Below are 49565 nucleotides of genomic sequence, written 5' to 3'. Positions count from 1 at the left end.
GCGCGCGTCCTGCTCCGCAGGAACGACGCGCCGACGCTACGCGTCGGTAACCCCATCTCCGCTCCGCGGAGATGGCCGGCCCTCCGGTCCGGAGATCCGCTCCGCGGATCAAGGATGGGGTTCGTCGGTGCGGTGCTCCGATCGCTCCGCGATCGGAGCACCGCACCGACTCTTGTTGCAATTCACCTGCAACTTGGTTTGTCAACAGGTGAATTGAGAAGTCGGATCGCTCCGCGACAGACTCCTGCTGGCTGGGTGAGCAGGAGATCTCGGCTGGTGGCATGTGGCGGTGCGTGACTTGATGGTTGGTCAGGTTCACTGGGGGCGTCTGCGCTCGGGCTGGTATCTCTGCGTGAGTGAGTCGCGCAGAGATGGTCGACTCGGCTTGCTTCCTTCGCGTCGTAATTTTGGAAGATTCGAGATCCGGGTCTCGCCCGCTGCCGGATCTAGAGAGTCCCAAAGGTGCGGAGGCTGTCGCTGCCGCCGCGCTCATCGCGGCGCAGTGCCCAGGCGGCGAACCGACCAGTACGAGTTACGGGCCGGATAAAGCGCTGCCGAACTTCGCCGAAAGTCTTCGGCCACTCGCGGTCGGAGCGCTCGACCGGGTGCTCGGAGAGGCGTCCGAACTCGCCGAACTCTGGCATGAGACATCTCCGGGTTCCGCGTGGCGGCACAGCATCAGCCGCATTCGCGCCGTCCTAGCACCCGAATCCGATACTGAGGGGAACTCCTTGTTCGCGCACTAGCCAGCGCCACCGGTCACAGAGTTGCGGGACGACCGACCCAACGGCCGATATGCTCGAGTAATTGTCAAGACCTGTGGATGGCCGCTCGAGGGTTGTCCTGATGACGGAGGACGTGACCGCAGCGATCTGAGGGCCTGTGGCTCGATTTTGGCCGCTGCAGCGGTTGCCCCTGCGGTGATCGAAATTGACTCGTATGCGGCTCGTACTCAGCCGTAGGGTGCGGCAATGGACTGGAACACCTGGCATGGCAAGTACGACGTAGCGGACTCCTGGATGGCACGAAGGCTGCGGACCGTTCAATCGCAGATCCGGGCTGCCCTGGACGATGCACCGGCCGGGCCGCTGAAGGTGATCAGCCTGTGCGCCGGGGACGGTCGAGACCTCCTCCACGTCCTGTCCGATCATCCGCGCCGCCACGAGGTGCGAGCGCGGCTTGTCGAGTTGGACGCCCGCAACACTGCCGCGGCTTCGGAGACGGCCCGCCTGGCAGAGCTGGACCAGGTCGAGGTAGTGACGGGCGACGCTTCCCTCATCGACCACTACCGGGACATGACTCCCGCGGACCTCGTTCTGGTCTGCGGTGTCTTCGGGAACATCACCGACAGTGACATCGAGGGCACCATCGGCGCCTGCAACCAGTTGTGCAAGACCGGTGGCACCGTCATCTGGACCCGCAACCGTGCCGCCCCCGACCGAGTGCCCATGATCTGCGATTGGTTCGACGAGCAGGGTTTCGAACTGCAATGGCTGTCCGAACCGGGTGCTGGCTATGGGGTCGGTGTACACCGGTTCACCGGCACGCCTCGCCCCCTGCGCACCGGCACCCGACTGTTTGAGTTCGTGGGCTACGACGTGCTCCGTCAGCGTGAGACTGCACAATCCGGCTGACCTCTGTCATGGCAGCCCCACTCCTGTCTGAGTAATTGCCCTATCCCGACCAGCCGCCACAAGATCAGGCAGCGCCCCGCGAACGTTCGACCAGGACGCCGTTCTCGAACCGGGCGCCCGTGCGGACCAGGGGCACGAGGTGGGCTCCGGTGATCGCCCGCCAGCGGGCCTGGGCGGACTCGACGAGTTTGAACACCATCGCGAGGGCAGCGGCGGGGCTACCGGCGCCGCGGGTGACCTTGGTGCGGAGCTTGACGGTGGAAAAGGTCGACTCGATGGGGTTCGTGGTCCGCAGGTGGATCCAGTGCTCGGCCGGGAAGTCGTAGAACGCCAGCAGCTCGTCGCGGTCGTCGGAAATCTTCGCCACGGCCTTGGGGAACTTGGCGCCGTAGGTCTTCGCGAACGCCTCGATCGCCTTCTCGGCGTGGCCGCGGTCCTCGGCGTTGTAGATCTCCTGCATCGCCTTCGTGGCGCCCGGCTGTGCGGACTTCGGCAGGGCGTTCGTGACATTCCGGGCCTTGTGAACCCAGCACCGCTGGTGGCGGGCAGCCGGGAACACCTCGACCAGCGCCTTCCAGAGGCCCATCGCGCCGTCGCCGACGACCAGCTCGGGATCGCGCATGCCGCGCCTGCGGCAGTCGCGCAGCAGGGCGGCCCACGACTCGGTCGACTCACGCAGCCCCTCGGCCAGCGCGATCAACTCCTTGGTGCCGTCCAGGCGCACGCCCATCAGCACCAGGACGCAGGAGTGCGCCTGCCCGAGCCGAATCTTGGGGTGCACCCCGTCCGCCCACACGTACACGTAGTCGGACTCGGCGAGATCGCGCTGCTGGAAGGCGGCGTGGTCGTAGGTCCACTGCTTCGTCAGCCGGGTCACAGTCGCCGGCGACAGGCCGGCCGCCGAGCCGAGGAACTGCTCCAGCGCGGGCACGAAGTCCCCCGAGGACAGCCCGTGCAGGTAGAGCAGCGGCAGGACCTCGCTGACCTTGGGCGACTTGCGGCACCACGGCGGCAGGATCTTGGAGGAGAACCGCATCCGCTCGCCGGTGGCCGCGTCCACCCGCTTGTCGTTCACGCGGGGGGCTGTGACCTCGACGGAACCTGCGGCGGTGGTCACGGTGCGGGGCCGGTGGTGTCCGTTGCGGACCACCAGGCGCCGCCCCGCCTCGTCCGTCTCGGCGGCCAACTCGGCTATGTACTGGTTGACTTCGGCCTCCAGCGCGGCGGCGAGCATCCGCCGGGCGCCCTCGCGGACGATTTCGTCGATCAGGGAGCCGGACGCGGTGGAGCCGTCGGCATTCACTACGCTGAGCATCGGGCGTGCCTTCGCGACCCGCGCTGCGAACGCGGGCCTACTCGGTGACCATCACAGGATCATTCGGGAAGGTACGCCTTCCGCGTTCAACCCGAGGCCGATCCACAGGTCTTGAGCATTGCTCCCGATGCTCACCGGACGGTGGAAGGGGTGATGCGGTCAGGAAGGTTCGGCCGGGGGCGAGCAGCCCTGAGGCGGAGGGGGATCCCATAACCTGTTCCAGGTCGCGGCGTACGCGGTCAGCCTGGCCTGAAGGACCTGTTCTACGCCCTGGTGCGGATGCAGGACGCGCGGCCTAAGGTCGTCGACGGCTTGAAGCGGACCAACGACGAGTTGCAGCCTAAGATCACCCGCCTGCGTGCCGAGCGCAACCAACTGCGCACAGACGTCCAGCAGCTGGTGCGGGTCGTACACGTCCTGGAGGTCGAGAATCAGCAACTGCGCGAGGCAGCCGACAGCGATGGCATCGTTCGAGTGCTGCCCGTCCAGCACCGGCCCTCGACTCGTTGACCGTGATCACAGCAGGGGCACAGATTCCGTGCGGCCCCACCAGCAGTGCGTGGCAAGACTGCTCGCCGAACGCGCTGGAACCTACGCGTACTCCACCGACGGGTGCATGCACTGGAGGCCACCGCGCTGTCCGCCCGCTTCACCGTTTCCGACCCGGCGACCGGGCCGGCATGCGAAGTCGACATCCTCAAGGAGATCTTCTGGCGGCCGGTCGCCCAGAGCCCGTACAGACCCGTCCTCGCGGAAGCGGACGTGATCGGGACCGAGGTCCGCGCCCTGGCCGACTGCGGAGTGCCCCGCGACCTCATCGACGTGTTCGCGGCCTCCCGCCGCTGGACCGGCACAGGCCCGCCCGAACCCGAAGGCACCCGGCCGGAGAGACAGCGGCCCCGCGCCCGCCGGGCAGGCGGACGCGGGGCCGTGGACGGGTGGGGTCAGCGTGCGGTGAGTGTCCAGACGCCGGGCAGGCGGACGCGGGGCCGTGGACGGGTGGGGTCAGCGTGCGGTGAGTGTCCAGAGGTGGTCGGCGGTGCCGTTGTCGGCCCACTGCAGGACCTGGGCGCCGGGGGCGGTGCTCATGCCGTTGACGCCGAGGAGGCGTCCGCTGTTGTAGTTGGCGATCTTGTAGTAGCCGTCGCGGGCCGGGATGAGCTGCCAGAGGTGGTCGGCGGTGCCGTTGTCACCCCAGATCAGGGCGGTGTTGCCGTCCGCGGTGCCCGCGTTGGTGATGCCCAGCAGTAGCCCGCTCTTCTGGTTGGCGATCTTGTAGAGGCCCGATCCGGCGGGCACGAGGGTCCAGTTCTGGTCGGTGCCGGTGGTGGATGTGGCCTGGACGACCGAGGTGCCCGGGGCGGTGCCCGCGTTCAGGGTGTCCAGCGCGAGGCCGCTGTTCTTGTTGGTGATCTGGTAGCGGCCGGCCAGGGAGGTGTTGGTGCCGGTCGGGGTGATCACCAGGTGGTAGCCGTCGGAGGCGTTCATCGTCACCGGGACCGTGATGGAGCCGTTGGAGACCGTGTAGTCGGCGTCGGAGATGGTGATCGGGCCGGGAGAGGCGGTCGTACGGCCGGTGTCGGGGCTGTACTCCAGCTTCACGTGGACTGTGCTGCCGAAGGCCGACAGCGACGACAGGCCGTTGACCTTCACGGCGCAGGAGCCGGTGCAGCCGGCCGCGATGACGCTGATCTGGTTGCCCGCGCTGTTCAGGGACGCGAGTCCGTCGATGCCCGTCTGGGCGGGCGGCGTGGTGGTCAGCATGTTGCCGGACATGTCGCCGTACCACTTGTACGTCCAGTAGGAGCCGTTGGGCGATCCGCCGGTGTCGGTGAGGGTGTCGCCGAGGGTGCCGTAGTGGTTCCAGAACGCGAGCTCGGCGTCGCGGACTCCCGCCCGCTCGAACTTGGCGGCGTAGCCGATGAGCGCACCGGAGTTGCCCATCTCCGTGGGCTTGCCGTACTCCTCGATGGAGATCGGGCGGGGACTGATGCCGAGGCTGCTCTCCAGTGCGCGGTAGTCGGAGATGTGCGCGGCGATGTCGCTGCTGCCGTGCAGTTCGTGCCAGGCGATGACGTTGGGGACGGTGCCGCTGGCCTTGGCGTCGGTGAGGAACTGACTCATCCGGGCCTGGTCCCAGTGCTCGTAGCTCGGGCCCTGGATGGGGGTGGTGGTGTCGTGCGTGCGGATCTGGTTGAACGTGCGTGCCCAACCGTCGTTGAAGGGGCCGGCGTGGGTGGTGTCCCAGGTCCAGTCGGGTTCGTTCCAGATCTCGTACGCGCTGATGTTGGTGGCACCGGAGGCCTGCACGGAGGCGACCTGCTGGTCGACCGCCGACAGCCAGTTGCTCCAGCTGACCCACTGGTAGGGGAAGTTCGGGTACCAGTCCGGCATACGGGCGACCACCTTGGCGCCCGCGCGGGCTGCCTTCGGCGCCACGACGAGGGAGTCGCCGGCGGGGCTGGGCTCGTTGTTGGGCTTCTGGCTGCCGCCCGGGGCCATCTGTACGAAGGTGTTCGGCTTGAGGGCGCTCACCAGGCTGTCGGAGGGGGTGGCGTTGTCGGCGAGGCCGTAGAGGCTGCCGGTGCCGACGTGGGTGACGGGCCGCAGGTTCTGTGCGGCGTTGACGACCAGGGTGGTGGAGGAGGTGGGGGCGGCCTGGGCGGAGGTGCCGGACAGGACGAGGGCGGTGGTGGCCAGGGCCGTGGCGAGGGTGGCGGCGCTCGCGCGGCCGAGGGGTCCTCTGTGGCGGTGGCGGGAGCTCAGGTGTGACATCAGCGGCTCTCCTGGGCGGGAGGGGGACGTGCAGGTGGCGCGGCGCGCCGGGGGGAGGCGACGGCTCGGGGGCCGGCCGGTTACGTGGGACGTGGGCCCTCGTGACGGGTTGCAGCTCTGGACGGTGTGCGGGCGGGATGGGGGGTGGAGCGCGGTCCCAGGGGGTCGGGGGGCCTCGGGCGGAGGGCATCGTGGCATCAGTCCTTGACGGCGCCCGCGGTGACGCCCGCGGCCACGTAACGCTGTGCGAGGACGAGCAGGACGGCCGCGGGCAGGGACGCGACGACGGCGGTGGCCATGATCGCGTTCCACTCCTGGTTGTTGTTGCCGATGTAGTGGTAGATGCCGAGGGTGATCGGCCGCCAGTCACCGCCGCCGTCGAGCGTGTTGGCGAAGACGAAGTCGGACCAGGCCCACAGGAAGCTGAAGAGCGAGACCGTGACGATCGCGTTGCGGCTCACCGGCAGGACGACGGACCGGAAGGTGCGGAAGGTGCCGGCGCCGTCGATGCGGGCCGCTGCGATGAGTTCGCCGGGGATCCCGGACATGAAGGCTGTGAAGATCATGACGCCGAAGGGCACGGCGATGGTGGAGTCGGCGATGATCAGTCCCCACCAGGTGTTCTGCAGCCCCAGGTCGAGGAAGATGCCGTAGAAGCCCATCGCCATGACGATGCCGGGGATCATCTGGGCGACCAGCAGGACGAGGCCGAGGAGTCCCCCGCCGTAGGGCTTGAGCTTGGCCAGTGCGAAGCCGGCCGGGGCGGCGAGAAGGAGGGTGAGGACGACCGTGCCCAGACCGATGAGCAGGCTGGTGCCGAGGTAGGGCATCTGGTCGTTCAGCACGGCTCGGTAGCCCTCGAACGTGGGGTGCAGGGGCAGCAGGTCGGGCGGGCTCTTGCGCATGTCCTGCTGCGGGGTGAGGGACACGTTGAGCATCCAGTACACCGGGAACAGCATCACGGCGGTCAGGACGAGACCGATGACGGTGTAACGGCGGGATCCAGTACGGGACTTCACGATTCCTGCCTCCTCTGGACGCGGATGTACAGCAGTCCGAAGACGAGGGCGATGAGGATGAGGATGTTGCCGACGGCGGCGCCGGGGCCGAACTTGGGCAGTAGGGTGCCGAAGCCGAGCTGGTAGGACCAGGTCGCGAGGGTGGAGGAGGCGTCGCTGGGGCCGCCCTTGGTCATGATCCAGATCAGGTCGAACACCTTGAGGGTGTAGACGAGACCGAGCAGCAGGGTGATCGCCGACACCGGCCGCAGCAGCGGGAAGGTGATGCGGCGGAACTGCTGCCAGGCGCTCGCTCCGTCCAGGGACGCGGCCTCGTACAGCTCACCGGGGATGTTCTGCAGGCCGCTGTAGAGGATGACCAGGTTGAACGGGATGCCGATCCAGACGTTGGCGATGATGACCGAGGTCAGCGCCCAGTCCGGGGAGTCGAGCCAGTTGACCGGGGACACGCCCACCAGGTGGAGGGCGTAGTTGACGACGCCGGACTCGCTGTTGAGCATCCATGACCAGGTCGACGCCGACACGATCAGCGGCAGCAGCCAGGGGATCAGGAAGAGGGCCCGGAGCGTGCCGGCCAGCCGGAAGTGCCGGTTGAAGAAGACCGCGAGGGCGAGCCCGGCCACGTACTGGAACACGATCGACACGAAGGTGAAGATCATGGTGTGGCGCATCGCCGGGCCGAACGTGGGATCGTCGAGGACGGTCCTGAAGTTGTCCAGTCCGGAGAAGGGCGCATCCCCCGCCACGAACGACCGGACGGTGTAGTTGCGCAGGCTCAGGTCGAGGTTGCGGTAGAGGGGGTAGACGTAGAAGGCGGCGAGGTAGAGGGCCAGCGGGGCGAGGAAGGCCAGCGCGGTGAGCCGGCTCCTGCGGCGCTGTCGGCGCCGGAACGGCGAGGCGTCCGTCCGGTCAACGGTGCCGGTCGCCGCGAACTTGACCGTCGACCGCGGTGAGCGGCGGTCGAGGCGGGCGGTGGTCATGCGAACTCCTGGGTGCGGGTGGCCTGCCCGGGGCCGTGGTGGTGTCCGGGCGGTTGCGGGTGGCCGTGTGGTTTTCGGAGGAAGGGCCCCGGGGCGTGCCATGAGGGCGCCGGGTGTCAGTTGCCCTTGCCGGCGGCCGTCTGCGCGGCGTCGAGAGCGTCGTTGGGGCTCTTGCTGCCGGACAGGGCGGCCTGGACGGCGGTCCACATCGGCTGCGAGATGGTCGGGTACTTGGTGCCCAGACCGCCGCTGGTGCGCCCGCGTGCCGCGGCCACCGCCGTCACCCACGGCTTGAGCTCGGGGTTCGACTTGACCTGCTCTGCCTGCACCGCCGCGGTGGGGGCGACATACGTCAGGGTGTTGTCCGTGGTCAGCAGGTTGGCTGAGTTGGTCAGGCAGGTGACGATCTTCTTACTGACGTCGTAGCGCGAGGTGTCCTTCTGCACGGGCACGGTGACGAACTCGCCGCCGGTCGGCACGGGTGCCGAGCCGCCGTTCTGGCCGGGGATGCTGATGACGCCGTAGTCGAAGCCGGCCTTGGCCGCGTTGCCGAGCTGCCAGGTGCCGTTCTCGGCGAAGGCGTAGTCGCCGGTGGCGAACTGCTGCCAGCTGGTGGTCTGCGTGTTCTGCAGGACGTCCTTGGGCGCGTACCCGGATCCGACCCACTGCTTCCACAGGGACAGCGCGGCCACGCCCTTGTCCGAGTTCAGCTTGGTGAGGTCACCGCCGGCGCCCCAGAACCAGGGCAGGAACTGGAAGCTGCCCTCTTCCGTGTTGATCGCCGAGAAGGTGATGCCCTTCTTTCCGGCCGCCTTGACCTTCTTCAGGGCGGCCGTCAGCGAGGCCCAGTCCTTGATGGAGGCGGGGTCGACGTGCGCGGCGGTCAGGACCTTCTTGTTGTAGTAGAGGGCCAGCGTGTTGGCGCCGATCGGCACACCGTAGGAGGCGCCGTCGATCTCTCCCGCGCCGAGGATGTTCTTCTGGATCGGCTTGGTGTCCAGGCCGAGGTCGCTGGTCTTGTTGAGGATTCCCGCCTCCACCATCGTGGACACGACCGGGTTGTCGACGAGCATCACGTCGGGGGCGTTGCCCTGCTGGGCGGCGAGCAGCGCCTTGTTGCCCAGGTCCGTGGTGTCCATGCCGGTGCGCTTGACCTTGACCCCGGCGTCGCTGCCGCACTTGCTGACGAGCTTGCCCCAGGCGGAGGAGGCGTCGAACTGCGGGTAGGGGTCCCAGAAGTTGTACGTGCCGTCGGCCTTGCCCGAGCCGGACCCGGAGGCGGAGGAGTCGGAACCGCCGCCGCAGGCGGCTACGGAGGTGAGCGCGCCGATGGCGGCGATGGCGGTGATCAGGGTACGGCGGGTGTTTCTCATGGTGACCTCGTTGTCTCGGGGTGTTTCGCAGGGAGCGGGGAACGGCCGTGGGTTCAGGAGGTGGGCAGCCAGACGCGCATGCTGCCGTCCTGGCGGTTGGCCCACGCGTAGTAGGGGATCGCGGTCAGTTCGAGGGGCTCGTCGGCCGGCGGCGCGTCGGTGGTCTCCGCGCTCCGGTACGGCCACCAGCCCGCGTCGGGGATCTTCCGGCGGTACCCTGCGGCCACGACGGTGGTGACTCCGCCGAGCAGGTCCGGACGGTGCTTCACGGCGAGCGGGCGGCCGGTGTCGAGGACGATGTCGTCCAGGCCGCCGCCGGGGTGGTCGACCTGCTCCAGGCAGTACACGAGCGGCCCGCGCTCGATCGCCACACAGCCGCGTACGGCGTCCACCCGCGGATCGGCGGCCGTGAGGCGGGGTTCCAGGCCGAGTTCGAGGACGACCTCGTCGTCGGGCGCCCAGGTGCGCTCCAGCCGCAGCCAGCCGTCGTTGACCGGCGCGTCGGTCTGGTCGTACACCGTGTCCCCGCACCGGACGCGGAACTCGCCGCACCACTGCGGGATGCGCAGCGAGAGGGTCCAGGGCCGGTCCGCTGGGGTCTCCTCCACGGTCAGTTGGATCGTGCCCTGCCAGGGGTAGTCGGTTTCGCAGCGGACGGTGACGCCGTCGGCGGCGTAGCGGCCGGTGACGTACTGGTGGACCTGGAGGCCGTCCTCGTCGCTGCTGGCGAGGTAGTGCTCCAGGGAGGCCAGCAGGCGCATCACGTTGGGCGGGCAGCAGGCGCACTTGAACCAGCGGGTGCGGCGGGCCGACTGGTCGCCGCCGGGGTCGGTGTGGCCGTCGCGGACCTGGAGCGGGTTGACGTACAGCCAGCGCTCGCCGTCCAGCGACACCCCGGCCAGGAAGCCGTTGTACAGGGTGCGCTCGATGAGGTCGGAGTAGCGGGTCTCGCCGGTGAGCAGGGCCATGCGCCAGCTCCACTGGACGGAGGCGATGGCGGCGCAGGTCTCGCAGTAGGCGCGCTCGTTGGGCAGTTCGTACGGGTCGCCGAAGTCCTCCTCGTCGTGGTGGGCGCCCAGTCCGCCGGTGATGTGGGTCTTGGTGGTGGTCATCGCCGCCCATAGCCGTTCGGTGGCGGCGCGCAGTTCCGCGTCCCCGGTCTCGGTCGCCAGGTCGGTCGCGGCGGCCAGCAGGTACAGCTGGCGTACGGCGTGCCCTTCGACGTCGGTCGCCTCGCGCAGCGGGACGCGGTCCTGGCAGTACGCCTCGCCGCCGAGCGCACCGTGGCCGAAGCGGTCGACGAAGTAGCCGGCGAGGTCCAGATAGCGGCGTTCACCGGTCTCCCGGTACAGCTCCACCAGGGCGGTCTCCACCTCGGGGTGGCCGTCGACGCCGTCGAGGGGCTTTCCGCTGTCCGCGGGGCCGAAGACGCTGTCGATGTGGTCGGCGAACCTCACGGCCACGTCGAGGAGCTCGGGGCGTCCGGTGGCCCGGTGGTGGGCCACCGCGGCCTGGATCAGGTGTCCGGCGCAGTACAGCTCGTGGCCCCAGCGCAGGTCCTTGTACCGCTCACCGCCTTTGAGCAGTTGGAACCACGTGTTCAGGTATCCGTCGGGCTGCTGCGCGTTGGCGACGAGGGAGACGATCCGCTCCACGTCGGCCGCGAGCGGGCCGTCGTCCTCGGACGTTTCCTGGGCGAGCTGCCAGGCCGTGGCCTCCAGCCACTTGTAGACGTCCGAGTCCACGAACGGGTACGCGCCCTGGAACTCGCCCTCGGCGGTGCCCGCCACCACGCGCAGGTTCTGCAGGTTTCCCGCCGACTCCAGCAGGCCGGGGCCCTGGGGGATGGAGGTGCGCGCGTTGACCTCCCGCCGGGCGCCCCAGAAGCCGGCGCTCACCTCGACGGTGGCGGGGGCCAGCGCCGTCTTGGCATCCGGACCGAGGCGAACCGGGCCCATGGGGGCGCGCCGCGCTTCGGGCGAGGCCGAGGACGGGGAGGAGGGCACGGTGGAACGTGGGCGGGACATGGCTCTCCGAAGAGGTAGAGGGGAAAACGGGTAGAGTCCGGCGCACGTTGGATGTTCATGCGTCCCGGGAACGGACCGGCGGCTCACCGAATCCTCGAACCCGTTTGAGCAAACGATTTTCTGCGGGAAACGTAGGTAGCCCGGGAGCAGCCGTCAAGAGGGCAGGGGAAGTTTCTTCCGGATTGCTGTCGGGACTGGTCAGCGACCGGGAACGGTGTCAGGATGTGCACCACTGACGACATCTAGGAAAAGGATTGCGCGTGGCCGCCGTTCCAGGGTCTCCCCGAGCCGGGCGGGCGAAGCTCGCCGATGTCGCCGAGCTGGCCGGCGTCAGTGTGGGGACGGCCTCGAAAGCGCTGAGCGGCAGCGGCAGGATGCGGCCCGAGACGCGGCAGCGCGTCCTGGCCGCCGTCAAGGAGCTGGACTTCCGGCCGAACCAGAATGCGCAGAGCCTGCATACGGGCCGCAGTTGGACTGTCGGGTTGATGACGACCGACGGCATCGGCCGCTTCAGCACCCCTGTGCTGCTTGGCGCCGAAGACGCGCTCGGCGCCGGGAAGATCTCCGTGCTGCTGTGCGACACCCGTGGCGATGCCATCCGCGAGCAGCACCACCTGGGCAACCTCATGGACCGCCGGGTGGACGGCATCATCGTGACCGGCCGGCGCACCGACCCACGCCCTCCTTTGACGGGCATCGAGCAGATACCGACGGTCTACGCACTCTCGCCGTCCACCGACCCGGACGACATGTCGGTTGTGTCCGACGACCGCAGCGGAGCGCAGCTGGCAGTCGAGCATCTGCTGGCGACAGGCCGCACCCGGATCGCACATGTGACCGGCCCGGCACATCACGCGGCCGCCCGCGACCGCGCCCGGCACACCGTCGAGCTGCTCGAAAGCTCTTCGCTGGAGCTCTCCACCGGCCGGGTGCACTTCGGCGAGTGGAGCGAGGCATGGGGACGCCGCGCCGCCGAGGCGGTCCTGCGTACCGCACCGGACACGGACGCCTTCTTCTGCGGTAACGACCAGATCGCCAGGGGCGTCGCCGACAGCCTGCGCGAGAACGGCGTGGACGTCCCCGGCAAGGTGGCGGTCGTCGGCTACGACAACTGGGATGTCATGGCCCTGGCGTGCCGCCCTCCCCTCACCACGATCGACACGGATCTCGCCGAGATCGGCCGACAGGCCGCGCTGCGGCTACTGGACGCCATCGGCGGCAACCCGGAGCCAGGCGTGCGCACCGTCCCCTGCCGTCTCGTCGTCCGCGAATCGAGCTGAGCCGCCGCACGAATCGGGCCAGGCTGAGCCGCCGCGAGGGGCGTTCAGGTCCGGCCGCACACACCTGGTTGCGGCCGGTTCCGCACGAGGGCCACCCCTGCCGAGGGACGAGCCGGAAGCCGTGTCCGGCGACCGTTCGACGAGCCCTCCGCGAGACACCCCAGGTCTGCTCCCGCAAGTCCGCGGCAGGCCGGCACCTGCGTGCGGGTGCCGGCACCGTTTCGCCGAGGTTTCCGCCCTGGCGAAGCCGGTGCAGGGGACCCGGAGCGCTCCCCGTACCCCGAGGTCGTGCCAGGACGCCGCCCCCTCCCCCGGGCCGGCGTCGGATTTCCTCCTCCGTCGTCACCACAGGTCCGGCCTGCGGCCGGGCAACGCGGAAGCACACGAAGGGGCGGGCTTCATCCGACCACGGCGGGTCGGATGAAGCCCGCCCCCGGCGAGGCTCCGGGTACGGCGGTCACACCGAGGTGGTGAGCCCTGGGTCAGGGTTGCCGTAGTAGGCGTCGGGGCCGTGTTTGCGGGTGTAGTGCCGGGTCAGGAGGTGCTCAGGCGGCGGAGCCGTCGGGAAGAGGGACAGGGTGTGCAGGGCGATGTCCGCGACGGCCTCGCAGATGATCGCGTGTTCCAGGGACTTGCGGGCGCCGGTGCCCCAGGTGAAGGGACCGTGATTGGCGACCAGGGCGCCGGGGACCTCGCTCGCCCTGCGATCATCCCTCTCCAGCATCTCCACGATGACGTGGCCGGTGTGGTACTCGTAGTCCTTCGCGCACTGTTCGGCGGTCAGGTCCGGCGTGCAGGGTATGGGGCCGTTGAAGGTGTCGGCGTGGGTGGTGCCGAGGACGGGTATCTCGCGGCGGGCCTGGGCGAAGGCGACCGCGTGCGTGGAGTGGGTGTGGGTGACCCCGCCGATGGACGGGAACGCCAGATACAGGCAGCGGTGGGTCTCGGTGTCGGTGGAGGGGCGCAGGTGGCCGTCGACGATCACGCCGTCGGAGAGACGGACGGTCACCAGGTCGTCGAGGGCCAGATCCTCGTAGCGGACGCCTGAGGGCTTGATGACGAAGACCCCGGCCTCCCGGTCGACCCCGCTGACGTTTCCCCAGGTCAAGGTCGCCAGACCTACCTGCGGGATGGCGAGGTTCGCCTCCAGGACCTCCTGTCGCAGCCCGTCGCGGACGCGCACGCTCATCGGTCGTCTCCTTCGGTACGGGGGGTCACAGGGCCTGCGCCAGACGGTGGTAGGCGGCGTTCCAGCGGATTTCCTTGCCGAACTGATCGGTGCTGGTGTTCTCGTCGATGGTCAGCAGCTCGACACCGGTCATGGACGCATAGTCGGTGAGCGTCTCCAGATCGACGGCCGAACTGAGCACGGTATGGTGCGGGGCGCCGGCCAGCAGCCAGCTCTCGGCCGACTCCGCCAGTGACGGGCGCGGCTTCCAGACCGCCCGCGCGACCGGAAGGCGGTGCAGCGGCTCGCTGGGGGCGATGACGTCGACGGCGTTCGCGGTGAGCCGGAAGCGGTCGCCGAGGTCGGACAGTCCGACGACGACTGCGGGGCCGGGCGCCGCGTCGAAGACGAGGCGGACGGGGTCCTCGCGGCCGCCGATGGACAGGGGGTGTATCTCGCAGCGGGGGCGGGCGGCCGCGATGGACGGGCAGACCTCCAGCATGTGGGCGCCCAGGACGCGGGGGGTGCCGGGGCCGAGATGGTAGGTGTAGTCCTCCATGAAGGAGGTGCCGCCGGCCTGGCCGAGGCCCATGACCTTCATCGCGCGCAGCAGGGCGGAGGTCTTCCAGTCGCCTTCGCCGCCGAAGCCGTAGCCGTCGGCCATGAGGCGCTGGACGGCGATGCCGGGCAGCTGGCGCAGGCCGCCGAGGTCCTCGAAGTTGGTGGTGAAGGCGGTGAAGCCGCCCTCGGTGAGGAAGGCCCGCAGGCCCAGTTCGAGACGGGCCGCGTACAGCAGGGAGTCGTGGCGGATGCCGCCGGGGCGCAGGGCCGGGACGACGTCGTACGACTGGACGTACTCGGCGGCGAGTTCGGCGGCGGCCTTGTCCTCGACCTGGTCCACGACGGCCACCAGGTCGTTGACGGCGTAGGTGTTGACGGAGAAGCCGAACCGCAGCTGGGCCTCCACCTTGTCGCCCTCGGTGACGGCGACGTCGCGCATGTTGTCGCCGAAGCGGGCGAGGCGCAGGGTGCGGGAGGCGTGGCGGCCGACGGCGGCGCGGGCCCAGGCCGCTATGCGCCTGACGACGCGGAGGTCGGTGGCGTGGCCGGCGACGATCTTGCGGTCGACGCCGACGCGGGACTCGATGTGGCCGAACTCGCGGTCGCCGTGGGCGGCCTGGTTGAGGTTCATGAAGTCCATGTCGATGCTCGGCCAGGGCAGCGACAGGTTGTACTGGGTGTGCAGGTGCAGCAAGGGCCGGTCAAGGGCGCTGAGACCGGCGATCCACATCTTCGCGGGCGAGAAGGTGTGCATCCACGCGATCACCCCCACGCAGGTGTCGGAGGCACTCGCCTCCTGGCACATCCGGCGGATCGAGTCGGAGTCGGTGAGGACCGGCTTCCACACGATCCGGACCGGGATCTCGCCGGGACGGCCGAGAATCTCGGCGATGCTCCGCGACTGCTCGGCCACCTGATTCAGGACGTCGTCGCCGTACAGGCCCTGACTGCCGGTGAGAAACCAGACCTCCTGGTCGGCGTACGGCTGGGCTGATGCGCTCATGATGGGTTCCTTTCCGGACGTTGAGGTGTTCCGAGCCGGCGGGGCGTTGCCGGGCTGTGCGAAGGCTCAGGCGGACGCTTCGACGCGGATACGGCGCAGGCGGTGCATGACGTCGTTGGCGCCTCGGCCGAAGTAGTCGTGCAGCACCCGGTACTCCGCGTACAGGCGCTCGTAGGCCGCAGCACGCTCCGGGTCGGGCTGGTAGACACCGCGCCGGACCTTGCCCATGACGTGCGCGGCGGCGCGGATGTCGGGGTACGCCCCGGCGGCGACCGCGGCGTGCATGGCGGCGCCGAGGGCCGGGCCCTGGGCGGAGCCGATGACGCCGAGCGGGCGGCGCGTGACATCGGCGTAGATCTGCATGAGCAGGGCGTTCTTCGTCAGGCCGCCGGCGATGATCAGTTCCTTCACCGGTACGGCGGCGGCCTCGAAGGCGTCGATGATGGTGCGGGTGCCGAAGGCGGTGGCCTCCAGCAGGGCGCGGTAGACGTCCTCGGGGCGGGTGGACAGGGTCTGGCCCACGAGGACGCCGCTGAGGTCGTGGTCGACCAGGATCGACCGGTTGCCGCTGTGCCAGTCCAGGGCGATCAGGCCGTGTTCGCCGACGCTCTGCCCGGCCGCGAGCTCCGTCAGGTACTCGTGCGGGCTCTGGCCCGCGGCCGCGGCACGCTCGGCGTACTCGGCGGGCAGGCTGGTGCGGATGAACCAGGCGAAGATGTCGCCGACGCCGCTCTGGCCGGCCTCGTAGCCCCACATTCCGGGCAGGATGCCGCCATCGACGACACCGCACATGCCGGGGACCGTGCCTTGCTGGTCCGAGCTCATCACATGGCAGGTGGAGGTGCCCATGATGGCGACCATCTGGCCGGGCTCCACGGCGACCGCCGCCGGGGCCGTCACATGCGCGTCGACGTTACCGACGCAGACCGCGATGCCCTCCGGCAGGCCCGTCCAGGCGGCGGCCTCGGCGGTCAACCGCCCGGCCGCCTCGCCGAGTTGGCCGATCGGCTGGTCCAGCTTGTCGGTGACGAAGGCAGCGAAGTCCGGGTGGAGGGCGGCCAGGTAGTCGGGTGACGGGTAACTCCCGTCCTGGTACTGGCCCTTGTAGCCGGCCGTGCAGGCGTTGCGGACATACGCGCCGCACAGTCGCCAGACGATCCAGTCCGCCGCCTCCAGCCAGCGCTCGGTGCGCTGGTAGATCTCCGGGTCCTCTTCCAGGACCTGCAGCGCCTTGGCGAACTCCCACTCCGAGGAGATCTTGCCGCCGTACCGCTCCAGCCACGGTTCTTTCCGCTCGGCGGCCAGCGCGTTGATCCGGTCGGCCTGGCCCTGGGCTGCGTGGTGGCGCCACAGCTTGACGTAGGCGTGCGGGCGGGCGGTGTACTCGGGCAGCTCACACAGCGGTGTGCCGTCGGCGAGCACCGGCAGGACCGTGCAGGCGGTGAAGTCGGTGCCGATGCCGATCACCTGCTCCGGCCGCACTCCGGCACGGGCGAGAGCCTCGGGTACGGCGGTGCGCAGGACGTCGGTGTAGTCCGAGGGCACCTGCAGGGCCCAGTCGGGGGGCAGCGGCGTACCGTCGGGCAACTCCCGGTCGAGAACGGCGTGCTGGTACGGGTGCTCCGCAACGCCCAACTCCGCACCGTCCCGGACGCGGACCACCACAGCCCGCCCTGACAGGGTGCCGAAATCCACCCCGACGACACAGAGGTCGAGGCTCGTCGATTCAACATGCTCTGCGTGCACAGGTCGTCCTTAGTGCGTTGGATGATCTGGGGCGGCGAGCAAACTATTGTTCGAGATTGCGATCACTGTTCGGAATATCGAACAGCGGACGCCGTCTGCACACATCCCCATCAGGGCCGCACGGTCCACGCCCTACGACACCGATGAGAAAATGATTGCTCACTTCGCTGCGCCATCTTGACCCGTCAAGGCCCGCACGTAAACCCCTGATGGCACCCCTGTGTGAGCGACCAGCCCGACACGGCTTCCCTGGCCGAAGGAATCGCCCACACGCTGGGCTAATCTCCAACGAGTGACGCCTGTCACACCAACTCTGCCGGTCAGTGGACCCAGGCGGCCAGGCGGTGCACGCCGACCCCGGTTGACGGCGTGATCACGCGACTTCACTGTCGAGAGAGAAATCGTTTTCTCGTGAGTATCGTGCTCGAGTGGAGAGGGAGACAAGAAGGGACATCGCCGACAGCGAGCGTGTCGAGCAGCAGCGCAGCAGAGACACCCGAGCCCCCCTGCGGAGCCCGCGGAGACGTCGACCTATCCGGACGCTCCCCGAGGGCCGGTTCAACGAGAAGGCAGACACGGCGGGGTGGCAGTACGACAGTCTCTACGGGTCCGCATCCGAGTATGTCCAAGACATGTGCGACTCAATGACCGCCCAGCAGGGGTTCGGCAACGACCCAGCCGAGTGGCTGGCAGTGAACCAGGACCCGAGTGAGGACGAGAAGGAGATCCCACGCGCAGGGATGCCTTCGTTGTGTCCGAAGTGGGCGGAGGCGGCGCTGGTCGCGATCGAGGGCAATTACACGCGAACTCATTCGGACGGCACCTACAGCATGGTGGCGTACCCGAAGAAGAAGGATCTGTCGGAGGAGGTCGGGGAGATCGCGCCGGGCAACCTACCGCACGTCTGGGGACCTGTCGGACTGCTACTGGGAACGAACAACGAAGGACGGGGGCATCATCGACAACCAGTTTGCAACGTCCGCGCGGACGAGGAAGCCGGTGAAGTAAGGAATGCAACACATCTGGAGTTGACACAGAATAGGCGGTGCAGATGCCGGAGGGTGTCATGCCGCTGGCTTGACGGGAGTGAGGTCACCGTGCGGCCCGTCGGCGCACAGCGGTTCCGGATGGTGCTGCAGCGCTGTCTCACCGGCACCGAACCGGTTCCCGTGCCGCTGGGACTGCCCGGATGCCCCGACCCTGGCTGAGCTGTGCGGCAGACTCCACCTCGTCCGGCCGAGGCGCTGCGCCCTGGTGCAACCGTGCTGGGCCGCGGGGCCCGGTCTAGAGCGGGTCGTGCGCAACGGTCCGGCGCCCGCTACCTGTGCAACGGCTCGACGGGGAGGGGGAGTTGCCGGGCCGGCGAGGTCGGCGGCCGGTGCGGTGCACCAGCGGCACCGGCCAGGACGCGGTGCGCGTCGGCCTGCTGTACCAGGCTCTGGCTGCCCGCATCGTCATCGAGGATGCGGGCAGCGGTGCGTCATGCAGCGGGTTCGGTGCGGCCTCAGCCGTCCTCGGTCCAGTCGACAGGCGCGGGCGCGGGCGCCGTTTCGAGGCCGTGCTCGGCGAGCACCTGGGACAGCAACTGCTGCTGCCTGAAGGGGAGTTGTCCGGCGTTGAGCTTGGTGCGGACCTTGGCGAGCCAGGGGCCGATCATGACACGGTCGCCGTCCACCTCGATCCACTCTCGGGCGCCAGGGGTGCGTCCCCACCGTGCCACGAAGAGCCCGAGGATCTCGGTGGTCTGCGCGAACGTGCGCCGCCGCGATGTGCTCGGACTGTTCGCGGCGTGCTCTTGGTCCAGGAGGGCGCGGTCGGGGGTGATTCCCATGCGGGCGAGCAGATCGCGCTGGCCGGGGCCGAGGTCGGGCCAGCTGGTGAACTGGCGGTGCAGCCAGCTGCCCGCCTTCACTCCATGGATGACCGTGTCGCGGCGCAGCGTGCTGGGGTGGTTGCCGGCTTCCAGGTGGCGGCGCAGCAGATGGTACTTGCGATGCCAGTCGGGGCCGTAGGGGAGTTTCCAGTCTGGGTCGAGGGTTGTGAGCTGGTTGTCGCGGTCGGGGGTGAGGCGGTCCTTTCGGGCCAGGGCGCGCTGGTCGGCGAGGAACTGGCCGCCGGGTAGTTGGGTGGGGATGGCAAGGTGGCCGTGTTCGGCGTGGAAGGCCTCGACGGTGGCCAGGTGGCCTTGCCAGGTGGCCTCGTGGTCGTCCCAGATCATGCCGAGATCCTCGAGCTGGGCGATCCATGCCGGATCGAGGGTGCCTGCCTGGTAGGCGGTGCGCTGGCCGGTGATGAATTGCCCGAGCCGGTAGCCGTAAGCGTCCTCGTAGTCGGTGCTTACGCGCAGGTGGCTGTGTTCGCTTTGGTATCGGATGGCGGCGGCTAGGCCGGCGCGGCGGGGGGCGGACAGGACGGCGCCGTGGGAGGGCCAGACGAGCAGGTCCAGGGCGCGGGCGATCGCGGTGGGGTCGAGGGTGTGGTCGAAGCGGAAGCGGCGGGTGATGTAGGTGTGGGAGTCGCGGGCGGGATGGGTGTTCTTGGCCCGGGGGGCGCGGGCGGCGATCGTCTGGTCGTGGTGGCGCAGGGCTGCGGTGACGAGCCAGAGGGCTTCGTAGGGGGTGCCGAGGAGGTCGGTGGGGTCGGCGCCGTGGGGCACGTAGGCGGGGATGACGAGGCTGGCGGTCTTCGTGGCCTGGGTGGGGGGTTTGCGTAGCGCGCGCCCCAGGGCCTGGACGATGCGGCGGACGCTGGCGGTGCGGTCGGCGAAGACGACGGCGTCGACGGCCGGCAGGTCGACCCCTTCGCCGAGGACCTTGGCGTTGGCCAGCACGGCCCGGTCGGCGTCGGTGAAGCGGGCGATGGTGTCGGCGCGTCGGCGGGGGCTGTGGGTGCCGTCGATGGACTGCACGACGACGTCGTCTGCCCAGTGGGGGCGCAGTTGGTCGGGGAGGGTGCGCAGGGTGTGGGTGAACTGGCGAGCGAAGTCGGCGGCGTCGGCGATCTGCTGGAAGTAGACGAATACGTGCCGCAGGTCCTGCTCGCGCATGGCTTTGAGGATGGCCAGGTGCAGGGCGGTGGTGCGGCGCGCGGTGGGTCCGGTTTCCGGATCGGTGAGCGCGGTGTGTAGTTCGGTGTCGGTGATGGTGGGGACGACGAGCTGGTAGTCGGCCAGGACGCCGTCATCGATGGCGTCGGCGTGGGAGTAGGTGTGCAGGCGGGGGCCGAAGATCTGCGGCTGGTCCATGGTGGCCAGGAGGGCCGGGTCGTCCCAGGCCGGTGCTGTGGCGGCGGTGCGTTTGGGCTGCGCCTTGGTGGTGGGGGGCTCGGTCAGGCGTGGGGCGTCCCACACATAGGGGGTGGCGGTGAGGTAGAGGCGGCGTTCGGCGGGGATGCGTTCGTTGTCGTGCAGTGTGGTCCAGTTCTTCTTCCAGGTGCCGGCCGTGGCGTGTGCTTCGTCCACGATGAGCAGGCCGAAGACGGGGGCGGGGAAGATGGCGGAGTGTTGGGCTTCTTCGATCTTGGACAGCGAGTCGTAGGTGAAGAGGACCGTTGCTTTGGGGTGGCGGGCGAGCCAGTAGGCCAGGTACTCCCCCGCGTTGGCCGAGTGGACCTTGGCCTCGGCGAGGAGCGGGTGTGATTCGGCGCGCAGCGAGGAGACTGTGATCATCGGCTCCTGGCGGCCGTCCGCGCGGGCCGCTGCCGCCCACTGTGCGACGAGGTCCAGGCTGGGCACTGCCACTGCCAGGTGTCGCACGCCAAGTTCTTCGGCGACGCGTAGTGCGAAGAGGGTCTTGCCGGTGCCGCAGGCCGAGACGGCGTGTCCGCGGGTGCGTGGGTGGCGCAGGTGGCGGATTGTGTTGGCGAGGCCCTCCTGTTGGTCGGTGCGCAGGACCGGACGCCCGGTGTGTTCTGTTGCGGTGGGAGTGGCGGTCATCGCGCGGTTCCTCGGCATATGTGAGGGGCTGACTCGTGTTCATTCTCGCGTACGGAGAGGGTGTGGCGCAGTGTCTGTTGTTGGCGTGGGGGGGTGCGCTGCGGGCCACGCGGGCCCTGTGATCTGGGTTGTTGGTTGTGGGTCGTGAGTGATGGTGGCGGCTACGTTGCGCTGAGGAGAGCCCACCGGCGCAGCTGGTCCCGGTCGACCCAGTGCGCCTGGTGGCGTTCGCCCCGTGTTTTGGCGTTCCGGGTGGAGGAGCCGTTGGTGGCCACGACTGTGGTGTCGGCTCCGTGCGCGGGGCATGCGGTGCTTTTGGCCTGGCGCATCTCTGGTGGGCCGATTTCGGCGGCGGCGGTGGTGTGCTTGGTCTGCAGGACGATTCTGCCGCGTTGGCGGTTCTCGCCGGTGACGTCTGCGGCCTGGTCTCTTTGTCGGCCGATCTGTTTGTGCGTTCCAGCCGTCTCGGAGGAGCGGGGCGAGCGTGATCCGCAGCTGGGCCGGCGTGTGGGCCCGCATCTTCTGGGCCCGTACCTCACGTATGAACTTCCAGGCTGCGTACCCGACGTCGGCGGCTCCGGCTGGAAGTCGGCGTACCACCGATCGCAGCCGTGCGGGCCGCGATGGCAGTGAAGAGGCCCGGATCGTGTAGGTCCGGGCCTCTTCGGTAGTAGCGGGGACAGGATTTGAACCTGCGACCTCTGGGTTATGAGCCCAGCGAGCTACCGAGCTGCTCCACCCCGCGTCGGTATCCCCCACCGTACGCCATCCCGGCAGGTGCCGAAGACCACTTTTCGGCGCGGGCTCTATGCGGCGAAGCCGACGTTGGTGACGTACTCGTACTGGCCCCACTGCGAGCCGAGGTCGACGATGGTGTCCTGCCACGCGGCGTCGAGGCTCTGGTGGTCGCCGGCCGCCCAGGAGCCGACGATGCGGTCCCAGCGGCGCACGTTCATCGTCCGGTACTCCACCACGCGCTGCAGCGGCTGCGGCACTTGGGACTGGTTGAGCGGGTGGATCTCCACTCGCGTGCCGCGTCCGTCGCGGTTGAGTCGCCTGAGGAGGTGGCGGGCGACGTTGTGGCGGCGCACCGTCCGGTATGCCTGGTCGATGCGTTCGAGGTTGGTTTTGGAGGGGCGGCGTTTGCCGTCCAGCCAGGCTTTCAGCGTCCGGTGGGTCACTGTGAGTCCGGCGTCTTGCGCGGCCTTCAGGGTCTGGGGTGACTTGGTCAGGTAGTGCAGGCGCGCCATCCAGCCGCGTTTGGCGGTCACGGGAGTGGCGATGCCGCCTGCGAGTTCGTCGAGCTTGCGCGCGACGGCGTCGCTGCCTTTGATGCCCCGGGCGCCGAATTTCCCGAAGTCGATGTTTTTCTCCGGCACTACTCCCCCTCGCCTGTGTGTTCTGCGGCGGTGTTTGTGGCGGTGTATGTGTCCTTGACTTTGACCTCGGTGACGGCTCGGCCTTCGGTGAAGACGCGGCGCCAGTCGCCGATGATGTGGAGTTCGTCGGTGCCCATGGCCCGGACGACGGTCAAGCCCTCGTGGTGGGCCTTGAGTGCTTTGAGCCAGAGGTTGGCGAAGGCCTGGCTGCGGATGAGGTGCATCCAGTCCGGACGGTAGAGCTCCCGGTTGTAGTTCGACTGTCCCATCGTGGAGACGAACTTCGAGTACATCGCCTTCACGTACTCCAGGGTCACCGTGTCGTCCTGTTCGATGGCCGTGTCGCGGGCGTCTTTCAGGGCGATGCGGAACTTTTCCAGCAGGTTTTCGGTGGCGCCGGAGGTGTATGACTCGTGGATCTGAGGAGGCGTGCACAGTTGGTGCTTGGGGCCGGACAGGCGCAGCAGGAGGCGGAGTGTCGGCTCGGTGACCCATAGGGGGCCGGGGTCGTCCCTCTGGCCGATCGGGTTGGGCAGCACCGCTTGGTGTTCCCACTCGGGTGGGGTGATCAGGTGGACTCCGGAGCGGCGGCGGTCGTGGGCCGGGCCGGTGGAGTGCTCGAGCTGGCCTAGGGGGAGGTGTGTTTTGAGGGCTGAGAGGTAGGCGCCGTTGATGTCGAGGGCGGTCACCTGGTGGCGGCCGGGCGGGAGTTGGTGTCGGGTCCACTTGGGGCGGGCTTCCCAGATCTGGTCGGCGCCGCGCGCGGTCTGCTTCTTGAGGATGTCGGGGATCCAGGGGTGTGCGATCACGTCGTAGCGGGCGCCCTTGCGGGTCTCGTCCAGCAGTCGCATCGCGTCCGGGATGGCCCGCTTCAGCAGCGCCGCTGTGGCTGCATCGGCGTCGCCCCGGTGCTCGGTGAGTGCGCTTTGTACGGTCTCGCGGATCAGGTCGAGCGGGCCGGAGGGTTCCTGGAAGGCGTGGCGGGCCGGGCTCTTGGATCGCTTTGTGGCATGTGCCGGAGGTGGGGTGCGCAGCGGTGCTTTCGGGGTGTGCGCGGTGGGCTGTCCGGCTGGCGGGGCAGCCGGGGCCCCGGTGGCGGTGGGCTGGCAGTCGGCCGGGGTCAGGTGCTGGGCGAACCCCGCCACGCGTTGTCCGGCGGGACGGCCGCACAGCACACAGGGCTCGGGGGCGACGAGCAGCTCCACGTCGTCCCCGTCCTCGTCCTGGCGGAGGTCGAGCGAAGACAAAGGGGTGACAGTCGCGGCCGTGCCTGACGTGACGGGCTGCTCCGCAGCCGGCGCCGTCTCGGTCTCGGTCTCGGTCTCGGTCTCGGTGGTGAGTTTGGTGTTCAGTCCGTCCAGCAGGTAGGCGTATTTGGTGCGGATTTCGCCGGCTGGGTCCCGGCCGGTTTCCCATCCGCTGAGGGTGGACGGGCTGACGCCGAGCGCGCGTGCCACTTGCGCCTTCGACAGCCGGGCCTGCTCTCGCAGCTCGCGGCGCACGTGGCAGGGCGGGAGTTGGGCCTGCGGGCCTACGGCGTCGAGCAGTGAGTCGATCGCGTCGAAGTCGCTCACCGGCCCGTCCTTTTCGCTTCGGTCCGGACGGAGCGGCGCCTGTCGGCGGGCAGGGCCTCGCATGCTCTGGTGGGGCCCGCCAGTAGGTCCAGCGCGCCGATGCCGTAGTGCTCGGCCAGGACGTCGACGTCGCGCAGGCTCCAGGAGATGGTGCCCGACTGCCTGCGTGACACCTGTGTCTGTGTCAGTCCCAGCACCTCGGCGACCGATCGCTGCGATTCGCCGGTTACCTGCATCAACGCGGCCACCGTCAGCCGCAGCGATTCCTCCAAGTGCAACCCCATGCCGCCATCTTACCTGAATCATGCAGCTTCCGCATTCAAGTCAGCTTTATACCATCGATGATGCAGGAAGGCTTTCGGTGTCCGGAGGGAGCTGACACATGGTCAGTTACCGGATGAGGACGGAGAGCCGATGTGCGCCGGGTGCGTGCCACGCCCCAGCCGTGCGCCATGTGCTCACGCGTCATGCGAATCCACGCCCGCACGCCGGCGAGCAGGACCCGCTGTCCGACGAGGGTGGCGAAGAAGGGATGAAGCCCCCTCGTCCGTGCATCCGGCGCGCGATCCGTTCGGTCCCGGTGCCCACGCCTTCGGCGGGCCGTCGCTGTACGGAAGTGCGAGCGCGGCTCCCCCCGCATGGGGGCGGTCGTCCGGCAAAGAAGGTGGTCGCTGATACGTCAGGTTGCGCCTGCGCCGGACCGCCCCGCCCTGGCACACTCCGCCCGTGGCCCACCCCGTCACCGACAGCACGCGTTCCCGCACCGTTCACTGACGCCAGACTGGAGACGCACATGCGGGTCCTCTTCACCACCGCGCCCCTGGCCGGTCATCTGCTTCCCCTCGTCCCTGTGGCCTGGGCCCTGCGAGCCGCGGGCCACGACGTGCTGCTGACGACCCGGCACAACGCCGTTCCCATGGCCCTGCGGTCGGGACTGCCCGCCGTCTCGTGCGGTCCGGCCGCCGAGTTCACAGACCTGGTCGACGAGCCGCCGCCGGAAGGTACGCCCCCGCCGGACGCCATGGGCATGCCGCACGACAGGGGCGGACAGCGCTTTGCGCACGGCCGCGTGCTGGCACGCATGGCGGCCGGAAGCCTGGCGGGGATCGGGAGACTCGCCCGGGCGTGGCGCCCCGATCTCATCGTCAGTGAACGCGCCGAGTCCGCCGGGCCGCTGACCGCGGCCGCCCTCGGCATCCCGTGGGTGCGGTACCACTGGTCGGTCTCCGAGCTGCGCGAGTACCGTGACGCCGCCGACGTCGAACTCGCCCCGGAACTGGACCGGCTCGGCATCCCCCAACCACCGGAGCCGGCCCTCGTCCTCGACCCGTGGCCGGCAGGTCTGCGCGCGGCCCACGCCGTCGGCCACCACGGTGTCCGGCATGTCGCAGCCAACGGCGACGCGCCCCTGCCGGACTGGCTGTTCGAACGGCGCGACAGACCCCGGATCTGCGTGACGCTCGGCACCCTCCTGCCCCGCTACGGGGCGAGCGGAGCGCCCGGCCGCATCACCGCCCTGATCGATGAACTGACCCGGCTGGACGCCGATCTGGTGGTGGCGGTGGACGACGACATCGTCGTCGGCTGGCCGCCGCTGCCCCCCGCCGTACGGCATGCCGGGCGGCTGCCGCTGGCCGACGTGCTGCCGGCCTGCGACGCGGTGGTGACGCACGGCGGGCAGGGAACGGCGCTGACCGCGGTCGCCGCAAGTGCGCCCCAGGTGGTCGTGCCGCACCTGGACGACCAGTTCGACAACGCCCAGGCCCTGTCCGCGGCGGGCGCCGCCGTGCTCATCCCGCCCTCACACGCCACACCCGCGGCCGTCTCGGCGGGCTGCGCCGAACTGCTCGGAAACCCCGCGTACGCGAAGGCAACGGACCGGCTCGCCGACGACATGGCGCTGATGCCGGCGCCCGCGGACGCCGTCGCCCTGCTGGAACGCCTCGCAGGAGGTACGCGGTGAGGACCGACCTCGAACCGCTCAACCGCTCGAACCACCCGCGCGGGCCGCTCATCACCGTGCTCGGGGCCTCCGGCTACATCGGGTCCGCCGTGGTCGGCGAACTCGCCGATCTCCCGGTACGGGTGCGGGTGGTGACACGCGGCACCGAACCGGTCGGGGCGGACATGGCAGCCGGTGCCGCCGACCTGACGGTGTGCCGAGCGGACCTGACCCGCCCGGGTGCGGCCGGTGACGCCGTGGCCGGCGCGGACGCGGTGATCCACCTCGCCGCCGAGATCGGCGGGGCGCGGTCGTGGAGATCGGCCGCGGAGGGGTCGCAGGACGTGGCCGCCGCCCTGATGCGGGACGTCGTCGGGGCACTGGGCGGCGGCGCGGGAACACCGCCGGCGCTGGTCTTCGCCAGCACCGTGCAGGCCGCGGCGGCGGGCGGTAGCGGGCCGGGGCCGTATGCGCGCCAGAAGATCGCCGCCGAGCGGGTGCTGGCGCGGGCGACGTCCGAGGGGATGGTCCGCGGTGCGGTGCTGCGGCTCGCCACCGTCTTCGGCCGAAGCACGCCGACGGGCTCCGTCGGGCGGGGCGTGCTCACCGCGATGACCCGGCGGGCGATCGGCGGTGAGCCCCTCACGATGTGGCACGACGGCTCGGTAAGGCGCGACTTCCTCCATGTGCAGGACGCGGCCCGGGCGTTCGTCGCCGCGCTGCCGCGGGTGGACGCGGCGCGCGGCGGCGCGCCGTGGGACGTCGGGACCGGCGCCATGGTGCGGCTCGGTGAGGTCTTCCGCGACGTCGCCGGGCTCGTCGCCGAGCACACCGGACGGGCGCCGGCCCCGGTCGTCTCCGTGGACCCCCCGCAGTACGCCGACACGGGCGACTTCCACAGTCCGCGCTGCGACCCTTCCGTCTTCCGCGCGGCGACGGGCTGGCGCCCCCGGGTGCCGCTGCGAGAGGGGCTGGACGATCTGGTGACGGCCATGACGGCCACGACTGCTACCACGGCCACCACGGCCACGACGACAACAGCGCGATCGAAGGGCGGGATCCGGAAGTGAGCGACAAACGCGGACAGGGACGGTACACCCGGCTGGGGCGCAGCGCGACGCTGGTGAGCCGGCTGTGGCTGGGCACGGTGAACTTCAGCGGGCGGGTCCCGGACTCCGCGGCCATCCGCCTCATGGACGAGGCCCTGGACCGGGGCATCAACTGCGTGGACACCGCCGACATCTACGGCTGGCGCGTCCACAAGGGGCACACCGAGGAACTGCTGGGGCGGTGGCTGGCCCGCAGCGGCGTACCGCGCGAGGACATCGTGATCGCCACGAAGGTGGGCGAGGAGATGAGCAGGCGGGTCAACGACGGCGGTCTGTCGGCCCGGCACATCATCTCGTCCTGCGAGCAGTCGCTGCGGCGGATGAAGCTGGACCACATCGACCTGTACCAGATGCACCGGGTGGACCAGTCCGCGCCGTGGGACGAGATCTGGCAGGCGATGGACCAGCTGGTGACGTCCGGGAAGGTCCGGTACGTGGGCTCGTCCAACTTCGCCGGCTGGAACATCACCGCCGCGCAGGAGTGCGCGATGCGCCGGCAGTCGTTCGGGCTGGTGGCCGAGCAGTGCCTGTACAACCTGGCCGTGCGCCATGCCGACCTGGAACTGCTGCCCGCCGCCCGCGCCTACGGCCTCGGCGTGTTCGCCTGGTCGCCGCTGCACGGGGGTCTGCTCAGCGGGGTGCTGCGCAAGCTCGCGGCGGGTACGGCGGTGAAGTCGGCGCAGGGACGGGCCCAGCGTCTGCTGCCGGAGGTGCGGTCCTCGGTCGAGGCCTACGAGCGGTTCTGCGAGAAGATCGGCGAGGATCCCGCCGTTGTCGGACTGTCGTGGGTGCTGTCCCGGCCCGGTATCAGCGGTGCGGTGATCGGGCCGCGCACCACACAGCATCTGGATTCCGCCCTGCGCGCCCTCGACCTGGTTCTGGGCGAGGCCGAGCTGGCCGCCCTGGACGCCATCTTCCCGGCCGTGGGCAACGGCAGAAAGGCCCCGGAGGCCTGGATCGCCTGAGCCGGGGACCGGGCGGCCCCGGGGCGGCCCCGGGTGGTTGTGTGAACGCCAGGCCGCCCCGCCCGAGAACGACGGGGCGGGGCGGTCAGGGGCGCCGGGCAGAGGTGAACCGTGCGGGAGGGGGGCGTGGCCCCTGCCGCTATACGACCTCCAGCCGCGGCAGTGGGAAGACCAGTTGGCCGCCGTTGTCCAGGAACTGCTGCTCGCGCTCCACGAAGCCGTCCCGGTAGATCCACGGCAGGACCAGCAGCTGGTCGGGTTTTTGGGCCTTGGCTTCCGCCTCCGGGACGATGGGGATGCCCGTGCCCGGTGTGAAGCGGCCCGCCTTCTCGGCGCTGACCTCGCCGATGCAGGGCAGGTCCGCCTCGGTGAGCCCGCAGTACTGCAGGATGACGTTGCCCTTGGTGGAGGCGCCGTATCCCAGGGTGAGCAGGCCGGCCTCACGGGAGGCGGCGAGGAACTCCCGCAGGGTGTCCCGCTGATCGCGCACGCGCCGGGCGAACGTCTCGAAGGGCGCCATCGTGTCGAGCCCGAGTTCGCTCTCCCGGGCGCGGATCCGGGCCAGGCCCGCCTCGTCCCGGCGGTGGCGGGTTTCGTTCCTGGCCAGGATCGCGCAGAGGCTGCCGCCGTACACGTCGGTGAGTTCGGCACGGATCACGGTCAGGCCGGCCCGCTGCGCCATCCATTCGATCTGCCGCAGCGCGTAGTACTCCAAGTGCTCGTGGCAGACGACGTCGTAGGCGTCGGCCTCCAGCATGGCGGGCAGATAGCTCTGTTCCAGAAGCCAGATCCCGTCCTCGGTGAGGATGTCGCGCACGTCGCGCATGAAGCCCATCGGGTCCGGCAGGTCATAGAACATCGCGATGGAGGTGACGACCTTGGCGCGCCGCGCCCCGAACCGGTTCGCGAAGGTCTCGCGGGAGAAGTAGTCGGTGATCAGCTCGGCGTTGGGCGGGTACAGCTCGCGGAACTTCGCGCCGGTGGGGTCGATGCCGACCAGTTGGGGCCCGTCGGCGGGGTAGGCGCGCAGCAGCGTCGCGTCGTTGCTGCCGATGTCGACGACGAGGTCACCGGGGCCGGGGTCGGCCAGTTCACGGACGGCGGCGACCTTGCCGCGCAGGCGGTTGATCATGAAGGGCCGGATGCCGGACCGGTATCCGTACCCCTCGCCGTACATCAGGCCGGGGTCCGGTGTGTGGCGCAGCTGCACCAGACCGCAGCCTTGGGGCGAGCACTTGACGAGTTCCAGCGGGATCGAGGGGACGGCCTCGTCGCGGCGCATCGGGAACACCCCGGTGAGTGCCTGTTCTCCCAGGTCCAGTACGGGCAGCAGCTCCCTGTTGGCGCAGATGCGGCACGCGGTGACGATCATCGGGGTCCTTTCGGGGCGCTCGGCGGTGGCGGCGTGCGTTGGCGTCGGCTCAGGGGCGCGCCAGTTCGCAAGCCTCCAGGCGGAGGGTGTCGGCGGCGGGCTGCGGAGAGGGCACGAGGTGCAGCGGGCTGATGCCGGCGGTGCGCTCCAGGGCGGCCTGGCAGGGGCAGGGTTCGTCGGTGAAGCCGGCGAAGCGGTAGGCCACTTCCATCATCCGGTTGCGTTCGGTGGGGCGGAAGTCGGCGTTCAGGTGGACTCCGCCGCGGTGGGCCTGATCGGTGAGCCAGCGCAGGATCGCCGCGCCGGCGCCGAGTGACACCACCCGGCAGGAGGTGGCGAGCAGCTTGATCCGCCAGCTGTCGGGGAGGCGCTGGAGCAGGACGACACCGACCGCGCCGTAGGGGCCGAAGCGGTCGCTGAGGGTGACGACGAGGACCTCGTGCCCGGGGTCGTCGATCAGGTCCCGCAGGTCGGTTGCGGAGTAGTGGACGCCGGTGGCGTTCATCTGGCTGGTGCGTAAGGTGAGTTCCTCGGCCCGGGACAGCTGCTGGGGGGTGGCGCGGCCGATGCGCATCCTGATGTCCAGCGACCGCAGGAAGTCCGCGTCCGGCCCGGTGAACTCGGCCCGCTCGGCGTCACGCCGGAACGACGCCTGGTACATCGACCGGCGGCGCCGTGAGTCGACTGTGACGGTGGCCGGGGTGAACTCCGGGCGGGCCGCGAGGTGCGGGGCCTGCTCGGCGTCGTAGATCCGGACCTCGGGCAGGGTGTAGGCGACCTCGGCCCGCTCGACCGGATGGTCGTCGATGAACGCCATGGTGGTGAGGGAGAAGTTGAGCCGTTCGGCGATGGAGCGGACGGACGCCGACTTGGGGCCCCAGCCGATGCGCGGGAGCACGAAGTACTCTGCGAGGCCGAGCCGTTGGAGTTGCTCCCAGGCGTGGTCGTGGTCGTTCTTGCTGGCCACGGAGTGGAGGATGCCGCGCGCGTCGAGTTCGGCGAGCGTGTCGCGCAGGCCCGGCAGCAGCCGGATCTCGCCGTGCTCCAGGAGCGTGCCCTGCCACAGGGTGTTGTCGAGGTCCCAGACCAGACACTTGACGGTGGGCGCGGTGGTGTTCGTGGTCGTGGTGGTGTCGTCACGGCGCATGGTGTCCCCTCCCCAGGACGTCGTCACGCGGTCGCCACCGCGTGCTGGGCCAGAATGAGTTCGCAGATCTCGCTGCTTCCCTCGATGATCTCCATGAGCTTGGCGTCGCGGTGGGCCCGTGCCACCACGTGCCCGTCGTGGGCGCCGGCGGAGGCCAGCACCTGCATGGCCCGTGCCGAGCCCGCCGCGGCGCCGGTGGCGGCTACGTGCTTGGCCAGGACGACGGCGGTGACCAGGTCGGGGCTGCCGCTGTCCCACAGGTCGCTGGCGTGCTCGCAGGCCCGGGCCGCGTTCTGCTCGGCGATCAGCAGTTCGGCGAGGTGCCGGGCGACGAGCTGGTGGTCGGCCAGCCGGGCGCCGAACTGCTTGCGGCCGACGGCGTGCCGTACGACGGCGGTCAGACAACCGCGCAGGATGCCCACGCATCCCCAGGCCACGGACATCCGTCCGTAGCTCAGCGCCGTGGTGACGAGCAGGGCGGAGCTGCGGTCGACGCCCCGCAGCAGGGCGTCGGCCGGTACCCGGACGCCGTCCAGGCGGATGTGGGCGTGTCCCGCTGCCCGGCAGCCGTGTGCGTCGGTGATCGGCTCGATCCGTACGCCGGGCGCGGAGGCGGGCACGACGACGGCGCCGACTCCGTCCTCGGTGCGGCCGAACACCACAATCAGGTCCGCGTAGGCCGCGTTGGTCGTCCACACCTTGGCGCCGTCGACGACGACCTCGTCGCCGGACCGGGTCAGACGGGTGGTCAGGGCGGACAGGTCGCTGCCCGCCTCCGTTTCGCTGAAGGCCACGGCGGCCAGTTCACCGCCGGTGAGCCGGGGCACGAGGGCGGCCTGCTGTCCGGCGTCGCCGAGGCGGCGCAGGGTCCAGGCGGCCATGCCCTGGGAGGTCATGACGCTGCGCAACGAGCTGCACAGGGAACCCACATGGGCGGTGAGCGCCCCGTTGCGCCTGCTGGTGTAGCCGAGTCCGCCGTGTATGCCGGGTGCCTGCGCGCACAGCAGTCCCCGGGCCCCGAGCTCGCGCAGCACCTCCCGCGGAATCTTTCCGGCCCGGTCCCATTCACCGGCACGGTCGCCGACCAGCTCGGTGAACAGCTCCTCGGCTTGCTGTGCCGGGCCTGAGGCGGCAGGGGCCGTTGTCTCACTCACCGGTGGATCCGGGGGCGGGGCTGCGCAGTTTGTTCACCAGGCGGACCATCGCTTCGACCGTGCGGAAGTTGTCGAGCATCAGGTCGGCGCCGCTGATGGCGATCTGGTAGGTCTGTTCGAGGTGGACGACGAGTTGCATGGCGAACAGGGAGGACATGCCGCCGACGGCGAACAGGTCCTGGTCGGGCTCCCAGCGGGTGCGGGTGCGCTGCGCAAGGAAGTCCAGCAGCTCGGCGGCGACGTCCTCGTCGCTCGGTAGCGGGCCTGCCGTGTGAGCGGCGTCCGTCCGGCCGGAGGGCGTGGTCATCGTATGGCCTCCTCGTAGTCGTAGAATCCCCGGCCGCTCTTGCGGCCGAGGTGGCCCCGCCGGACCTTCGCCAGGAGCAGTTCGCTCGGGCGGAAGGCCGTGTCGCCCGTCCTGTCGTGCAGCACCTGCAGCGAGTCGGCGAGATTGTCCAGGCCGATCAGGTCGGCGGTGGCGAGTGGCCCGGTGCGGTGGCCGATGCAGTCGCGCATGAGCGCGTCCACCGTCTCGGGGGTGGCGCGGCCCTCCCGTACCAGCTCGATCGCGTCGTTGATCATCCGATGCAGCAGTCGGCTGGTGACGAATCCGGGTCCGTCGCCGACGGCGATGCCCCGGCGGCCGAGACCGGCCAGCAGCGTGTGCACGCTCGTCGCCGCGGCGTCGCCGGTGCGCGGCCCGAGGATCACCTCGACGGTCGGGATGAGGTAGGCCGGGTTCATGAAGTGCACCCCCACCAGGTCCTCGGGGTGCGGCACCGCCTCGCCCAGCTCCTCGATGGGAACGCCGGAGGTGTTGCTGACCAGCAGCGTGCCGGGGCCCGTCGCGGCGGCCAGGCCGGCCAGCACCGCCGCCTTCTCCTTCGGGTCCTCCGTGACCGCCTCGATCACCGCGGACGCTCCCGCCGCGGCGTCCTGCGTGCCGGCCACGGTGAGCGATCCCGGGGGCCGGTCCTCGGGCAGCGCGTTCATCATCCGCGCGGTACGCAGCTGGAACCGGACCCGGTCGGGGGCGTCCTCGCGCGCCCGCGGTGAGCTGTCGATCAATGTCACCGTATGTCCATAACCGACGGCGAGCGCCGCGACGGCCGTGCCCATCACACCCGCCCCCACCACGGCGAGCGACTCATCCGAATTGTTGTCGGACACCGAAACCCTCCAGTTCCCGGACGCTGTTTCTCAGAAATCCACGGCGGATTTCGAGATTGTCTCCCGCGCCGGGCACGCGAACCACGAACCTATCGGGACTCTGTCAGATGGGGACCGCCGAGGCCCCCTCCGGCCGCAATTCGGGGAACTATGTCATCTCGGTCTTGTGTTTTCCCGTTCCCGCGCTCAAGATTCCGTCGGCCAGTTGCCGCCGACATTTCCGGAGTTTCTCACGTGGCTCATATCGCATTCTTCATCCTGCCGGCCGCCGGTCATGTGAATCCGACACTGGGGGTGGCCGAGGAACTGGTGGCGCGCGGGCACCGGGTGACCTACGCGCTGTCCGGTGACCTCGCGGAGCGGGCCCGCCTGGTGGGCGCCGAGGTCGTCACCTACCCGCTGGACCGGGAGCGGTTCCTCGCCCAGATGGTGCCGCAGCAGGACTCCGACGCCTACACCGACCAGGACGAGTTCACCCGCGTACTGGAGTGGCTGCTGGACATGACACGGCAGACCCTGCCCGCGCTCGAGCAGGTCTTCGCCGGGGACCGGCCGGATGTGATCGTGAACGATCCCTCCTCGCTGTGGACGGGCCGGCTGCTCGCGGACCGCTGGGACATCCCGGTCATCCGCAGCACCCCGACCTACGCCGTCAACGAGCACTGGTCGCTGCACCCGGCCGTCGACACGGCGGCACCGCCCGACGACCCCGCGCTGCGCGATCTGCTCGCCCGCATCGAGCGGCTGCTGCACGAGCAGGGCGCCAAGGGCGACCTCGCCGCCTTCACCGAGGTCCTGCACGGCGGGCCGGCGCTGCTCTACATGCCGCGCTCCTTCCAGTACGCGGGGGAGACCTTCGACGACGACCACCACTTCGTCGGCCCGTGCCCGCCGGGTGTCGCGCTGCACGGCACATGGCATCCGCCGGGCGACGGCCGGACGCTGATCATGGTGAGCCTGGGCACGCTGTACAACGCGCGGCCGCAGTTCTTCCGCACCTGCGTGGAGGCGTTCCGTGACGAGCCCTGGCACATCCTGCTGGTGCTCGGCGGCGGCCTTGCCGCACTGGAGCTGGGCTCGCTGCCCGGCAACGTGGAGGTGCACGACTTCGTCCCGTACAACGATGTCCTGCCGCACGCCTCCCTGGTGGTGAACCACGGCGGAATGAGCACGTCCATGGAAGTCTTCGCCCACGAGGTCCCGGTCGTGGCGGTGCCGGTCATGCCCGAGCCGCGGGCCACCGCGCGGCGGATCACCGAATTCGGCCTCGGCGCCCAGCTGCTCGCCTGCGACCTCACCGCCGAGAGTCTGCGGGAGACCGTCCGCGCGGTGCTGGCCGACCCCGGGATCCCGGACCGGCTGCGGCGGATGCGGGACGAGATCCGGGCGGCGGGCGGCGCGTCGGCGGCCGCCGACGCGATCGAAGGGCTGCTCCCGGCCGGCTGAGGGCTGCCCCGTCCTCCCCGGCGGGCGCGCGACCGCCTCCCCCTCAGCGGTTTTTCCCTTCGCGCAGGTTCCCTGGAACGTCTTCTTCGCAGCCCTGGGCCTTCTTCACCCGCCTTTTCGTCACACCGCCCTTTTCACCACTTTGCGCTTTCCTCTCGCGACCACTTCCGACCAGCCGGGGGCCCATGATGCTCATCACCGAGACGGCGGTGCTCGACGCCTACCTGGCCGAGCCGGAGCCGATTGCGGACCACAGGGGCCTGTTCTACGAGACGCTGCGGCACGAGGCGCTGCTGGCCGCCACCGGGCAGCCCCTGCAGGTCCGGCAGGTCCACTTCACCGTCTCCGGGCGCAACGTCCTGCGGGGCATCCACGGCACCACGCTGCCGCCCGGCCAGGGCAAGATCGTCACATGTGTACGGGGCGCCGCGCTGACCGTCGTCGTTGACCTGCGGGTGGGGTCGCCGACCTTCGGAGCCCACGACGCGGTGCGGCAGGACGCGCGCTCCGGCACCGCGCTGTGCCTGGCAGACGGGCTGGGCCTCGCCTACCTCACCCTCTCCGACGACACCTGCATGAACTACCTGTGCACGCAGGAGTACGTCCCCGGCACCATCATCGACATCGACGCGCTCGATCCCGCGCTCGGCCTGCCGTGGGAGTTGCCGGAGCCCCCGGTACGGTCCGCGCGGGACGCCGCGGCCCCGACGCTCGAGGCCGCGGCGGACCGGGGGCTCCTGCCCACCTACGAGGATTGCCTGCGGGCCTACTGTTCATTTCCGGACACACCTACTTCGGAGCAAGCGGCCAAAAACCGGTAGCCATCGGCGTACACCTATACAATGATTCCACACAATCCCTCACCTCCCCCATTCCCAGGGCCCCTGGACAAGCACACTACCGCCCTCTACCCTGCTTAAAGACCAAGCAAAGCATGGAACGAGGGGCGTGCATGGGTGACCTGGCTTCTGCGGACGGGGAAGACGAAGACACCGAAAACCAGGCAGAAGACTCCTTAGCATTTCTGGAGTTAGTGGCCCGCTCCGCACCACGGGCAGAATACGATCATCTCGTCGCGCTCGCAGAACGCCAGGGCGCCGACGAAAAGCGGTTGCGCCATATGGAGCGGCTCAACCGGCTCGCGCACACCGCACACTCGCTGATCGAGTACCGCCGCAACCGCGAGGCCGAGCTGCTGACGCTGGTCGACGCCGCGCACGAGTTCGCCGCCACGCGGCACCACCGGGAGCTGCTGGACGCCGTGCCCCGCCGGGCCCGGCTGCTGCTCAAGGCGGGCGTCTCCTACATCCTCATGGACGTCGCGGACGCCGAGGGCGGGCCGGGGATGGTGGTGGAGAGCGCGGACGGCAACGCCACTCCGCTGTTCGTCGGGCTCAAGGTGCCCGCCGGCAGGGGGCTGGGCGGTATGGTGCGCGCCCGCCAGGCACCCTTCTGGGCCTCCGACTACCTAGCCGATCCGGGCATCCCGCACGAGGACGACATCGACGAGGTCATCCGTGCGGAGGGGCTGCGCGCGGTCCTCGGCGTGCCGTTACGCGTGGGTGAACACCATCTGGGTGTGCTGTTCATCGCCGACCGTCAGGTCCGGTACTTCAGCCCCAACGAGGTCACCCTGCTGGGGGCGCTCGCCGATCTCGCCGCCGCCACCATGGAGGGGATCCGGCTGGTGGAGGAACTGCGCTCGGACATCCGGCAGTTGCGTGCCAACGCGTCGAGCGCCGGCGCGGTGCTGGCGGTCGCCCGCGACTCGTCACGGCTCCAGTCGGACCTCATCGAGCTCCTCCTCGACGGCAGCGGGCTCGACGCGCTGCTGCGCACCGCCGGTGAGGCGCTGGGCGGCGGGGTGGGCATCTGCGGAGTGCGGGGCGAGCCGCTCGCCGAACACGGGCGGCTGCGCCGGGTCGGCCGCGCCGACCTGCGTACGGCCTGCGCCGGCGCGCTGAGCTCCGGGCGTCCGGTCCGCGTCACCGACGGTCTCTGGCTGGTCGCGCTGGACCCCGAGGCGCGGGACACCGGCTTCCTGATGGCCGACACGGGCGGCACGGCCGAACACGCCGTCGCCCCCCTGCTCGTCGTCATCTCGCAGGCTCTCGCCCTGCATCTGCGGTTGCGGCGCGGCACCCCGGCCAAGGACCGATACCGGCAGGAGTTCTTCGACGAGCTCGTCGGGGCCTTGCCCTCCCTCGAACTGAGGCGGGAACGCGCCCTGATGTTCTCCCTCACGCTGGGGCGCCCGCATGTCGTGCTCGTCGCGCGCGGCCCGCAGCAGGTCTCGAAGGAGTTCGCGGCGTGCGCCACCGCGTACGCGCGCCGGCTGGGGGGACTGCGCAGCGCGCGGGACGACGCCGTCGTCCTGCTCGTGCCGGGCGACGACCCGGACGCGGCGGCGCAAGATGCCCGGCAGGAACTGTCGGGGCGGTTGAACCACCCGGTCACCGTGGGAGCCGCCGGGCCCGCCGACACGGTCGACGCCGTGGGCGAGGCGTACCGCGAGGCCACGCAGTGCATGGAGACCCTGCTCGCGCTCGGTGGTGAGGGCGGCACCGCCTGCGCCTCGGACCTCGGCTTCCTCGGCATGCTGCTGGCCGAGGACAACGACGTCCCCGGATACATCGACGAGGTCATCGGAAACGTCGTCGACTACGACACCGAACGCTACACCGACTTGGTCGGCACGCTGCGAGTTTATCTGGAGTCCGGCAGAAGTCCCACCCGCGCCGCGGACATCCTCAACGTCCATCCGAACACCGTGTCCCGACGACTGGAGCGCATCTCCCAACTCCTCGGCGAGGACTGGCAGACCGCGGACCGCGTACTGGACATCCAACTTGCCTTGCGCCTCCACCAGGTCCGCTCGGCCCTGTCGGGCCGCCAGGGCGCGGCTTGAGGGAGGGCGCCGCGGCGAGCACCTGACGGGGTGCGCGGCCCTTGACAGCCCTCGCCTCCCCCGACCCGCAGCAGGCTTGCCCGCGGGCCGGGGAGAGCGCCCGGCGGGCCGGGGTGTGACAAGCACGGCGGGCCTGGTGCGAGGAGGGCGGGTGCGTGCCGTGGGGTGCGCGGCACGCGGGCCGCGCACCGGCGGCCTTGAGAAGTGACCGGAGCCGGCGGTGAGTTGGGCCGCCACCCGGGCATCCCCGCTCCGCGAGCGGGGCTGCCGGCAACGCGGCCACGTACTCGGCAGGTCCCGCACCCCGCCCGGGCGGGGTGTTCCGTCAGCGGGACAGGGCGGGGGCCGCGGGGGTGCGGGTGGTGCCGGTGCGGGAAAGGCTCAGGGCGTGGGCTATCGAGGCCAGTGTCACGTGACGGTGCCAGCCCTGGAAGGAGCGGCCCTCGAAGTCGCGGATGCCGACGCCCAGGCTGACGCGGGCGAAGTCGGCGTCCACGCGGCAGGTCAGCATGGCCAGCCGCAGCAGTGCGCCACGGTTCCAGGACGTGAGGTCGGTGAGCCACAGGTCCGCGGGTCGCCTGCGGTTGGCGCGCCACACCCCGAGCAGCAGGAGCGTGCGCTGCGGCAGCTGATCGGTCAGCACCACGTTGCACGGGGCGACGAAGCTGACGGAGCCCTGCCACTCCACAGGGCGCCTGAGCCGCTTGAGCTGTTCCATGAGGTGCTGGGCGGGCGAGACCTGCGCACGCCGGTCCGGCTGGCCCCGGCTGCCGGCGAGGGCGAGCGGAAGATCGCCGCTCACCCTTAACAGAAACGACTGATCAGCCGCGGACAGCGCCCGAACCAGCCGGGGCAGCGTGGCGATCCGCGCGTCCATCACCACCGGACGCGCCAACGCCCGGTTGGCGTGCGTGAGTTGCGCCACCAGGTCGACGAGCTCCTCCTCCTCGCCGTGCGCGCTCAGCTGCCGGTCGTGACGCTCTCCCGGCCCGCAGCCCAGCGTCAGGTGCCAGCTCACCGGCGCCGACATGGTGTCGGAGGCGAGCCAGAGCCCGTAGCTCTGCTGACAGCTGACCACCCGCCCCAGGTCGGGTACGAAACGCCGGCCCACGCCGACCGACCGTCCTCCTGCCTTGTAGACCACCATGGGGCGGATCACCCACGCGTCCCCGCGTACCGTCTGGTCGGCGTAGCGGGCCAGCGCGGCGCGCACGGAGCGCCAGTCCCAGGTCGATCCGGCCACGAAGTGGTGGAGGTTCTGGTCCGCGGCGCCTTCACCGACGAACGCGGCGAGATTGCGGGCGGTCTTGCGTCCCTGAGCGGTGAGCAGACCACGGACGTACTGTTCGCCTCTCTTGCGCTGGTCGGCCCGGCGCAGCGAACTGAACAGCTCCGAGCAGGTATCGGAGATGTGCGTATCGAAGTCGTCATCGACACCGGTGTCCCACATGGAGGCCGACGGTTTTGAGACACACGAAATACTGTTCACCATGACCCTCACTAGCCGCTTGTCCACTGGAGAAGACCTGCTGGCCAGCCTCAGGTAATTCGTTCCGTAACTCCAGGTGCCGAGGCCACACAATTCTTCCCGCACACCTCGCGCCACATCGCCGCGAAGAGCCGTCATCCGTGTTTCAGGATGATTAAATCCGCGTCGCCCGGTGACGAAACCACCGCCGCGGGCCGTGCGGCGGTGGGAACACACCACCATCGCGCGGCGGCTCACACTCTTTGTCAGATACGCCTTGCCCGGCGGCTGTGCGATGCCTTAGACATCTGCTCCCACCCGCCCGTCCGCCGCGAGGTCACCCATGCCCCTGCCGAAACATCTTCCCGCGCTCGGCGGGATGCGTTTCATCTCCGCTCTGCTGGTATTCACCTCCCATATATCGACACAGCCCTTCTTCAAGAACACCGAGATCAACTCCGCGCTGCAGTTCCCGCTGAACCGGCTGGGTCCGCTGACGGTCTCGTTCTTCTTCATGCTCAGCGGTTTCGTCCTCACCTGGGCGGGTCTGCCCGACAGGTCCAAGGTGAATTTCTGGCGGCGGCGCACGGTCCGCGCGTACTCGCTGCACCTGCCCGTGCTGCTGGTGACGCTGCTGATCGTGCTGGCCCTCAACGAGCCCAACATGGGCCGGTCGGTGTGGGACGGGCTGCTCACGAACCTGCTGCTGATCCAGGCGTGGTTCCCCGACCACCACGAGTACGGCAGCATGAACCCGGTGGCGTGGTCGCTCTCCTGCGAGCTGTTCTTCTACGCCATGTTCCCGTTCCTGTTCGCCTTCTTGACCAAGGTCCGTGCGGACCGGCTGTGGCGGTGGGCCGCCGCGGTGTCCGCGGTCGCCGTCTGCATCCCTCTGGTCGCGCTGCTGCTGCCGGCCAGTGCGCCACTGCCGTGGGACCCGGACATGCCGCAGCTGCGGTGGTGGTTCATCTACATGTTCCCGCCGGTCCGGCTGCTGGAGTTCGTGCTCGGGATGCTCATGGCCCAGATCGTGATCCGGGGACGCTGGAGGGGCCCGCGCCCGCTGGCCTGCGTCGCGCTGTTCTCAGCGGTGTTCGCGGTGACGTTCGCGGTGCCCAACCACTACGACCCCGGTGCGCTGACGGTCCCGGTGATCGCGCTGCTGCTCGCCTCGGTGGCCGTCGGTGATGTGCGCGGCGTCCGCTCCTGGCTGGGGACGAAGACGATGGTGCTGCTGGGGGAACTCACCTTCGCCTTCTACCTCGTCCACTACCTGATCATCCAGTACGGGCACCGCTTCGCCGGCGGGAAGCAGGGCTATTACCGGCAGTGGGACACACCGGCCGCCGTCGGGCTGACCCTGCTCGCCTTCGCGCTGGCGCTGGGGCTGTCGGCGTTGCTGCACTTCTTCGTGGAGAAGCCGGTCATGCGAACCCTGGGACGGCCGCGGCGGGCCCCTGACGCCGGCTCGACGCCCAGGTCCGAACCCGCCCCGTCCGGCACTCCGTAGCCGGCGCGGGACGACGGTGCGGGGCGCGCCCGGGGGTGCGCCCCGCACTCATGTGCGTCAGCGCCCGCGGAGTTCCTCGAAGAGTGTGAGCCATTGGCCAGGGGTGACGTAGGCGACGACCACGCCCTGCTCCAGGCGGGCCCTGCGGAACGCGGCGGCCACCCGCCGGGCCGGGAAGCGCTGGCGCAGCGAGGCGTCCAGCGAACCGCCCTTGCCCGTGAACCCGGTCTCCACCAGGTCCCGGAAGTCGTGCATCAGACCGGGCGGGATCAGCGGCACCGGTCGTCGTTCCAGTCGTAGTACTGCGGAGTCGACGGCGGGGACGGGCCGGAACCAGTGGCGGCTGATCCGCTCGCCCATCCGCCATTCCACCTCGGGCCAGGTGGCCACGGTAAGCCGTGACCAGCGCCGGTAGCCGCCGGTGCGCTTGCGGGCGTATTCGAGCTGGGTGACCAGGGTGGTCGTACGCAGCCGCCGCGCGTTCAGGCACCAGTCCACGATGTCCGCGGTGTTGCCGAACGGGATATTGCCGACCACGGAGAACGGGACCTTGGGCTGCGAGGACTTCAGGAAGTCGCCGGCGACGACTTCGATCCGCGAATCCTCGGCGGTCGCCTCCCGTAATCGGTCCGCGAAGTGCCGGTCGATTTCATACGCCACCACGCGTCGGCATGATCGCGCCAGCTCGCGCGTGATCGCGCCATTACCGGCACCGACCTCGAGAACGACCTCCCCCGGGTCCGGATCGGCGAAACGCACAAACCGCCGAACTGTTTCCCGGTCGATGAGGAAATTCTGCCCGTGAACTCTTCGTCTGCGGTCGGCTTCACTCCGGCCCGACTGCTGCGCCGTTTTACGCCATTGCGCCCCGGTTGTACGCGCTGCGGCCATGCGCCCGCGTCCTGGCCTCTTTTCAGCCATGCGTCTCCTTGGTTTGCGCTTCAGGAGCGCAGCCATTACGTACAGGAATCCCGGCGGACCGACACCTTAACCTCCCTTTACCTTCGCTGCCACCATGCACACCCCCGTGGAGGCGAAATCAAGCCGCGGCGTCGGAAAGCCTGAAGCGGCCGCAGCCCAGGGGCAGGGATGCGGCTGCGGGGGCGGCGCGGCGCCGGCAGCGGACACCGGTCTGTGAGAGGCCCCCGCCGTGCGGGCGAATGCGCGAGATCCCTGCCGGGACCGTGCGGCAGTCGATCGAGTCGGTTGACGGCACCCTTGAGGGCCGACTCGATCCAAAGCAGCAGTGGTCGCGCCATCGAGGGCGCCGGTGTTCGTGCGGCCCGGCGGATCCGGGTGCTGACCTGCGCCGTTCGGCATGACCGCACCACCGGCGCACCCGTCGCCAGGTCACCGGCCGCCTGGCGCGACCGGGCTGTGGAGGGAGCGCTCGTCTAGTAGGTCGCGTGGGCGCAGGTGATGAGCGTGCGGAGCTCGACATTGAGGTAATTTCCGTGCGCAAGCAGATCGGTGAGCTGTCCGAAGGTCGCCCACCGGAAACCGGGCGGGCAGTCCGCCGGGATTTCCGCACCGGCCTCGATCACGAGGTAGCGATTGCGCGCGTGATAAAACCGGCCGCCCTCCTCGGAATGGATCACGTCGTACCGGATCCGGTCGGTCCCGCAGGCTTGGACGTAGTCGAGGTAGGGGGGTGCGTCTGCGGACAACTCGGCCGGCCTGCACTGCACGCTCGGGCCGAACTCGGCGACGTTCAGTGTCCCGGCGCCGGACCGGGCTGCCACCAGGGCGTGCAGCACGCCGTCGAAGCGGCGGGTGATCAGGGCCACCAGCCCCTGGGAACAGGGCCGCAGCAACGGCTGGGTCCAGGAGGCCACTTCACGCCGCTCCGCCTTGACGTCGACGGCCATGATCTCGAAGTGCCGCCCGTCGCGGTGCCGGATCGTGGTCTCCGTCCGCTCCCAGCCGTGCGCGTAGGCCTGCTCCAGCGGCACCGTCTGCTGACGCAGGATGCGCAGCGCCCGCACATCGGTGAGGCAGCCAGTGATGGCGTGCGCCTCGTACAGCGGCTCGGCCTCGCCGTAGAAGGACTTGCGCAGCGCGCCCGCGAACTCCTCCCCGCTGTCCGGCGTGCCGTCCCCGTGGCAGGCCCCGCCCGCGGTCGGCAGACAGGCCAGGACGCTGCGGGTGTCCATGTTGACCAGGTCGTCCCGCAGCATCAGCTGCCGAATCTGACCGAGCGTCAGCCAGCGGAAGGCGTCGTCCGCCTCCACCACCGTGTCGGTCTCCACGACCATGTTGCGGTTGTGCTTGTGCAGGAACCAGTCGGCCTGTTCGGACTGGATGCTGTCGGCCAGCACGCGCCGGCCCGGGTGCTGGATGAACCAGTCGAGGAACGGGGTCGGGCGGCCGTGGTGCACCTCGTCGAAGTTGCTGCGGGTGGCCTGCACGGTGGGTGACAGCTGCAGCCCGTTGACGTTGCCGGGCTCGGGCTTGGCCTGCATCAGGAAGTGCAGAACTCCGTCGAACTCATGGGCCAGGATGCCCAGCAGCCCCACTTCGGGCTGCGCGATGATCGGCTGCACCCGGTCGGCGGGGTCGCTGTCCGAGCCGGTGCGCAGCCCCTCGACAGCGAAGAAGCGGCCGGTCTCGTGGCGCAGGTCGCCGGTGCCGGGTTCGAAGTACCACCGCCGGAGCCGGTCGAAGGGGATCGGCTCGGCGTGGAAGTGGTGGGCCCGTGCGTAGTCGTCCAGCCATCCGGGCACCTTTGCCATCGGGTGCACCCGGCTGTCGGCCGCGTCGGCCGACACACGCACTCGCTCGGCGGTGCGCCGCCTGTCGACGTAGTCGGTGCCGGACGCGGCCCCCGGCTCCGGCCGCCGCACGCGCCTGCCATCCGTCCGCGCCGAGGGGCGCCCGGTCCGGGCAGGCCCCGAGGCCCCGGCTCGGGCAGGTCCTGGGGCCCCTGCCGGGGGTTCCGGGATCCCGGCGGGGAGTCCGGCAGTCGCCGCCGTGTGTCCCGGTGTTGTGTATCGGCGTCCCGGGGTGGCCGGCGGCAGGGGCGGCGTTCCCGCCGGGAGTACGGCAGAGATCGCGCCCACGACAGCCGCGCAGACCTCCGCCGGCCGTTCGAACAGGAAGAAGTGACCGCCCGGCATGGTGTGCACGCGGGGGGCGGCGGCGGCCACCTGGCTCCAGGCCGCTGCCTGCGCCGCGCTCACGTTGGGGTCGTCGACGCCGGTGAGGACGGTCAGCGGGCAGGACAGCGGCGTGCCGGGACGGTGCACGTAGTGCCCCACGGCGCGGTAGTCGTTGCGGATCGCGGGCAGGACCAGCTCCAGCAACTCGGGGTCGGTGAGCAGGCTGCTGTCCGTGCCGTCCAGGGAGCGCAGTTCGTCGATGAGCCGGTCGTCGTCATACAGGTGCACCGCGCTGACGGTGTTCACGGTGGGGGCCCGGCGGCCGGAGACCACGAGCGCGGCAGGCCCTGTCCCCCGCTGTTCCAGGATGCGCGCCACCTCGTAGGCGACGGTGGCCCCCATGCTGTGCCCGAAGAACACCAGGGGCGGTCCGGTCTGCGCCTGGAGCACGTCGGCGAGCGGGGCGGCCAGCTGCTCGATGCTGTCGACCAGCGGCTCCGCCCGGCGGTCCTGTCGGCCCGGGTACTGGACGGCGAGCACCTCGACCTCCTGGGGCAGCTCCCGGATCAGCGGCAGGAAGGCACTCGCCGAGCCGCCCGCGTGCGGGAAGCAAGCCAGCCGTGCCACGGGCGCGGTGCTCGGACGGTACCGGCGGAGCCACAGGTCGCACAGGTTACGCAGATCCGCAGATGTCGACACGGGGGTCATCGTCCTTTCCTCGGGGGCTGCCACCACGTCCGCTGGGCGCTCTTTGGTCGCCGGGCCTCGGTGAAGCCATCGGTGAGGGCGCCCTCGTCGGCCGTGCGGGAGGCCACCTCCATCAGGTAGGCGCCGTACGTCGAGTTGCCGTACTCCCGGCCCAGCGCGAACAGCGCGTCCGCGTCGATGAACCCCATGCGCAGCGCTATCTCCTCGACGCAGGCGATCCGCACGCCCTGGCGCTGTCCCAGCAGCTGTACGTACTGGCCGGCCTGGAGGAGGGAGTCGTGCGTGCCCATGTCGAGCCAGGCGAAGCCGCGGCCCAGTTCGATCAGCCGGGCCCGCTTCTGTTCCAGGTACACCTGGTTGACGTCGGTGATCTCCAGTTCGCCACGCGCGGACGGCCTGATGTCCGCGGCGATGTCCACGACGTCGTTGTCGTACAGGTACAGCCCGGTGATGGCGAGGTTGGAGCGCGGGTGGGACGGCTTCTCCTCGAGCGACAGCAGCAGCCCCTGGTCGTCGATCTCGCCGACGCCGTAGCGCCACGGGTCACTCACCGGGTAGCCGAACAGCACACAGCCGTCGAGGTGCCGGATGCTGCCCTGCAGGACCGAGGAGAAGCCGGGGCCGTGGAAGATGTTGTCGCCGAGGATGAGCGCCACCTGCGAGTCGCCGATGTGCCCGGAGCCGAGGGTGAGGGCCTGGGCGATGCCCCGGGGCTCGGGCTGCTCGGCGTAGCTGATGTCCAGGCCGAGCCGGGAACCGTCACCGAGCAGCCGCCGGAACAGGTCGAGGTGCTCGGGCGAGGAGATGACCAGGATCTCGCGGATGCCGGCCAGCATGAGCACGGACAACGGATAGTGGATCATGGGCTTGTCGTAGACAGGCAGCACCTGCTTGGACAACACGCCGGTCAGTGGCCGCAGCCGGGTGCCTCCGCCGCCCGCGAGGATGATCCCCTTGACGCCGCGGCCGGTGCCGGGACGCCGTGACGTGGTGTCGGTCATGGCCGCTCCGTCACCGGCAGGAGCCTGTCGTCGGCCGCCTCGGCGGCAGCGCGCACCGCGTCCACCACGGCGCTGACCGCGTCCTGGCCCAGGTGGGGGCCCATGGGCAGGCTGAGCACGTGTGCGGCCAGGCGTTCGCTGTTGGGGTGGGTGCCCGCCGGTCCGCCGGCCGGGTCGTCGGCGTAGGCCGGCGACCGGTGCGGCGGTACGGGGTAGTGGATGTGGGTCTCCACCCCGGCCGAGTGGAGTCTGCGGCGCAGCGCGTCGCGTTCGGGGCTGCGGATGACGTAGAGGTGCCACACCGGGTCCGCCCAGGGCGCGCGGGGCGGGACGGTGATACCGGGGACGGCGGCGAGGGCGCGGGTGTAGCGGTCGGCGACCTCGGCCCGGTGGGCGTTCCAGGCGCCGAGGTGCGGCAGCTTGGCCCGCAGGACGGCGGCCTGGAACTCGTCGAGCCGGGAGTGCGGGGAGCGCACCTCGTGCAGGTACTGCTCGCGGCAGCCGTTGTTGCGCAGCACACGTATCCGCTCGGCCAGCGCGGCGTCTGCGGTGACCACCGCGCCGCCGTCCCCCATGGCGCCCAGGTTCTTGGCGGGGTAGAAGCTGAACGCGGCCACATGGCCGGAGCCGATCCGACGGCCCCGGTAGCGGGCGCCGTGCGCCTGGGCGGCGTCCTCCACGACGGCCAGACCGTGCCGTTCGGCGAGGGCCAGCAGCGGGTCGAGGTCGGTGGGATGGCCGTAGAGGTGGACCGGCATCACGGCGGCGGTGCGCGGGGTGAGGGCGGCCTCGACGCGGGCGGGGTCCATGGACAGCCCGTCCGGGTCCGGGTCGACGGGCACCGGCCGCGCCCCCGCGGCGGAGACGGCGAGCCAGCTGCCGATGAAGGTGTGTGCGGGCACGATCACCTCGTCGCCGGGGCCGATCCCCAGGGCGCGCAGCGCCAGTTCCAGCGCGTCGGTCCCGCTGCCGACGCCGACGCAGTGTTCGTTGCCGCAGGTCGCGGCGTACTCGGCTTCGAACGCTGCCAGTTCGGCGCCGAGCAGGTAGCGCCCGGAGGCGGCGACCCGGGCCAGGGCCGCGTCGATGCCGGCCCGCACCTCCTGGTAGGTCGCCTTCAGGTCGACGAAGGGCACGGTAGGGGCGGGTGCGCTCACTTCAGGCTCCAGGCGTCGCGCAGGAAGGCGTCGTAGTCGCGGTAGTAATCCGACTCCTCGTAGTGCTGCGAGGCCAGCACGAGGGCGACGGAGTCCGCGGAGAAGTCCTTCAGGACCCGCCACACCATGGGGCTGATGTAGAGCCCCGCGCCCGGCTCGTCGAGCCGGTAGGTGGTGCTGTGGAAGCCGTCGTCCAAAGTGATCGAGAAGCACCCGTGCACGGCGATCACCAGCTGTTCCAGGGTGCGGTGGGCGTGCAGACCGCGGGGCGGCGAGGACTCGTCCTGGCCGTGCATGTAGTAGACGCGCTCGATGGCGAAGTCCACGGTCGTGCCGGCCTCGACGACGGAAAGGCTGCCCCTGGGATCGGTGTGCTGTTCGAGTCCGATCAACCGGCACGGCTTGATCCTGCCGACCAGATGGGCGTTGGACGGCTCGGCTGTCTTCTCAGCGATGGCGGCGCTCCTCTCAGGCGGCACGGCTCCACGACCGTCATCCGGACCGCGAAGCCCGGGGCCGGCGGCTCTCGTCAGCGCCACTCGATGTGGACGGGCAGGTACTTCGCGGTGAGCTGGTCGGCCTCGTAGTAGCCGGCGTTGTCGTGATCTATGCGGAACCCCTCGATCCGTTCCAGCATGAGTTCCAGCAGCACCTTGCCTTCGAGCCTGGCCAGGAAGGCGCCCAGACAGTGGTGGATACCGTGCCCGAACGCCATGTGCCGGGTGCCGCCGGAACGCCGGATGTCGAATGTGTCGGGGTCCGGGAAATGCTCGGGGTCGCGGTTTGCCGACTGGCTCCAGGCAATGACCAGTTGCCCTTTCCGCATGGTGGGGCCGAGTATGTCGGTGTCTTCCTTGAGGAATCGGAAGATATTGTTGAAGGGACTGCGATAGCGCAGCGTCTCCTCGATCGCGCCCAGCACCAGTTCACGGTCGGCGCGCAGATCTGCCCATGCCTGCGGGTTCTCCTCCAGCACCAGAAAGAGATTGCTGAGCAGAGTGCTCGACGAAACGTGCCCCGCGGTCAGCAGCAGCGCGACGATATTGATGATCTCCAGGTCGGTGAGCCGTCGCCCGTCCTGTTCGGCCTGGACCAGACCGCTGATCAGGTCGCCGGATGGATTATCCCGCTTGGCGTGCACGTGTCCCAGGAGATATTCGGTCATCTCCCGCAGCGCGGGGGCGATCGTCTCCGCGAAGTTGTCGGGCAGGTTGGGGTACTCCATGCCCTCGTTGGAGAGCAGGGTGTCGACCCATTCCCGGAACAGATCCCGGTCACTGGCGGGGATGCCCAGCAGTTCCGCGATGACGATCACCGGCAGCGTATAGGCGACGTCACCGACGACGTCGATGGTCTTCTGCCCACGCACCCGGTCCAGCAGTTCCTCGGCGATGACCCGGATCCGCTGTTCCTGACCGGCCATCCGCCGGGGTGTGAACGCCTGGCTGACCAGCTTGCGCATGGGGCCGTGGGCGGGCGGGTCCAGGGCGCCGATGGTGCCGGGCCCGAGGATCATCTCCAGCTCGGGCGGGGTCGGCGCGACCTCCGTGAAATCCGACGAGAAAAACTCGGGATGATTCGAGACGGTCAGGTAGTCGTCATACCGGAACACCTGCCACGCTTGACGGCCCTCGTCCCAGAAGACGGGATGGTGGGTCCGGTTATGGCTGAACCAGTCGAGCAGCTCCTTGGCATTCGCGTCCTTGCTGAGCTCCATCGGCCCGGTCACGCTGTCGACCATCGGCATTCTCCTCGCGGAAAGTATTCGAGACCCTCGACGCTGGCGGAGCGTAGGAACCCGTGCGGCCCCGCGCCAAGACGGACCTGACACAATTACGATCCCGAGTCCTCTCCCGCCGGGACCTGACATATTCGCCACCGCCGCGTTGTCCCGCTCCTCCCCCTTGCTGTTGAGTACTGTCCGATCGCTGCTGTCGTCGGTGGCGCGTGTATCGGGGAGGCAGGAACTCCATGGCAGGGCATGGTGACGCCACCACGCAAAAGGCGCAGGACGCGGAGAAAAGCGAAGACCGGTCCGATGCCATCGCTGTCATCGGCATGTCCTGCCGTTTTCCGGGCGCACCGGGAACGGCGGAATTCTGGCAGCTGCTGAGCAGCGGGGCCGACGCGGTCGTCACGGCGGCCGACGGCCGGCGGCGCGGCACGATCGACGCGCCCGCGGACTTCGACGCCGCCTTCTTCGGCATGTCACCCCGCGAGGCGGCCGCCACCGACCCGCAGCAGCGCCTGGTGCTCGAACTGGGCTGGGAGGCGCTGGAGGACGCCGGGATCGTGCCGGAGTCACTGCGCGGCGAGGCGGCGAGCGTGTTCGTCGGCGCCATGAACGACGACTATGCGACGCTGCTGCACCGCGCCGGTGCCCCCACCGACACCTACACCGCCACCGGCCTGCAGCACTCGATGATCGCCAACCGGCTGTCGTACTTCCTCGGCCTGCGCGGCCCGAGCCTGGTGGTCGACACCGGCCAGTCGTCCTCGCTGGTCTCCGTGGCTCTCGCGGTGGAGAGCCTGCGCGGCAAAACGTCCACGATCGCCCTTGCCGGAGGCGTCAACCTGGTCCTCGCCGAGGAGGGTTCGGCCGCCATGGAACGGGCCGGAGCCCTGTCGCCCGACGGCCGCTGCCACACCTTCGACGCCCGCGCCAACGGTTACGTACGCGGCGAGGGCGGTGCCATCGTCGTCCTCAAGCCGCTCGCCGACGCGCTGGCCGACGGCGACCGGGTGTACTGCGTCGTACGCGGCGTCGCGACCGGCAACGACGGCGGTGGCCCTGGGCTGACCGTCCCCGACCGCGCCGGCCAGGAGGCGGTGCTCCGGGCGGCCTGCGACCAGGCCGGGGTACGCCCCGCGGACGTACGCTTCGTCGAACTGCACGGCACCGGCACCCCCGCCGGTGACCCGGTCGAGGCCCAGGCGCTCGGCACGGTGTACGGCACCGGACGCCCTGCGAACAAGCCCCTCCTGGTGGGCTCGGTCAAGACCAACATCGGGCACCTGGAAGGCGCCGCCGGCATCGCCGGGTTCGTCAAGGCCGCGCTCTGCCTGCACGAACGGGCGCTGCCCGCGTCCCTGAACTTCGAGGCACCGAATCCGGCGATACCGCTGGAGCGGCTGCGGCTGAAGGTGCAGACGGCGCACGCGGCACTCGAGCCCGGTGCCGGGGGCGGGCCGCTGCTCGCCGGGGTCAGCGCGTTCGGGATGGGAGGCACCAATTGCCATGTGGTGCTGGAAGAGACGCCCGAAGGGAGGCAGCCGGCCGAAACGGGGCGGGCGGATGCGGGCACCTTCTCCGCGTCGCCGATGCTGCTGCTGTCGGCCCGCTCGGAGCACGCGCTGCGGGCACAGGCGGCACGCCTGCACAAACATCTGGAAGACTCCGGCGCCGACCCGCTGGACATCGCCTACTCGCTGGCCACCACCCGCACCCGGTTCGAGCACCGCGCGGCAGTGCCCTGCGGGGACCCGGACCACCTGTCCTCGGCCCTCGCCGGACTGGCCGCCGGGCAGACTCCCCGGGGCGTGCGGATCGGCAGCACGGACGCGGACGGCCGCCTGGCACTGCTCTTCACCGGCCAAGGCGCCCAGCACCCCGGCATGGGCCGCGAGCTCTACGCCACCGAC

The 49565-nt window shown here is 70.0% G+C and carries 39 protein-coding genes, 1 tRNA gene and 1 pseudogene; 14 read left to right on the top strand and 27 right to left on the bottom strand.

Features of this window, described 5'->3' with window-relative positions; genetic code table 11:
* The first annotated feature begins 371 nt into the window (after positions 1-371).
* Both FDO69_RS39870 and FDO69_RS39865 read left to right on the top strand, forming a co-directional pair.
* The gene (locus FDO69_RS39870; protein ID WP_104788894.1) at positions 372-746 is read left to right on the top strand and encodes a DUF4259 domain-containing protein; all 375 of its coding nucleotides are present in this window, start codon (positions 372-374) and stop codon (positions 744-746) included.
* Positions 747-971: 225 nt separating this feature from the next.
* Positions 972-1634, top strand: coding sequence for a class I SAM-dependent methyltransferase (locus tag FDO69_RS39865; protein ID WP_104788892.1), 663 nt, complete (start codon positions 972-974; stop codon positions 1632-1634).
* A gap of 64 nt (positions 1635-1698) precedes the next feature.
* Here the strand turns inward: FDO69_RS39865 and FDO69_RS39860 are convergent, their stop codons facing one another.
* On the bottom strand, positions 1699-2949 hold the full coding sequence (locus FDO69_RS39860; RefSeq protein ID WP_104788890.1) for an IS256 family transposase: 1251 nt from the start codon (positions 2947-2949) through the stop codon (positions 1699-1701).
* Positions 2950-3228: 279 nt separating this feature from the next.
* Between FDO69_RS39860 and FDO69_RS39855 the strand changes: the two genes are divergently transcribed.
* Complete coding sequence (locus tag FDO69_RS39855; protein ID WP_138430292.1) at positions 3229-3459, top strand: hypothetical protein; 231 nt, start codon at positions 3229-3231, stop codon at positions 3457-3459.
* A gap of 99 nt (positions 3460-3558) precedes the next feature.
* Positions 3559-3798, top strand: a pseudogene (locus FDO69_RS42585) (hypothetical protein); the annotation flags it as partial.
* Positions 3799-3954: 156 nt separating this feature from the next.
* On the opposite strand, the gene FDO69_RS39845 reads toward FDO69_RS42585, so the two are convergent.
* From FDO69_RS39845 to FDO69_RS39825, 5 genes are all read right to left on the bottom strand, one after another.
* The gene (locus FDO69_RS39845; RefSeq protein ID WP_104788885.1) at positions 3955-5724 is read right to left on the bottom strand and encodes an RICIN domain-containing protein; all 1770 of its coding nucleotides are present in this window, start codon (positions 5722-5724) and stop codon (positions 3955-3957) included.
* 197 nt (positions 5725-5921) lie between these two features.
* Positions 5922-6743, bottom strand: coding sequence for a carbohydrate ABC transporter permease (locus FDO69_RS39840; RefSeq protein WP_104788882.1), 822 nt, complete (start codon positions 6741-6743; stop codon positions 5922-5924).
* Positions 6740-7723: a carbohydrate ABC transporter permease gene (locus tag FDO69_RS39835; RefSeq protein WP_104788879.1), complete on the bottom strand. Its 984-nt coding sequence runs from the start codon at positions 7721-7723 to the stop codon at positions 6740-6742. Before FDO69_RS39835 ends, FDO69_RS39840 begins: the two co-directional genes overlap by 4 nt.
* A 116-nt stretch (positions 7724-7839) precedes the next feature.
* Positions 7840-9096: a sugar ABC transporter substrate-binding protein gene (locus FDO69_RS39830; protein WP_104788876.1), complete on the bottom strand. Its 1257-nt coding sequence runs from the start codon at positions 9094-9096 to the stop codon at positions 7840-7842.
* 53 nt (positions 9097-9149) lie between these two features.
* Complete coding sequence (locus FDO69_RS39825; RefSeq protein ID WP_104788873.1) at positions 9150-11123, bottom strand: glycoside hydrolase family 127 protein; 1974 nt, start codon at positions 11121-11123, stop codon at positions 9150-9152.
* Positions 11124-11383: 260 nt separating this feature from the next.
* On the opposite strand from FDO69_RS39825, the gene FDO69_RS39820 reads away from it, so the two are divergent.
* A complete protein-coding gene (locus FDO69_RS39820) occupies positions 11384-12403 on the top strand; it encodes a LacI family DNA-binding transcriptional regulator (RefSeq protein ID WP_104788871.1) in 1020 nt (339 codons plus the stop codon).
* A 457-nt stretch (positions 12404-12860) separates the two neighbouring features.
* Here the strand turns inward: FDO69_RS39820 and araD are convergent, their stop codons facing one another.
* The 3 genes from araD to araB all read right to left on the bottom strand — a co-directional run bounded on the left by araD (position 12861) and on the right by araB (position 16881).
* Positions 12861-13592, bottom strand: coding sequence for an L-ribulose-5-phosphate 4-epimerase AraD (gene araD, locus FDO69_RS39815; protein WP_104788868.1), 732 nt, complete (start codon positions 13590-13592; stop codon positions 12861-12863).
* Positions 13593-13617: 25 nt separating this feature from the next.
* Entirely contained in the window at positions 13618-15135 is a 1518-nt protein-coding gene (araA, locus tag FDO69_RS39810) for an L-arabinose isomerase (protein WP_104788865.1), read from the bottom strand.
* Between the two features lie 66 nt (positions 15136-15201).
* A complete protein-coding gene (araB, locus tag FDO69_RS39805; RefSeq protein WP_104788863.1) occupies positions 15202-16881 on the bottom strand; it encodes a ribulokinase in 1680 nt (559 codons plus the stop codon).
* Between the two features lie 428 nt (positions 16882-17309).
* On the opposite strand from araB, the gene FDO69_RS39800 reads away from it, so the two are divergent.
* The gene (locus FDO69_RS39800; RefSeq protein WP_138430290.1) at positions 17310-18089 is read left to right on the top strand and encodes a hypothetical protein; all 780 of its coding nucleotides are present in this window, start codon (positions 17310-17312) and stop codon (positions 18087-18089) included.
* 296 nt (positions 18090-18385) lie between these two features.
* Here the strand turns inward: FDO69_RS39800 and FDO69_RS39795 are convergent, their stop codons facing one another.
* From FDO69_RS39795 to FDO69_RS39770, 6 genes are all read right to left on the bottom strand, one after another.
* Positions 18386-20815, bottom strand: coding sequence for a DEAD/DEAH box helicase (locus FDO69_RS39795; RefSeq protein ID WP_104788860.1), 2430 nt, complete (start codon positions 20813-20815; stop codon positions 18386-18388).
* A 161-nt stretch (positions 20816-20976) separates the two neighbouring features.
* Positions 20977-21354 carry a restriction endonuclease gene (locus FDO69_RS43200; RefSeq protein WP_159030697.1) on the bottom strand — a complete coding sequence of 126 codons (378 nt, stop codon included), beginning with the start codon at positions 21352-21354 and terminating at the stop codon, positions 20977-20979.
* Between the two features lie 132 nt (positions 21355-21486).
* Positions 21487-21560: transfer RNA gene (locus FDO69_RS39785), tRNA-Met, on the bottom strand.
* Between the two features lie 61 nt (positions 21561-21621).
* Entirely contained in the window at positions 21622-22194 is a 573-nt protein-coding gene (locus FDO69_RS39780; protein ID WP_104788855.1) for a transcriptional regulator, read from the bottom strand.
* On the bottom strand, positions 22194-23768 hold the full coding sequence (locus FDO69_RS39775) for a helix-turn-helix domain-containing protein (protein ID WP_104788853.1): 1575 nt from the start codon (positions 23766-23768) through the stop codon (positions 22194-22196). Before FDO69_RS39775 ends, FDO69_RS39780 begins: the two co-directional genes overlap by 1 nt.
* Positions 23765-24052: a helix-turn-helix domain-containing protein gene (locus FDO69_RS39770; RefSeq protein ID WP_104788850.1), complete on the bottom strand. Its 288-nt coding sequence runs from the start codon at positions 24050-24052 to the stop codon at positions 23765-23767. Before FDO69_RS39770 ends, FDO69_RS39775 begins: the two co-directional genes overlap by 4 nt.
* A 509-nt stretch (positions 24053-24561) precedes the next feature.
* Between FDO69_RS39770 and FDO69_RS39765 the strand changes: the two genes are divergently transcribed.
* The 3 genes from FDO69_RS39765 to FDO69_RS39755 are packed head-to-tail and all read left to right on the top strand — an operon-like array spanning position 24562 to position 27784.
* Positions 24562-25731: a nucleotide disphospho-sugar-binding domain-containing protein gene (locus FDO69_RS39765; RefSeq protein WP_159030696.1), complete on the top strand. Its 1170-nt coding sequence runs from the start codon at positions 24562-24564 to the stop codon at positions 25729-25731.
* Positions 25728-26780 carry an NAD-dependent epimerase/dehydratase family protein gene (locus tag FDO69_RS39760; RefSeq protein WP_170321014.1) on the top strand — a complete coding sequence of 351 codons (1053 nt, stop codon included), beginning with the start codon at positions 25728-25730 and terminating at the stop codon, positions 26778-26780. The genes FDO69_RS39765 and FDO69_RS39760 overlap by 4 nt, the downstream gene beginning before the upstream one ends.
* The gene (locus FDO69_RS39755; RefSeq protein WP_234388305.1) at positions 26777-27784 is read left to right on the top strand and encodes an aldo/keto reductase; all 1008 of its coding nucleotides are present in this window, start codon (positions 26777-26779) and stop codon (positions 27782-27784) included. The genes FDO69_RS39760 and FDO69_RS39755 overlap by 4 nt, the downstream gene beginning before the upstream one ends.
* Positions 27785-27923: 139 nt before the next feature.
* On the opposite strand, the gene FDO69_RS39750 is transcribed toward FDO69_RS39755, so the two are convergent.
* The 5 genes from FDO69_RS39750 to FDO69_RS39730 are packed head-to-tail and all read right to left on the bottom strand — an operon-like array spanning position 27924 to position 32627.
* On the bottom strand, positions 27924-29156 hold the full coding sequence (locus FDO69_RS39750; protein ID WP_104788845.1) for a class I SAM-dependent methyltransferase: 1233 nt from the start codon (positions 29154-29156) through the stop codon (positions 27924-27926).
* Between the two features lie 49 nt (positions 29157-29205).
* The gene (locus tag FDO69_RS39745) at positions 29206-30303 is read right to left on the bottom strand and encodes an HAD-IIIC family phosphatase (RefSeq protein WP_104788843.1); all 1098 of its coding nucleotides are present in this window, start codon (positions 30301-30303) and stop codon (positions 29206-29208) included.
* A gap of 23 nt (positions 30304-30326) precedes the next feature.
* A complete protein-coding gene (locus tag FDO69_RS39740) occupies positions 30327-31457 on the bottom strand; it encodes an acyl-CoA dehydrogenase family protein (protein ID WP_104788840.1) in 1131 nt (376 codons plus the stop codon).
* Positions 31450-31764, bottom strand: a complete 315-nt coding sequence (locus FDO69_RS39735) for an acyl carrier protein (protein WP_104788838.1) — start codon at positions 31762-31764, stop codon at positions 31450-31452. Before FDO69_RS39735 ends, FDO69_RS39740 begins: the two co-directional genes overlap by 8 nt.
* Positions 31761-32627: a 3-hydroxyacyl-CoA dehydrogenase family protein gene (locus FDO69_RS39730; protein WP_104788835.1), complete on the bottom strand. Its 867-nt coding sequence runs from the start codon at positions 32625-32627 to the stop codon at positions 31761-31763. The genes FDO69_RS39735 and FDO69_RS39730 overlap by 4 nt, the downstream gene beginning before the upstream one ends.
* 234 nt (positions 32628-32861) lie before the next feature.
* On the opposite strand from FDO69_RS39730, the gene FDO69_RS39725 reads away from it, so the two are divergent.
* The 3 genes from FDO69_RS39725 (at position 32862) to FDO69_RS39715 (ending at position 36981) form a co-directional block, all read left to right on the top strand.
* Positions 32862-34073 (top strand): macrolide family glycosyltransferase, encoded by a 1212-nt coding sequence (locus FDO69_RS39725; protein WP_159030695.1) that lies wholly within the window; start codon positions 32862-32864, stop codon positions 34071-34073.
* 185 nt (positions 34074-34258) lie between these two features.
* Entirely contained in the window at positions 34259-34894 is a 636-nt protein-coding gene (locus FDO69_RS39720; protein WP_324828717.1) for a dTDP-4-dehydrorhamnose 3,5-epimerase family protein, read from the top strand.
* Positions 34895-35193: 299 nt separating this feature from the next.
* Positions 35194-36981, top strand: a complete 1788-nt coding sequence (locus FDO69_RS39715; RefSeq protein ID WP_159030694.1) for a helix-turn-helix domain-containing protein — start codon at positions 35194-35196, stop codon at positions 36979-36981.
* A gap of 325 nt (positions 36982-37306) precedes the next feature.
* On the opposite strand, the gene FDO69_RS39710 is transcribed toward FDO69_RS39715, so the two are convergent.
* On the bottom strand, positions 37307-38431 hold the full coding sequence (locus FDO69_RS39710; RefSeq protein ID WP_159030693.1) for an IS701 family transposase: 1125 nt from the start codon (positions 38429-38431) through the stop codon (positions 37307-37309).
* A gap of 361 nt (positions 38432-38792) precedes the next feature.
* Between FDO69_RS39710 and FDO69_RS39705 the strand changes: the two genes are divergently transcribed.
* Entirely contained in the window at positions 38793-39959 is a 1167-nt protein-coding gene (locus tag FDO69_RS39705; RefSeq protein ID WP_104788827.1) for an acyltransferase family protein, read from the top strand.
* 57 nt (positions 39960-40016) lie between these two features.
* Here FDO69_RS39705 and erm read toward each other — a convergent pair whose 3' ends face one another.
* From erm to FDO69_RS39675, 6 genes are all read right to left on the bottom strand, one after another.
* Complete coding sequence (gene erm / locus FDO69_RS39700) at positions 40017-40850, bottom strand: ErmE/ErmH/ErmO/ErmR family 23S rRNA (adenine(2058)-N(6))-methyltransferase (protein ID WP_104788824.1); 834 nt, start codon at positions 40848-40850, stop codon at positions 40017-40019.
* 503 nt (positions 40851-41353) lie between these two features.
* The gene (locus FDO69_RS41490) at positions 41354-43684 is read right to left on the bottom strand and encodes an alpha/beta fold hydrolase (RefSeq protein ID WP_240806348.1); all 2331 of its coding nucleotides are present in this window, start codon (positions 43682-43684) and stop codon (positions 41354-41356) included.
* A 77-nt stretch (positions 43685-43761) separates the two neighbouring features.
* On the bottom strand, positions 43762-44766 hold the full coding sequence (gene rfbA, locus FDO69_RS39690; RefSeq protein WP_104788819.1) for a glucose-1-phosphate thymidylyltransferase RfbA: 1005 nt from the start codon (positions 44764-44766) through the stop codon (positions 43762-43764).
* A complete protein-coding gene (locus FDO69_RS39685) occupies positions 44763-45923 on the bottom strand; it encodes a DegT/DnrJ/EryC1/StrS family aminotransferase (protein WP_138430285.1) in 1161 nt (386 codons plus the stop codon). Before FDO69_RS39685 ends, rfbA begins: the two co-directional genes overlap by 4 nt.
* Positions 45920-46402, bottom strand: coding sequence for a sugar 3,4-ketoisomerase (locus FDO69_RS39680; protein WP_234388304.1), 483 nt, complete (start codon positions 46400-46402; stop codon positions 45920-45922). Before FDO69_RS39680 ends, FDO69_RS39685 begins: the two co-directional genes overlap by 4 nt.
* 50 nt (positions 46403-46452) lie before the next feature.
* A complete protein-coding gene (locus FDO69_RS39675; RefSeq protein ID WP_199838363.1) occupies positions 46453-47664 on the bottom strand; it encodes a cytochrome P450 in 1212 nt (403 codons plus the stop codon).
* A 230-nt stretch (positions 47665-47894) separates the two neighbouring features.
* On the opposite strand from FDO69_RS39675, the gene FDO69_RS39670 reads away from it, so the two are divergent.
* Positions 47895-49565, top strand: a 1671-nt coding sequence (locus FDO69_RS39670; RefSeq protein ID WP_267896284.1) for a type I polyketide synthase, incomplete at its 3' end; no start/stop codon positions are given.

Origin of the sequence: Streptomyces tibetensis, from assembly GCF_007655005.1 — a bacterium.
In the GTDB taxonomy this organism is placed as follows: domain Bacteria; phylum Actinomycetota; class Actinomycetes; order Streptomycetales; family Streptomycetaceae; genus Streptomyces; species Streptomyces tibetensis.
This window is presented reverse-complemented; position numbering and strand designations above follow the sequence as displayed.

Coding starts and splice junctions, on each gene's coding strand:
- FDO69_RS39870 (WP_104788894.1), top strand. CDS start 372: ATGGTCGACTCGGCTTGCTTCCTTCGCGTCGTAATTTTGGAAGATTCG.
- FDO69_RS39865 (WP_104788892.1), top strand. CDS start 972: ATGGACTGGAACACCTGGCATGGCAAGTACGACGTAGCGGACTCCTGG.
- FDO69_RS39860 (WP_104788890.1), bottom strand. CDS start 2,949: ATGCTCAGCGTAGTGAATGCCGACGGCTCCACCGCGTCCGGCTCCCTG.
- FDO69_RS39855 (WP_138430292.1), top strand. CDS start 3,229: ATGCAGGACGCGCGGCCTAAGGTCGTCGACGGCTTGAAGCGGACCAAC.
- FDO69_RS39845 (WP_104788885.1), bottom strand. CDS start 5,724: ATGTCACACCTGAGCTCCCGCCACCGCCACAGAGGACCCCTCGGCCGC.
- FDO69_RS39835 (WP_104788879.1), bottom strand. CDS start 7,723: ATGACCACCGCCCGCCTCGACCGCCGCTCACCGCGGTCGACGGTCAAG.
- FDO69_RS39830 (WP_104788876.1), bottom strand. CDS start 9,096: ATGAGAAACACCCGCCGTACCCTGATCACCGCCATCGCCGCCATCGGC.
- FDO69_RS39825 (WP_104788873.1), bottom strand. CDS start 11,123: ATGTCCCGCCCACGTTCCACCGTGCCCTCCTCCCCGTCCTCGGCCTCG.
- araD (WP_104788868.1), bottom strand. CDS start 13,592: ATGAGCGTGCGCGTCCGCGACGGGCTGCGACAGGAGGTCCTGGAGGCG.
- araA (WP_104788865.1), bottom strand. CDS start 15,135: ATGAGCGCATCAGCCCAGCCGTACGCCGACCAGGAGGTCTGGTTTCTC.
- FDO69_RS39795 (WP_104788860.1), bottom strand. CDS start 20,815: ATGACCGCCACTCCCACCGCAACAGAACACACCGGGCGTCCGGTCCTG.
- FDO69_RS39770 (WP_104788850.1), bottom strand. CDS start 24,052: ATGGGGTTGCACTTGGAGGAATCGCTGCGGCTGACGGTGGCCGCGTTG.
- FDO69_RS39765 (WP_159030696.1), top strand. CDS start 24,562: ATGCGGGTCCTCTTCACCACCGCGCCCCTGGCCGGTCATCTGCTTCCC.
- FDO69_RS39750 (WP_104788845.1), bottom strand. CDS start 29,156: ATGATCGTCACCGCGTGCCGCATCTGCGCCAACAGGGAGCTGCTGCCC.
- FDO69_RS39745 (WP_104788843.1), bottom strand. CDS start 30,303: ATGCGCCGTGACGACACCACCACGACCACGAACACCACCGCGCCCACC.
- FDO69_RS39735 (WP_104788838.1), bottom strand. CDS start 31,764: ATGACCACGCCCTCCGGCCGGACGGACGCCGCTCACACGGCAGGCCCG.
- FDO69_RS39720 (WP_324828717.1), top strand. CDS start 34,259: ATGATGCTCATCACCGAGACGGCGGTGCTCGACGCCTACCTGGCCGAG.
- FDO69_RS39715 (WP_159030694.1), top strand. CDS start 35,194: ATGGAGCGGCTCAACCGGCTCGCGCACACCGCACACTCGCTGATCGAG.
- FDO69_RS39710 (WP_159030693.1), bottom strand. CDS start 38,431: ATGTGGGACACCGGTGTCGATGACGACTTCGATACGCACATCTCCGAT.
- FDO69_RS39705 (WP_104788827.1), top strand. CDS start 38,793: ATGCCCCTGCCGAAACATCTTCCCGCGCTCGGCGGGATGCGTTTCATC.
- erm (WP_104788824.1), bottom strand. CDS start 40,850: ATGGCCGCAGCGCGTACAACCGGGGCGCAATGGCGTAAAACGGCGCAG.
- rfbA (WP_104788819.1), bottom strand. CDS start 44,766: ATGACCGACACCACGTCACGGCGTCCCGGCACCGGCCGCGGCGTCAAG.
- FDO69_RS39675 (WP_199838363.1), bottom strand. CDS start 47,664: ATGGTCGACAGCGTGACCGGGCCGATGGAGCTCAGCAAGGACGCGAAT.